Origin of the sequence: Paenibacillus sp. V4I5 (assembly GCF_030817255.1) — a bacterium.
Lineage (GTDB): Bacteria > Bacillota > Bacilli > Paenibacillales > NBRC-103111 > Paenibacillus_E.
This window is the reverse complement of record NZ_JAUSZB010000002.1, coordinates 1,787,697-1,845,367: the sequence shown is the minus strand read 5'-3', so window position 1 is coordinate 1,845,367 and position 57,671 is coordinate 1,787,697. Positions and strand designations below refer to the sequence as shown.

Genomic DNA, 57,671 nt, shown 5'->3' with positions numbered 1-57,671 from the left:
GAAATCAAGTCTTAAACGACTGTCTGATATGATTCCATTGGTTCTCTATGATGAAGCGTTTGCCAATCAATTACTGCTGGATATATCGGTAACCGTCACCGAGATGTTTCGTGACCCTGAGTTTTTTGTTGAGCTGCGCAGTCTCGTGATTCCCTTGCTGAAGACATATCCATTTGTGAAAATATGGCATGCCGGTTGTGCGACAGGGGAAGAAGTTTACTCGATGGCTGTTCTACTGGAAGAAGAAGGCTTCTATGATCGTGTTCAGATTTACGCGACTGATATGAATCAAGAGTCACTAACTATTGCGGAAGAAGGCATTTACCCGTTAGAGAGTATCCGGAAATTTACTAAAAATTATCAAACAAGCGGAGGCAAGTCCTCCTTTTCGGATTACTACCATGCTAAATATCAGATGGGTAAAATGAAGGAAAATTTGAAAAGAAACATCGTGTTCTCGCAGCATAATTTGGCAACGGATAACGCCTTTGGTGAAATGCATCTCATTATTTGCCGGAATGTGCTCATTTACTTTGATAAGCAATTGCAAAATCAAGTCTATCAGCTGTTCAACCAAAGTCTCGTTCCGCGCGGTTTCCTGTGCCTTGGCAGTAAGGAATCTATCGAATTTTCAGATATCCAGTCTCAGTATGAAGCACTCTCCTCTAAGTGGAGAATTTTTAGAAAGCAGCTGCCATTATAAGAAAGGTTATAGCGAAGGAGTGAGTCCATGCGCCCATTGGAAGCCGTTGTTATAGGGGTATCGGCAGGCGGGCTTAAGGCACTCTCACGTCTGTTATCCTATCTCCCGTCTGACTACAGCTTACCGATTATCATCGTACAGCATATTTTGGATAGCAGTGACAGCTATTTAGCTGAATATTTAAATACGAAAGTTGCTATACATGTCAAAGAAGCGATAGATAAAGAGACCATTCGACCTCATCACGTTTATCTCGCTCCACCTGGTTATCATTTGCTCATTGAAGATGATCGCTCGTTAAGCCTATCCATTGATCCAAAAGTCAATTATTCTCGGCCTTCGATTGACGTTTTGTTTGATAGTGCTGCGTTTGCCTTCCAAGAGGGGTGTATAGGTGTTGTCTTAACGGGAGCAAACCGAGATGGCAGCGCTGGACTCAGGACGATCAAGGAAAGTGGTGGCGTAACGATTGTACAGGACCCTGAAACGGCGGAGTTCCCTGTAATGCCACAAGCAGCAATTGACACTGTAAAGGTTGATTATATTTTGTCCTTAGAAGATATAGGAAAGTTTCTGAGACAATGAATAGGATCTCGAACGAATCCATCATTCTAAGAATTAGGAGGGCCTATATGGATACTCAGAAAAATAGGCATCAGGCGCCGAAAATTTTAGTCGTTGATGATCGAAAAGAAAATTTATTCGCTATGCAGAAAATTCTGCAAGTGCTCCATTGTGATGTGTCTGTTGTCCAATCAGGCAACGAAGCCTTATCATATACCTTGCGCCATGACTTTGCGCTTATTCTACTTGATGTGAATATGCCAGAAATGGATGGTTTTGAGCTTGCGGAACTGCTGCGAAGTAACGAGGAAACGAAGCATATTCCGATCATATTTGTAACAGCCAGTAATAAAGAGGATCAGAGCGTATTCAAAGGATATGAGAGCGGTGCTGTAGATTACTTGTTCAAGCCTGTCAATGCCGATATTCTGCTCAGCAAAGTGAAAATATTTCTTGAACTCAATCGAAGAAATAAAGAGTTGGAGGCCATTCAATCGGAGCTTGAGCGCAGTAACGAGAGCTTAAGGGAGTTCGCACAGGTCGTTTCGCATGATTTGAAAAATCCGTTGAATGTGATTACAGGGTTGAGCGAGCTTCTTATAGCTCGACATAGTGCGGATATGACGACAAAAGGTAAAGAATATATGAACCAAATCTCAGCGACCGCTGAGCGGATGAACCACTTGATCACCGATTTACTCTCGTATGCCCAGTTAAACGCGAAATCGGTTACTTTTGGAAATGTTGACTTGAATGAAGTCCTGATGAATGTGATCTCGGACCTAAGCAGCACAATCGAGCAAAATGAGGGCCGGATCATCAAGCAAGACAGGCTTCCAATTATTCAAGCGGATGCAACGCAAATGTATCAGCTATTTCAGAATATTATCGCAAACGGGCTGAAGTATCGTAGGAAGGTACAATCGCCGATTATTCAGATTTCCTCATTGGAAGGAAATGAACCGGATACCTTTGTCATTCAAATTCAAGATAATGGCATTGGTATGAAAAAAGAGGACATCCCGTCTATCTTTACTCCCTTCAAACGGCTGGACAATGCCAAGGCTTACGAGGGTACCGGTCTAGGGCTTGCCACAGTGCAGAAAATCATTGAGAGACACGATGGCCTCATGGAAGTGGAAAGTATGATCGGTGAAGGCACAACTTTTCGTGTTTATCTGCCAATATCTCATGGTTTGTAGAATAAGGCAACCGATTATGAGAAACCGCCGCGTCGGTTTTTTGTTTTTTGGGTGACGTTTAGCCCGAATGATGTTTCTTCTTCATATAGGTCTCGATAATATCGAGAAGGGACTTATTTTTGATCGGTTTGCTCAAATAATCATCCATGCCTGCAGCAAGGCTGCTTTCGCGATCATCTTTTAAGGCATTCGCAGTTACAGCGACGATCATGGGACATCGTTCTGGCGGGAGCGATTGTTTAATCATTGCGGTTGCATCTAACCCGTTAATGATCGGCATTTGGAGATCCATAAATATAATATCAAAATGGTCTCTTAAGGCAGTCTTCACCACTTCTTCCCCGTTAGTAACAGCTGTAATAATATGTCCCTGTTTCTCCCAGCATTTTAATTAAAACGAATTGATTAATGACATTGTCCTCGGCGATAAGTATGTGCAGGGAAGCATGCGCGATACCTTCATTCGTATTAGCCTGATAGTCATCTGAATAATGATCTTCTTTGAGACAAAGGGTGAAGATGATTGTAGTACCTGGGTCGTCGACAGGCTCTATCCAAATATCGCCACCCATTAGTCGGACCAGCTTTTTCGAAATAGCTAAGCCAAGCCCTGTACCCTCATATTTACGTGTCATGACGTGATCAACTTGATTGAAAGGCTCGAAGATATAGCTTCTTTTATCAGCTGGGATACCAATTCCACTATCTTTTACAATAAATTCCAGTTGCATGAGGTCATCTTCTTGTATGCGTCTATTCACATGTACGGAGATTCCACCGAATGGCGTAAACTTGATGGCATTGCCAACCAGATTTATAAGTACCTGCTTCAACCGTTCTGAATCACCTATCAATGAGTGGGGGACCTTGGGATCTACTGTGAAAGTCGTGGATAACTGTTTTTCATCCACTTTCGTCGATAAAATATGAAACGTTTCAGAGATCGTATCGCGTATATCGAAAGGGATTTCATGTAATTCTGTTTTACCGGATTCGATTTTGGAGAAGTCTAAAATGTCATTAATGATACGAAGCAGCGTTTCACCGCTCTTATGAATAATCTCGACGTACTCTTTTTGTTCTTCGTCTAACGATGTCGTTTGCAGTAAAAGGTCTGTCATTCCGATAACGCCATTCATCGGCGTCCGAATTTCATGGCTCATCATTGCCAGAAATTCACTCTTCGCTTTATTCGTATTCTCAGCTGTTTCCTTCTCAATCATCAATTTCTTCTGTTCGGTCATGTCCTTGGCAATGATATAGAACCCAACACTCATTTCGTTCATAATGATGGGAGCAATCGTCGTCAGTACTTCAATAATATGACCATTTATTTGACGAATATGATCAATCTTCTTCTCCATGGAAGCATCGAATAGGGAATCGGTAAGGATTTTTTTCACATTGTTATTGCCAACAAATCTGGAAAAGGGCATTCCTACGAACTCATTGTTGTAGAAGCCTAACAACTCCTGTGCCCGGGTATTGCCATTGACAATCATTCCTTCCAAATCAAGCGAAATGACGGCATCATGCGTATGCATTTTCAGAGGGGTATACCGATCAATGGACTCTTGAAGCATTTGTTCAATGGACTTGAGCTGTGAAATATCCGTCATATGAACGATACCAAACAGAGGGGGTCCGGTTTGAGTATCACAAACGAATGTGAGTTGGACGGATGTCCAGATGATGTCGCCATTCTTGTGCAAATATCGGATATCCATGGTAACAGAAGAAGCCAAACGGTCTAACAAGTTTTGAACTTGATCGGTGTAGGTCAGCCAATCATCCGGAAAGGTGATTTCACTTATGTTAAGCTTCTCGAGCTCATCTTCCGAATACCCCAGAATCGAGCAATAAGCTGGATTAATATTCAGTAGGGACCCGTTTAAGGATAAACAGGCTATCCCATGAGGAGAGAACTGAACCATCTGCTCGAAGAAACGATATTTATCGAGTTGTAAGCTGCTCATCATTAGCCCCCAATCATTTTACCCATATATAACCATCATAAGCTTTTTTTGAAACGAAAACGAATTTCAAGTAGGCAGTCAAACTAACGGAAATCTTCTGATTGGTTCTTTTTGTTGTATTGATTTCTGAAAACTTCGGGCGTCAAACCAACGGATTTGCGAAATGTCGAGATGAAATGCGAAGCGTCGAGGAAGCCGGTCGCGTCGGCGATCTGCTTCACCGTTTGATTAGGCTGGGCGATTAGCAATTCCTTGGATTTCTGCAGGCGCAGCTGCAGTAAGTATTGGTAAGGAGAGAGACCAAACGCTTTGCGGAACAATGTATTAACGTGCTGAGAGCTTATGCCAAGCAATTGAGACATCCATCCGAGTCCAACGTCGGAAGATGCGAAGCAAATCTCAAGCTCCAACAAAAGCGGCAGCAAACGCTCGTGACTTTGGGAAAAGGATGCGCTTTTATTTACGTTGCCGTGCTTTTTGAGCAGAGTAAGGAATTGATAAATTTCAAGTGAACCATTCATGCCTGTGAAGTCATGGCTGTAGCGGTACTTTTCGTAATAGTACTCATGAATACTAGCGAGAGGGGTTTCCAGCCCCCAGCTGATTGGTGTGGATAACGGTATCTCTAAGGCATATACAATGGAGGCAGCAAGCGCACCATCGAAGGTTAAATACCACGTCGACCACTTGGCTGTCGTGATGTTATATTCATGCGGGACACCAGCAGGCAGGAGCATGCCTTGATTCTCACTCAGCCTGACAGATCCGCTTTCTAGAATAATCTCTCCACTGCCTTCAATGGTTTGGAGCCAATGGAAGCAGGGATAGCCTTCTTCTCGCTTGTAGAACTGCTGCTCATTTTCGTAACCGACTGTTTCCAGGATGAGAGGAAGCTTCCGATCCGTTTCTGTAATTACGAAAAATTTCCTGTAGTCGGTAGCCATCGCTAGTAGGTCAACTCTTTCATTTTTTAATATGTGATGCGTATTATCTTATATTTTAAAAGAAATTATTGTCTTGTACAATAAGAAGATAGTTGAAGAAATTTATACAACCTATAGAAGTGAGGAATGCAAGAGATGGCAAAAAAATTCGTATACTCACCGCCTGAAAACGGATACCCGGAATGGAATAATAATCCTCAGATTTTCCAATTGAACCGCATGGAAGCTCATGCCACATTAATGCCTTACAAGTCTGAAGATGAGGCACTAGCGGGAGTTCGTGAAGCGTCCGATTCTTACCAATCATTGAATGGAACTTGGAAGTTTCATTTTGCTGAGAATGCGCAAGGCCGTCCGCAAGAGTTTTACAAAAGCGACTATGATTGCAGCAGTTGGGCGGACATCGCAGTGCCTTCCCATTGGCAGCTGCAGGGCTTTGACTTTCCACAGTATACGAATGTCGTCTATCCTTGGGTGGGCCATGAAGATTTGAAGCCCCCATTTGCTCCGGTAAAGTATAACCCAGTGGGCTCATATTCCCGCAGCTTTACGGTCCCGGCTGCATGGTCAGATCAACCTGTATACCTAAGCTTTCAAGGGGTTGAATCGGCTTTTTATGTGTGGGTAAACGGCGATATGGTGGGCTTTAGCCAGGATTCGTTTACACCTGCGGATTTTGATATTACACCCTACTTGGTAGAGGGTGAGAATAAGCTTGCCGTCGAGGTTTACCGCTGGAGTGATGCGAGCTGGCTGGAGGATCAAGATTTCTGGCGGTTAAGCGGTATTTTTCGTGATGTTTATATATATAGCACACCAATCACGCACATTGCCGATTTCAAAGTGTTGACAGATCTGGACGCTGACTTTAAACAAGCGGATTTGCATATTCAAGCGAAAATAACGAACTATGATGGTCTCAGCACAGGGACCCGTCGAATGGAAGCTGTTCTGTATGATGCTGAACAGAAGCCTCTCTGGGCTGCGCCGCTTTCCGCTCAAATTCAAGTAAGCGGTAAGGAGAAGCAAGATGTAAAATTATCCGTTAAGGTAGCTGAGCCAGCCCTATGGAGCGCTGAAAAACCAAATCTGTACACGCTGGTATTGAGCTTGAAAGACGAGAATGGCGCTTTGCTTGAAACAGAAAGCTGTAAAGTTGGCTTCCGCAAGTTTGAGATTCATGACGGCTTAATGAAAATCAATGGCGAGCGTATCGTGTTCAAAGGCGTAAACCGCCATGAATTTGATGCAGACCGTGGTCGTTCTGTGGATAAAGAGAGTATGCTTGCCGATATCCTGCTGATGAAGCAATATAACATTAATGCTGTTCGTACTTCTCACTATCCGAACAACACGTACTGGTATGAGTTGTGTGATCAGTACGGGTTGTACGTGATTGATGAAACGAATCTGGAAACGCATGGCTCATGGCGCTATGGCCAGTTGGAAGACGATGAAGGGGATACGGTTCCGGGCAGCAAGCCGGAATGGACTGAAGCGGTTCTGGACCGCGCCAATTCCATGATGCAAAGAGACAAGAACCATGCTTCTATCGTGATCTGGTCGCTTGGGAATGAGTCATGGGGCGGAGCCAACTTTGTTAAAATGCATGATTTCCTTCGTGAAGCGGATCCTTCCCGCGTCGTTCATTACGAGGGTGTAGCCAACTGCCGTGGTGCTTCAGAGGCAGCTTCGGATATGGAAAGTCAAATGTATACCAAAATTGAAGGCGTAGAAGCCTATGCAAAAAGTAACCCTAAGAAGCCATTTATTCTCTGTGAATACAGCCATGCGATGGGGAATTCGTGCGGCAATTTATTTAAGTACTGGGAGTTGTTTGACAAGTATCCGGTTCTCCAAGGCGGCTTTATTTGGGACTGGATCGATCAATCGATCCGAACAACAACACCAGAAGGTGTGACCTACCAAGCCTACGGCGGCGATTTCGGGGATACACCGAATGATGGTAACTTCTGCGGTAACGGATTAATTTTCGCTGATCGTACGCCATCCCCAAAGATCTATGAAGTGAAGAAATGCTACCAGAATGTGAAGTTCGAAGCGCTCGATCTTGTTAATGGCCAAGTGAAGGTGACGAATCAGTATTTGTTTACAGATCTGAGTGAGTTTGATTGGATATGGTCCATCGCACGTAATGGTGAGCCTGTGAGTGAGGCCAAACGTGGACAATTTACCGTAAAGCCAGGAGAAACAGCTGATATTCAGTTGGTTCTAGATCCTATGGAAACCATTTTTCCGAAAGATGAGTTTGTACTGACGATCAGTCTGCAGCTGAAAGAAGATACGAATTGGGCGCAGAAGGGACACGAAATCGCTTGGGAGCAGTTCTTGCTTCCAGTCCGTAAAGCGGCTTGGTCTCATTCTGAACAGGCTGCTCAAGAATCCGCGGCGACCTTGTCTGCTTTAGAAACTGTACAAATTGCATCAACAAAGGAAACAATTAGCCTTAAGGGAGGCAACTTCTCTCTTCAATTCAATGCTGCAACTGGTGATATTACTTCTTACATGTACGAGGGAAGCGAGCTGTTCCTGACAGGTCCTGCACCTAATTTCTGGCGTGCTTATACCGATAATGATCGCGGCAACCAGCATCATATTCGCTGCGCGCCATGGCAAGAGGCAGGCAGTGGAAGAACGCTGCAATCTTTGACAGCTCAATCGCTTGGAGATGGCCGCGCCGAGGTGCAAGTTCGCTTTGAATTGGCAACAAAGCCAACTTCCGAGGTGCAATTGGTTTACACGGTATCGCCTAGCGGAGAAGTAGAAGTTCGTATGGAGCTCGTGCCAGGAGCATATTTACCTGAAATTCCGGAGATTGGTGTACTCTTCCAATTAGACCGCTCCTTCCAGCAATTGAGCTGGTACGGTCGTGGTCCACATGAGAACTATTGGGACCGTGCGACCTCCGCCAAACTGGCTTTGCACAGTGGAACCGTTGAGGAGCAGTTCGTGCCGTACTTGCGCCCTCAGGAATGCGGCAATAAAACGGATGTGCGCTGGGCGACGGTGACAGATGCGAGCGGGCGTGGACTCCGCATTACAGGGCTGCCTACCGTTGAATTGAATGCTCTGCCATATACGCCTTCCGAGTTGGAAGCTCATGACCATACGTATAAGCTGCCAGCTAGCGATAAAGTCGTGCTGCGGGTGAATTATAAGCAGATGGGCGTTGGCGGGGATGACAGCTGGGGTGCAAGAACACATCCCGAGTTCACCCTGTATGCCAATCGGACCTATGCGTACTCATTCACGTTTAAAGGAATTTAAGTGATTCATTTATTTCAAAAAAAAGTGCCACTTCATCTACAGGTTTGTGTAGTTGGAGTGGCACTCTTTTTGTCTTAATGTGACATAGATGCTTCGTTTTCTTGGGTTGGATCCAGCTTCTCTTTGCTCATCGCGATGGCACAAACGAAGGCTAGAACAGCAGGAAGTACAGTCCAAGCAAAGGTGAGGACAATGGAAGACGATAATGCGGTTGTGATTTTCTCTAGAACAGGAGCAGGTATCTCCATCCGTTTCGCGGGATCCAGCAGCGTATGCGAGTCTCCAGTTGGTATAACAGCTCCCGGTTGACCTTGACCCGCAAATGCATCTGTTAGCTTTCGCGTAAAAGCATGACTTTGAACAATTCCGAAAACGGTGATACCCAGCGTCATCCCCAAGGAGCGGAGGAAGTTCAGTGTTGAGGAGGCTGAACCACGCTGCCGTACATCAAACAGATGAATGGCTGCATTGCTTAATACGGAGAAGGAAGCACCGATTCCAAGTCCGATAAGAACCATATAGATCGTTACGAGCCAACGGGGGGATTCAGGTGATAATGTCGTCAAGAGAGCTGTTCCGATAATTAGGATGAAGGTCGTTGGAATCATAATCGCTCGATAACTCATTTTATTCATTAAGAAACCGCCGCCTGTTGCCGTTACAACGGAGCCTAACATCATGGGCAGAAGAACTAAGCCAGAATTGGTAGCGGATCCACCTAATACACCTTGAATGTAGATTGGGATATAGACAGATGCTGTTATAAAAGCTGCACCGCTAAAAATGGCTACGGCATTGCTTGATGCATACAACCTATTTTTGAACATCGCAAAAGAGATAATAGGTTCCGCAGCACGACGCTCTACGAAGACGAAGAGGATTGTCAACACCGCAAACAGGGCGAATAAACCGAGTATAACTGCTGAATCCCAAGCGTATTCCTTACCTCCTAATTCTAGAGCAAACATGAGGGAGACGATGGCACCAACGAGTGTAAAAGCGCCCCACCAATCGATCCTCTGTTTGGAATGCTCAACGGATTCGCGATAGAAGAAAGCGACAAAAACTAGTGAGATCAAACCAAGAGGTAGGTTAATGTAAAATACCCATTTCCAGTTCACATAATCTGTGATATAAGCGCCAAGCAGTGGCCCGAATATGCTAGACATGCCGAATACAGCACCGAACAATCCACCTAGTTTACCGCGGCTTTCTATCGGAACGGCATCGAACATAATCGTGAAAGCAACCGGCAGCATGGCGCCGCCGCCGATACCTTGAATAGCGCGATAGACACTGAGCTCTATAATCGAACTTGCTGTTCCACAAAGAATAGATCCAAGCATGAACACAATAACACCAAAGATGAAAAACTTTTTGCGTCCATACATATCGGATAGTTTGCCGAATATTGGCATTCCGGCCATTTCCGCCACCATATATGCCGAAGTGACCCAGACGAATTTATCCAATCCGCCTAATTCCCCGACGATTGTGCCCATGGCTGTGGCAACAATGGTATTGTCCATGGCGGCCATTAGGATACCCAGCAATAGCCCGGCAATGACAATGCCTAACCCTTTGTTTTTGTTTTGCGCTACCATAATGATTGATTTTCCTCACTTTCTCTGAATCCGATTTAATTTTTATCTATGGTGTGAGTTGCTAAAGGAAAGTAACATGACTTAAGTTGGCTTTAAACCCTTTTAACAAAGCATAGGTAGCTTTATCCATCTTGGCTCCGTCAAAAATTGTTTTTTTGACATCAGCTTTGAAGGAACAGCTTTGAAATGTGGCATAACGGAACGATGTTCCTTTGAGATCTGAATGATGAAAAGTAGTTCCTGTAAAGATTAGATTATCCATACATACACCAGTTAAATCGCAAGAACGGAACTCTACAAGGTTTAACGTACAATTTTTGAAGCTGGCTCCTCTTAGATTGGATTTAGAAATCTTCGCTCCTGTCAAATTAGCACCGTCGAACTTTACCCGATCTAAGTTGCTGCACTTAAAGGAAGCATTGGTTAAGTCTGAATGGCTGAAATCAGAATCCTGCAGGTTGCTGTAATTGAACTTACCATCATGGATTTTGATGGCCTTCAGGTCGGATTTTTGCAAATTCTGCATAGAGAAATCAATGCCAATGATTTGTTGGAGCTTCGTGGTGTTTGCATGAATGCTTTCAATTAGTTCGGATATTTCGCCGATGGATGCGATCGTTCTTTGAAAGGCAGCTTCTTCATCGAAGCCATCCTTTTGCAGATCTAGGAGTCTTTCCTGCAAATCAGATAAAAGCTCTTCTTTTAATTCCTGGATGGGTCTCAAATCTTCATAATGTGAAAAAACTTCATTCAAATAAGCAATGAGCCTTGGGTTTGGTTTCATCCCTCATACCACCTTTCTAAATGAGCAAATCGAGAATGGTCTTCGCATGTTCCCAATTCAACTTGTTGTTCTTGAAAGCTTCTTTGCCTTTATCAGTGATGCGATAGTATTTCCTGCGGCCGCCTTGTGTTTCATCCCCCCAGTAGGAGGTAATGCATTCTTCCTGTTCTAGTCGCTTGAGGCTGGAGTACATGGTTGCTTCCTTCAGTTCATATTCCCCGCCTGAAATAACTTGCACCAGCTTTGAAATTTCATAGCCATATTTATCTCCGGAAAGTAACAATTTGAGAATAATGCTGTCGGTGTGTCCTCGAATAAGATCGGACGTTATTTTCAAATCAACGATAACCCTCACCTCCTATACTATAATATAAATTAAAATACTACGTCTGTCAAAGTAATTTATATTCCGTTATACATGTAGGTAGGAGCTCCGTTTGACCAGATGCACAGACGATGATAACTTAAGAATGAAACATCATTCGAAATCAGTTACTGTTAAAATGAGAGGTGGCATTCATTGTGGTAATCAATCCGGGACAAACGATTGTAGGCTTAGTAGGAACAGGTGTCATGGGGAAAAGTATGGCAGGCCATTTTATTCAAGCAGGCTACGAGGTACATATATATAATCGAACGAAATCCAAGGCACAGGACCTGTTGGATCAGGGTGCTCACTGGCAGGATTCACCGGGACTATTAGCGCAGCAATGTGATGTGATTATTACAATGGTAGGCTTCCCTAAGGACGTAGAAGAGATTTATTTAGGCGAAAATGGCATTCTTTCTAACACGAAGCCGGGCAGCTACGTCATTGATATGACAACGTCTAGTCCAATGCTAGCCATAGAAATTTATGAAAAAGCACTCGCGCGACAAGTGTTTTCACTAGATGCTCCGGTTTCAGGCGGAGATATTGGAGCTAAGGAAGCGAGACTATCGATTATGGTTGGGGGCTCGCGTGAAGCTTTTGATGCCATGCTGCCGCTTTTTGAGAAGATTGGCACCAATATCGTCTACCAAGGAGACGCGGGTGCAGGCCAGCATACGAAAATGTGCAACCAAATCGCAATTGCAAGTAATATGATGGGCGTTGTTGAAGCGCTGGTATATGCGAAGAAATCAGGACTCGATCCTTCAACTGTGCTCAAAAGTATTGAGTCAGGCGCGGCGGGCAGCTGGTCCTTAAGTAACCTGGCACCGCGCATCATCGCTGGGAATTTTGCTCCTGGCTTTTATGTGAAGCACTTCATCAAAGATATGAAGATCGCGCTTCAATCTGCTGAGGAAATGAAGGTGGAGCTACCTGGACTAACATTGGCGAAATCCCTTTATGAGCAGTTAGCAGCGGGTGGCGAAGAAGACAGCGGTACTCAAGCGTTGTTTAAGATTATTGATAAGTAGCTTGAAAATAATGAGCAAAAGAAGGAGGTGTATCGAGCATCCCGTGAGGGATGCTTTTTTAGAATTTATATGGTTCTGTGGTAAGGGGTAAGCGAAGCTTACCCCTTATTTTTGGGCCGGCGCGGAAACGGATGTATTCATCGCAAAAGTGCGGGGAGTGCGAGGAAGTGACTTGATAGTGAGAAAACACGCATAAAATGGGAGAATACGTCCGGAACCTCCGTAATGTCTGCTGAGGCGATGAAATTCATCATTAAAGGTCTAGAGGCTCGAATGGAGCGAGTCACGCGAGAGGTCTGAAAAGGACATCTCAGCTGCTGAGAGCAGGAAAGTTAGTTGTTTTGCGTCCTGAGAAGGCATAAAGAGGCATCTCGGAGGCTCGAATGCAGCGGAAGTGACGCGAGAGGTCTGAAAAGAACCTCTCAGCTGCTGAAAAGCGCGAAAACCACTGCAGCATCATATCATGACAGGTTCTCGAATACATATGAATAAGGGAAATGGAAGGTTGTCACATACATAATCCTGTAAGCGATGAGAGCGCTTTGATCAGAGTTTCACATTTTACTGAAGAGGTGATTGTTGGATGAGTACGGAAAAAAACAAGCTTACAACCAGCTGGGGAGCTCCAGTTGGGGACAATCAAAATTCGATAACGGCGGGTTCACGGGGGCCGACGTTGATTCAAGATGTTCACCTTCTAGAGAAATTGGCACACTTTAATCGAGAGCGCGTACCTGAGCGAGTCGTTCATGCCAAAGGGGCCGGCGCACACGGCTATTTGGAAGTGACGCAAGATTTGACGAAGTATACGAAAGCGAGTTTGTTCTCTGAGGTAGGCAAGCGTACACCGTTGTTCGTTCGATTTTCGACCGTAGCAGGTGAGAATGGTTCTTCGGACACGGTCCGGGACCCGCGCGGATTCGCGGTGAAATTTTATACCGATGAAGGCAATTATGACTTGGTCGGCAATAATACGCCTGTATTTTTCATTCGCGACGCGATCAAATTCCCTGACTTTATTCATACTCAGAAAAGACATCCCCAAACTCACTTGAAAAATCCAAATGCTGTCTGGGATTTCTGGTCATTATCTCCTGAATCTTTGCATCAAGTGACGATACTGATGTCCGATCGCGGTATTCCCGCAACGCTGAGGCATATGCATGGATTTGGCAGTCACACGTTCAAATGGGTCAATGCCGAGGGTGAAGGCGTGTGGGTGAAGTATCATTTTAAAACCGAACAAGGCGTTCAGAACTTAGCGCCAGATGTTGCAGCACAGCTTGCGGCTGACAATCCGGATTATCATACCGAGGACTTATTTAACGCGATTGATAAAGGCGATTTTCCTACTTGGAAGCTGTGTGTACAGATCATGCCGCTGGAAGATGCGAATACGTACCGTTTTGATCCTTTTGATGTCACGAAAGTTTGGTCACAGAAAGATTATCCTTTAATTGAAGTTGGGCGTATGGTGCTGGATCGCAATCCAGAAAATTATTTTGCTGAGGTGGAACAAGCCACATTCTCGCCAGGGACACTCGTACCAGGAATCGATGTTTCTCCTGATAAAATGCTGCAAGGTCGATTGTTTGCTTATGGGGATGCACATCGGTATCGGGTAGGGGCTAATCATCAGTCTTTGCCAATCAATCGTCCGCGGAGTGAAGTGAATAACTATCAACGTGATGGTCAAATGCGTTCGGATAACAATGGTGGAGGTTCTGTATATTACGAGCCGAACAGCCTTGGCGGACCAACGGAAACGCCTGCGGATAAACCAGCATCCTACGAAGTGTCGGGGTCAGCTGACAGTGTTGCCTATGATCATCATGATCATTACACGCAACCAGGTGATTTATATCGCCTTTTAAGTGAAGAGGAACGGGCTCGTCTTGTTCAAACGATTGTTGGTGCCATAAAACCGGTTGAGTCAAATGAAATTAAGCTCAGACAGATTGGTCATTTCTATAAAGCAGATCCCGAATATGGGATCCGTGTGGCAGAGGGTCTTGGGTTATCCATACCCGAATGAAGTGAATAGTGAGAGGCAGCTACCTTTTCGCCACAAAAGGATAGCTGTCTTTTTTATATCGCATATGCTGTAGGGAGCAAGGCATAATCCGAAGAGGTGATCAAGGTGGGAACTCGTCTATTATCCGAGCAGCTTGTGAGAAATCGTTTTCCGCATTTAAGATATATAAGAATTCATACACCTGAAAAGCATAAAGCGACGATCTACGCTTGGAATGGAGATTTGTATTTACCCGAGAAAGATGCTCAGAGCGTACAACATTATGCAAGCGGTTACTTATATCCCTATGTCAACTTTCAAGTAAAGGCATATAGCGAGGTTCAACCCGATAAAGTTCCACAACTGCAAGAAATACCGAAAGCTATCCTCCAAACAGCGATGCGGAGAAATTTGAATCAATATGGCATCTTAGAGGCGATTAACCGATTATTTCCTTATGGTCGTTTAACATTTAACAGATATCAAGCTGCGGATAGTATCATTCTATTTGATTTTCATGCAATTCGATTGCTCCATGATAAGGAAAAAAAGGCCATGTACGATTATTTGCAAGAATTGATTCCCCTAGGTTCCTATTGTGAAGTAACCTTTTATTAAGACTGACGGCTTGAACGTTCATCAATGCGGAACTCGCTTTCATCCCGCAAATAACTCGTTACGCCAATCTTTACGGAATGAGTCGTATACTTTTCTATCACGCCAGAGGCAATGAATACGGGGATATCATCCGCTGTATGTTGAATAACTGCTACCCTAACTTGCGATAGTGCAGCCGCGAATAATTCCATATCCGTTGAGAGTGTCTTGTTCATTGGGCTTTTCACCTCCGTGCTCCTTGTCTCTTTAAGCCATTCCTCTGATTTTAGCACAGGAACATTAACGTTAAAAGAGTCTGGACCGGTTTAAGCAGCTTTCAAGGTGAAAAGCTATCGAATCATACCGTAGTCACGAATTGTGGTATCTACTTCTACACGGATATCGGCATGGGGATAAGTGGATTCCCAATTCAAATTGTTCCATTTCTCATAGCTCATACTGTTACGGACGTAAGTGCCGATACCCAAGTTATCTCCACCGCTGCGCTGTACATGGCTAACTATCGCTTGTAATTGTTCGCGAATGGCTTTGGACAAATCCTGGTCTAAATTTTTTTGCTCTTCGGCTTTCTTAAACGTCGATTTACCTGTATATTCCAATATAATGCCACTCAAGCGAATACGGATAACGATTTTGGGGACGGTGCTTGTACGTTCTTGTTTGTTTACAATCACCTCTCTTTTGCTTGCGATTGAACTAATCATCGCACTTTCTTTCTGGCCAGATGAACGATCCATGAATTTGATATCGAATTCACCCATTTTTAGGCTTTTTTTAAGAATAGCAAACAGTACAGTTTGATCTGCACTAATTTTACCAATGTAACGATCTTTTTTGAAAAGGGCAATCCCGTCGATTTCGACATTATCACCTTTTACAATAAGCATAGGAGCGATTGGATCAGTACCATCGTCAAAATAGTCGCGTACGAAACTGTAAAGAGTGACGTCAGGAACCTCATGGATTTTGGCCTCTTGGGTTAATAATTGATCAATATGACTCCCGACTGATAGTATCTGAGCATATTTATGGGTCAACATGTTTACAGCACTGCCGTTAACTACGACAATTTTCAGCCGTTCTCCAACGGTATAATCGCGGCGATAGGAATCAAGTTCCTTCCATATCCCCTGTTTAGCCAAGTCTTTCCCGAACACGATACTTCTCAATTGCCCAGTAACAAGGTTTTTGTTTATTTTACGAGACAATTTGCTCCGCCCATCTTTAGGGGATTCAGCTATGGTTTGCAAAATGTCAGCTTGCTGTTGGTCCATAGTTCCAGCTTTCGGGATGGAGAGAGCCATAGTCACGTCCGTTTCAGAAGGTTTTCCATTCTCTTCATACACGGAGTCCAAAGCAACAGTATCATACATGCCTAATTTTTCTATGCGATTTTGTTCGACACAACCGGTGAGACACAATAGTACGACAACGATGACACAGTTACGCATAATTCCGCCCTCGATACTTGTTAATTAAAAGAATGACCAAGAGGAAGATCGGCAGCAAGAAAGCAACCCCAGCTTCAGAAAACCCAAACAGACTTAACCACTTCTCAGTCTTTTCAAGCGTTGAAGGTATGACAAACAAAGCAGTTAATGGGAAAATCACAAAAATAACGTAGGGGAGCCACCGCTTATTAGATGCAGGTAGGAGCCATTTCATCGTTTCAATAGCTGCCCAGCCATAAAAGACATTCGTAATGAGAACTCGAAACAAAGTTATATTAAACACGAGATCATCAATTCGTTTCACAAAGGGGAGTTCCACATACGAGAGTAAACTGAGTACTGGATACTTCATATGCTGAAGTTGATGAAGACTGAAAAAGCCAAAGGAAATAAATGCACCTAACGTATAAGTAAATGTGGTGATGAGATTAGCAATTTGAAAAGCACGGATTAAGTGTGTTTTTTCATTCGTATAAGGAAATAACAAAAGGCAAAGTTCAAAGCCCAGAAAGGCTATGTAAATCTCAAGCCATCCTTTGAATGAGTGAGTGGCATCCTTAAACCAAAAGGTTGTCATTCGCGATAGTTCAAAATCATCATAGATATAAACCAATAGCGAAGTATTCCAGATGATGACATAAAAAGCGAGAACCGCGGTACTGGAGATACTCATAATACCCTTAGTTAAAAGTAAGAAAACAAGGATCTCAAACAAAATATACAAATAGGCGGGGTGGAGCGAGGGGAAGGATAACGATTTTAAAATTAAAATGTATTGTTTACCAACCAAGCTTCCTAGAATTGCCCATAATCCAGCTAGAACAACGAAAAAAGGAACTAGAATGAATTTCGGTAAAACAGATTGTGAAATTTCAAAAATAGATTTCCCTCTGCTTAATCGATAAACGAGTGAAATGAGCAGTAGATTCAAAGCGGCGACGGAAGAACAAACAAGTAAAGCTACCCACCCATTTGTGCCCATATTCTCCGATAAAAGGCGAGGCAGGCTGAATACGACGACACCAGTTTGAGCGAAGTTTGCCAGTATGGTTGTCTGAAAAAATGGAAGCTTAGCGCGCATGACTGTCTCCTTCATTTGTTCGGATTATTAGTGGTAGGCTTTTTGAGTTTGGTCAAAATCTGTATGGGCGCTCGGATAATTAGCTCTAACCACCGACTTGGTTTCGAAGGTGCTATTGGGTATAAATAAGACAAGCCGAACATGTTTAGACCAGATAGTTGAACCATAATAAAGCAGAGTCCACACACTAGGCCGAAATTCCCGAGGAGTCCGGCCATAATAATAATCCCAAATCGCAGCAAGCGGATGGAAGAGCTCATGTTATAGTTTGGAATAACAAATGAGGCTATAGCCGAAATAGCAACCGAGATAATGAGAATGTTGCTTGTGATACCAGCTTGAACGGCCGCTTGGCCGATGACAATCCCGCCGACTGTGCCAATGGTGGGTCCGATTTTGGTAGGTAAGCGTGCTCCTGCTTCACGAAGCAGCTCGATGGTCATTTCCATGACCATGGCCTCGACAAGTGGGGAAAACGGTACTTTATTACGGGATTCCATTAAGTTGAGCAGTAGAGACGGTGGAATCATTTCATAGTGATAAGTAACGAGTGATACATAGAGTGCAGTAAAGCAGAGTGTAATGAATAAGGCAATGAAGCGTAGAATTCGGACAGCGGAGGCAACAGCCCATGGTAAATAATAATCGTCGGGTGAGGAGAAAAACTCGACAAAGGAGGTAGGTGCGCTAAAGGCAACTTGACTCCCATCGAGCAGACCGACAATTTTGCCGCTTGTTAGCTTATCAGCCATATGATCGGGTCGCACGCTTGTCAAAAACTGTGGGAAAATTGCAAACTTGTCAGGACTTAAGTATTGCACAAGTGTATTGGTATCATAGATCGTTTGGATATCAAGATTTTCGATCATTTGGCTTAACTGCTGCACATGTAGGGGATCTGCAAGTTCCTCCAAATAAAGGAGATTCATTGTTGTTCCAGTTCTTTTGCCAATTGTGAAGGAGATCACTTTTAGTCTAGAATCCTTGATACGTCTACGGATCAAAGATAGGTTCGTACTTAGCGATTCGGTGAATGAGTCCATGGGACCATTAATGACGCTTTCTGTCTCTGAATTTTGAATGGATCGAGATTCAGGAGCGTAAGCGTTGTACAAATAAGCTCTATTTTTATAGTAAATAGCGATATTTCCAGCCAAAATGCCAGTAACGAGTTCGCTTGCTTGCGGCTTATGTATATAGGAAGATTGGCTCAGGATGGCGACCATATCAGCGTTTTTATCATTGAAGGGCTCTAATGCATCTTTTCTTAGGGCCTCTGAGCTGACAAGGTGACCGAAAAAAATGATATCGATTTGTTGAAGCGGTAGATGCAGATGAGATAAATCCGAGCAGTCGCATAGCAATTGCAAAGTTTGCTCTAGCAGACTAGTTTCACTCTTCAAGTCTCCGTTCATGCCTACCGATCTCCTTCCTCGCTGTGAATCAGGATTGCCCAATATTTCCATCCTTTATTATGTTTCTTTTTGGAATTCGCTATTCGAGTTCATGGAAACGATCCCAATCAAGAGTCTAATTTTCCATACATCGCCTTGTGGGTTAAATCATATGTTATCATGATGATGACTAAGTGAATGATCCAAGAGATATTCAAAAAAGGAGCACGAATCTATATGATCAAACATTCCCCCTACATTCTGCTAGTTCTCGCCACATGTATATGGGGAGGCAATTTTGTTGCTGGCAAGGCGCTTGTCCTTCACATTCCGCCGATTACGATGGCTGCACTACGTTGGAGTATTGCTTTTATTTGTCTTCTTCCATTCTTTGGAAGGCAGGCTTGGCAGTTAAGAACTGAATTTCTCCGCAGCTGGAAAATGATCCTTTTTCTGTCCGCAACCGGTGTTGCTGGATTCAATACGTTAACCTATGTGGCTGTCCAATATACAGGTTCGATTAATGCTTCGTTAATGAATTCGGCCACGCCTATCATGGTTGTGCTTTTAACCTGGTTAGTTATGAAAGAGCGGTTCGCTTGGTCAGCATTACCTGGAATTCTGGTGTCCATGGCTGGTGTGAGCTGGATTATTAGTCGGGGGAGTGTGTCCGCGCTATTGAGTCTTTCTTTTAACAAAGGCGACCTGTTCATGCTAGTGGCTGTTTTGTGTTGGGCTCTATATTCGGTGGGTATGAAAAAGATGTCAGGAAGATTCCCATCCAGTCCTTTTTTACTGATTCAAATGAGTGTGGCCTTAGTTCTGCTGCTTCCGCTTTCGGCAGTGGAATGGGCGCTGAAATCACCACACGTTGACTGGAGTCCACCTCTTGTAACAGGTCTTATTTATATTGGTTTATTTGCGTCGATTGTTGCTTTCTTGAGCTGGAATCGTGCCATTGAGCTTGCTGGACCTCAGCGATGTGCTGGTTTTCTGAATTTGATTCCGATGTTCAGTGCCATTTTTGCAACTGCTTTTACCGGGGAAGCGTTAAGGATGTATCATCTTTTAGGGGCTATTTGGATCGTGGTTGGGGTGTATATCACGAATTATGCAATTAAGAAGCAGCAGATGAGAGGTGCAAGAATAGAGATAGCAAAGACCTAGCGGTACTTCCGCTAGGTCTTTTTCTTTAATTGTGACCAAATGTACATATTGACGCTTCACCGTGGAATCATCTCGAAGGAAAATATGGCTTGAAATCGAGCATCTAAGACGTATGACGAATGAATATGAACATGATTGATAAAGCATACTAAACATAGTTATATACACAGAAGGGGTGTAATAAGATGTTTGTAATCAAAGGTTCCCAGAAAGTTTTAGTTTTCGCTATAGCGACCATGGTGATATTTATGTCGGGATGTACAGCTAATCCAAATAACCTTAAACAGCAAGGTGCGCCAATCACACAGCAACAGATTCAACAACCAAGTAATGGGGAGAATCGCATTCAAATAGCGAGTGAAGGGGCAGCTAAAATTGCAGAGCTAAACAGTGTAAAGCAAGCAAATGTGCTGGTAACCAAAAGAAATGCCTATGTTGCAGCTGTGTTAGAAAACGACCAACAATTAACACGTGATATAGAAGACCAAATTGCAAATCAAGTCAGGGCAACGGATCCGAATATCCAGAATGTTTACGTCTCAACAAATCCAGATATGATGGACCGCTTCAATACATATGTACTTGATGTTCAACAAGGAAGACCTGTTGCCGGTTTTGTTGAACAGTTTAATGAGATCGTGTATAGAATTTTCCCTAACGCCAAATAATTTTCATGCCTACTCATCCCTGAGATTGGAGGATACAGAATTTTATATAGCTAATATCTTATTAGGGATGGGAAAAAATTCATGAGCAGGCAGCCGGTATTTTACCGGCTGCCTGCTGTGTTCAATTGAAGTAACGTATATAAGAAAATGCATTCCATACAAGAAGCCGGAAGACGGAGCGGTCGGCGATAGATAAATGGGGGGAAGCAAAGTGACGGCAAACCGGCATACTGACGTCATCATAGTGGGGGCCGGACTGGCAGGACTTTCAGCGGCGCTTGAATTGCGACGGAATGGCAAAACGGTCGTCGTATTAGAAGCGCAAAACCGCGTCGGCGGTAGAGTGTTCAGCGAACAGCGGGATGGCATTATAATCGATTACGGTGCTCAGTGGATTTCGCCATACCAGACGCGGGTCCATGCCCTGATAAAACGGTATGGGCTTGCGACGACGCCGACGTATCGGCAAGGAAACACATTGTTTATAATGCGTGGAAAACGATGGACTAGCCGATCCGACGTCCCGCCATTGCCGGTATCATCGAAACTCGATCTGTACCGGGTCCGGCATAAGCTGGACACGATGGCGGAAAGGATCGATCGGGAAGAGCCATGGCGCTCGGTATTAGCAGAAAGGCTCGATTCGCAAACAATGGAAACTTGGCTAGCGAAGACAATGTTTACGTCTCAAGGTCAATCGTTTTGCCGTTTGATTGCCGAGGAAGAGTTGAGCGGAACTTTAACCGAAGTGTCGATGCTCGACTTCATGTGGGAACTCGTCTCGGCCGGTGGTGTAGACCGGTTGTTCACTGGTGAGGAGGCTTGGATCGTGGAAGGGGCGCATTCGTTACCTGATCGTATTGCGGCCGAGCTAGGGGAAGCCGTACGGTTACAAAGCCCAGTGCAGCGAATTGAGTGGGGTGTTGGCGGCGTATCGGTGCATACGGGGGATGGGGGTTGTTGGAAGGGGGACAAAGTGATCGTGGCGATTCCACCTACGTTTACGATCCGGATCGACTATGATCCACCTCTCCCATTCATGCGTGACCAACTGTGTCAAAAGGTCGGGCAGGGTTCGGCCAGTAAGTTCGTCGTCGTCTATGAGTATCCGTTTTGGCGGAAAAATGGAATGAATGGAATGGCGTACTCCGACTCAGACCTGATCAGAGCGACGATGGACAGTACGATGCCGGGCCAAAGCCTGGGCGTGCTAACGGCGCTTTCGAGCGGCCGGGAAGCGCGTAACTTGGGTTTGATGGAAGAACGGGAGCGGGAAAAGGAAGTGCTGCGCTGCCTAGCTAATTTTTTCGGCGATACGGCTTTTCGACCTCTAGCGTATTACGAGAAAGATTGGTCCGCTGACCGATGGGCGAGAGGTGGCTACGGAGCTCATTTCGGTCCTGGCGTGCTGAGTCAGTTTGGTCCATCTCTGACCGAGCCAGTCGGTCCGATCCATTGGGCAGGATCGGAAACCGCTTCGGAATGGCGGCTGTACATGGAAGGTGCCCTGCAGTCGGGTGAGCGAGCCGCTAAGGAAGTTCTCGCATCAACCGAGCGCCAGACATGACTTTACAGATTTCAATAGGCATCAAATTTTTTTTGATGCCTTTTAAGATATTTGATGGCGGGCTCATTGGGTTTCTTTAAATGTGGGTATAATTATTTTTATAATCGATGGCATGATTATCTAGGTCGGAGGAACCACCGGCGTGCAAAAAAACTGCGTCCCTACAACCGTAGAAAACGCAGTTTTTTTGTTTTAACCGATTTTCTCCATATGCGCATGATTGCGGCGAAGGAGATCAACAGCTGCCGGATAATCGGCATCGCTGACTTTAGCTGAAAGCACATAATGAAGAACATCTTCATTCTCATCCCTATAATCCGAAGAATGATTCTCGACGGTTGGCATTACACCTACAATTCCGACACCATTATTCAAATTCGTTTCCCCGCCAGTTCCAACTCCATCTACGAAAGGCAGCAGTACACGTCCGGTACCATTGAAGCCATCTGGTAATCTGCCAACTTCGAGCATGTCCGGACTATACTTCAGCAGTAGAACCTTCGCATCTTCGGCTTGATTTTCAGTGTGAAAATAGGCTTGAATCATTCGGCTCATGAATATTCACTCCTTTTATTAGGTGAGGGTAAGTTGTTCCTATAGAAAACTTACCCTGAAAGTGGAAGAAGCCTACCTTTCAATCAAAATAAATTAAACTTAGATTAATAATCGGGATGATCGGGATTAAATTAGACATCCATCCTGCATTATAAGGGATAATTACAGAAAGGATTAAATCTTTTGATTGGACAAATCACTGTCTTTAGTTCAAAATAGAATTAAGTGCAGGGGAGGTCAACCAACATGCCGATGAATAACTTTCGTCATTTACTTCGTATTTTTTGGACGTTTCTTCGTATCAGTCCACTCACATTCGGTGGTGGTTATGCCATGCTGCCTGCCATTCAAAGAGAGGTTGTCGTTACGAACAAGTGGATGACCGACGATGAGATGTCGGAACTGCTTGCTATTTCAGGAGCCGCTCCGGGTGGTGTAGGCGTTAATGTATCAGCTTTAGTAGGGTATCATATGGCAGGAATAAGAGGAGCAGTATCAGCCGTCATTGGCATTACGCTTCCTACTTTTTTTATCGTGATACTGCTTAGTATCATTTATACATTCCTTCAAAGTTATCCCAAGATGCAAGCCATTATGGAAGGTATCCATGCTGCTATCGTTGGATTAATCGCTGCCGCTGCTTACAAAATGGCGAAATCCTCTATTATAGATAAAATGACGCTAATAGCCGCAGTTAGTACCGTTCTACTGCTGCTCTTCATACCGATTTCACCTATTATAATGATTATAGTCGGTCTGTTGGTCGGGATTGCCGTTGTTTTCCTGAAACAACGTTGGGGAATGAAGAATCCGATCAAGAGGAAAGAAGACTCAATGTCAGGGGACAAAAGCAATCGTGTAGCCGATTATTACTTCGCAGACGGGATTTGAGGAATGAGGTGGATCTATGCTCTTAAGTTTATTTATTACTTTCTTTAAAATTGGCATTATCTCATTCGGTGGCGGTTATGCTATGATGCCTGTTATCCAACGTGAAGTGGAAAGACATCAATGGCTCACTTCAGATGATTTTAATAACGTTATAGCCTTAGCTGGTACAGGACCCGGACCGATTGCAACGAATAGTGCCACATTAATCGGTTTTCATACAGCCGGTGTGCCTGGTGCTATTGCAGCTACGCTAGGGATGGTTTTGCCTTCACTCATACTTATCATCGCATTAGCCGCTTTTTTGTATAAATGGCACGCGAATAAATGGTTTAAATCTTCTTTCTATGGTTTGAAACCGGTAGTAACGGGCTTTATCATTTTTGCAGCGATACACTTCGGGTTGTCGGGGTTAGGTCCAGTGAAGTACCAAATATCATGGGACCAAATTGCGACGGTGCTTATTGCAGTAGGTGCCTTTCTGGCCATTATTAAATATAAGCTGCATCCTTTTATGGTCATCGTATTTGCGGGTGTAATGGGCATTGTTTTTTTTCAGTAATTTATAAAGGCGTATTCTTATAGGGCTCTCTTTTCATTCCTTCAGATGGAGTGAAAGGAGAGTTTTTCGTATTATTGTGTATTATTTGTGTCGAATAGTGATAAAAAATTATTTTATGTGCTATAAACAATATTATATTCACTTATTTCGTTATATAATGTACACTATATAATAAATAGAACACACTATATAAAAGATGCTTTATGGATGAGAGGAATGGGAGAATGAGCATAGAACTAAAGGTTGAACAGTTAAGAGCAGGTGCCACCCACTACAATTTGTCAGTGTCAGAACTAATGAAAATGAGCATCGAACGCAAAGAAGGATCATTCGCGTCCTCAGGAGCGCTTCAAGTGAACACTGGTAAATATACAGGGCGTTCTCCCAAGGACAAATACATTATAAATGAACCTTCAGTAACTGATCATATCGATTGGGGAGCTGTGAATCAGCCGATGTCGGAGCAGCAGTTCGAGCGGCTATATCAAAAAGCGCAAGACTACATGGCAAAGAAAGAATTGTTCATCTTTGATGGCTTTGCAGGAGCAGATTTGGCGTACAGGCTGCCGATTCGAGTGGTCAATGAGTATGCTTGGCACAATTTATTCGCCCGACAACTGTTTATCCGTCCAAGTAAGATGGAACTGCTGGCACATAAGCCTGAGTTCACAGTCATTGCTCTGCCTGGCTTAAAAGCCGACCCACTCACCGACGGTACCAGGTCAGAAACGTTCATCTGCCTCTCCTTTGAGAAAAAGATCGTACTCATTGGTGGTACGGAGTACGCGGGTGAAATGAAGAAATCCATTTTCAGCGTTTTGAATTATATCTTGCCTGGTCAAGATGTCCTACCTATGCATTGCTCGGCCAATGTTAGTGAGGAAGGAAATGTAGCCTTGTTCTTCGGGTTATCTGGCACGGGGAAAACGACACTTTCGGCTGATCCGAATCGCCGTCTCATTGGCGATGATGAACACGGCTGGTCGGACACGGGCGTGTTTAATTTCGAGGGAGGCTGCTACGCAAAATGCGCTGGCCTTACCGAAGAGAAGGAGCCGCAGATTTGGCAGGCAATCCGATTCGGCACTGTTTTGGAGAATGTAGTGCTTGATCCTACGAGTGGCATTGCCGAATACGGCAATACGCAGATTACGGAGAATACACGTGCAGCCTATCCTTTGGAATATATCCCAGGAGTGAAGATTCCGGGAACCGCCGGTCACCCTGATGTCATCATGTTCTTGACGGCAGATGCCTCCGGAGTTCTGCCTCCTATATCCAAGCTGACGAAAGAACAAGCGATGTACCACTTCTTGTCTGGCTACACGTCCAAGCTTGCAGGTACGGAACGTGGAGTTACGGAACCGGAAGCCACATTTTCTACTTGTTTCGGGGCGCCTTTCCTGCCGCTTCGTCCTTACGTTTATGCAGAGATGCTGGGGCGTAAGATCGAAGAACATAAGGCCAACGTTTACCTCATTAATACAGGTTGGGTTGGCGGTTCTTATGGTGTAGGCGAGCGTATGAATTTAGTGTATACAAGAGCGATGGTTACAGCTGCTCTAAACGGCAGCTTGGAGAAGACGACGTTCACGGAAGTTCCCTTCTTCGGTCTATTAAGTCCTGATTCGGTACCAGGGGTTCCGAGCGAGCTCTTGCTGCCAAGAAACACTTGGCAAGATCAAAGTCAATATGACGTCAAGGCGAAGGAATTAGCGCAGCGTTTTATTCATAACTTCAATAAATTCAAGGGTGTCGATGATCGTATCATCGCTGCTGGACCTAAAATTTGAAACGATGTTTATATGAGTTAGAATAGGTAAGACATGAATGATGAAAGGAGGGAAACACCATAGAGCTTACATCCCGACAGATGGAAATTATCGATCTCGTCAAAAAGAATGCACCTATTACAGGGGAACGAATTGCTGAATTGCTTGGAATTAGCCGTCCAACCATTCGTTCTGACCTTGCTGTTTTGGTTATGCTTCGCTATATTGATGCCAAACCCAAGGTTGGATATTTCCTAGGAACGGCTGCTCTTGAAGTAGATTCACCTTTCAAACATATAGAAGCAGTAAGAGTAAAGGATGTTATGGGAATTCCTGTTGTTCTAAGGGAAACCGTCACCGTAAGCGATGCTGTAGTCACTCTTTTTCTTGAAAATGTAGGAAGCTTGATTATCGTGAATATGCAGGGGGCTTTGGCTGGTATCGTTACACGGAAAGACTTGCTGAAGGTTACGCTTGGGCAGGCTACGGCAAACACAATGCCGGTTTCACTAGTCATGACTAGGCATCCGAATATTGTGACGGTAAACCCGGATGACAGTGTATTAGAAGCAGCGCGGAAAATGATTCATCATCAAGTAGATGGGCTGCCTGTGGTTAAGGGTGCGGCTGATCAAGAGCCAGATGAAGTGGTTGGCCGAATTACGAAAACAACAATGACCAAATTGCTGCTCGATGTAGCGCTGGGGACTTAATCAGGGGGAGTGTAAGTGGGAGAGAAGATCCATATGATTTTCGTTTGTTCGGATTCAGTGGGGGAAACGGCGAATACTGTCGTACAAGCAACGATCCGTCAATTTAATGCAAGCCAAGTGCAAGTCAGGCGTTTCGGATCGATCCGAACGGAAGATGAAGTACGCGCTTTAGTAGAAGAGGCAGCGAAAGTGGATGGTTTCATTGCTTATACGCTAGTACTACCTGAGCTTAGAGAGATGATGCGGCAGGAAGCCATACGTTTAAGTGTAAATGCCATTGATATCATGGGACCCATGATGCAGGCTTTCATAGATACCTTTAAGGGTTCCCCGAAGCGGAAAGTCGGTCTGCTTTATCAGCTAGATGAACAATATTACCAACGGGTAGAAGCGGTCGAGTTCACAGTAAACAGTGACGATGGCAAAGACCCAAGCGCTATGAAGCAAGCGCATATTGTTTTAATTGGACCTTCCCGAACTTCCAAAACGCCACTCAGTATTTATTTGGCGCACAAAGGCTATAAGGTGGCGAATTACCCGCTTGTTCCTGAGGTAAAGCCGCCTGCAATTATATATGAGCTAGACCCGAGTAAATTAATTGGTTTGACGATGAGTCCCGAGCAACTGGTACGTATTCGTACGGAACGTCTGAAAGCGGTTGGACTTCCTTTTGGCGCTAAATATGCGACAGGGGAGCGAGTCGAAGAAGAGCTGGCATTCGCAATGAAATTATATCGTGAGCTTGGTTGTACGATCATCGATGTAAGTGAGAAAGCCATTGAAGAAACGGCTGGTCTGATTCTAGCAGACAGATAGCCAGGAAGCCAACATTTCCTAATAGAAAGGGTGAATGATGTATGCAAAGAGATTTGTCTCTGGAAATTGTACGAGTAACAGAATCTGCAGCTTTAGCGTCCGCACGTTGGACGGGAAAAGGGAATAAACACAGCGCTGACGAGGCAGCAACTTCTGCTATGCGTTCTATTTTTAGCTCCATGCCATTCCGAGGAACGGTTGTCATTGGTGAAGGGGAGATGGATGAAGCCCCGATGCTGTTCATCGGTGAGTCTTTAGGAAATGGGTTGGGTCCCGAATATGATGTAGCTGTTGATCCGCTCGAAGGTACCGATATTGTAGCTAGCGGCAGGAGTAATGCCCTGTCCGTAGTAGCTATAGCTGAGAAAGGGAACCTGCTGCATGCACCGGATATGTATATGGAGAAGCTGGCAGTAGGACCGCGTTTGGTTGGCAAATTGAACTTGGATGACCCCCTCGAATTAACGATTAGAAAGGCCGCTGTATTGTTACAAAAAGAGATAACAGAACTGACTGTCTCCATCTTAGATCGCAAAAGACATGCAGATAAAATCCTTGTTTTACGGACGCTAGGTGTTAAAATTCATTTACTGAATGATGGTGATGTTGCGGGTGCAATGGCAGCAGCTTTCCCAGAGACGGGCATCGATCTACATGTGGGTTCCGGAGGCGCGCCGGAAGGGGTGCTCGCAGCGGCTGCCCTCCGTTGTATGGGAGGCGAATTTCAAGGACGGCTGCTTCCAGATAATGAAGAAGAGATACAGCGGTGCAAGGAAATGGGGATTGTTGATCCATCCAAAGTGCTAGGGATGCGCGAGTTAGTAGGCGAATCTGACATTTATTTCGCTGCAACTGGTGTAACCTCGGGAGACTTCCTGAGTGGCGTGAAATTTCTATTTGGCGGCCGTGCAGAAACACATTCGGTCGTTATGAGGGCGCAAACTCAGACGGTTCGTTTCATCCAATGCGTGCATCAGATGCATGAGTACCATCTCGGGAGTGCCTGAGCAGACATATAGAGGACTACAATCAACGCATGCAAAGAAATCTCTCTTTCTATAAGGAGAGATTTCTTTGTGTTTAACAATGGATCAACTTTTAGGATGTTACCATAAGCAGAATGGCTTTAAATAGAGCTAAAATAGATTTATAATAATCGTAAGCGTTTTCACAAAAGCAACTTATGCTCACCACGAAAAGTGTTGCCAAGGCAAAACTCAAGGAGGAACTAGGTATGAGAATAGGCAATAGTCTAACACAAGTGCAGAACCAAAAGCTAACGATGACTCTTGAACTGCAACAGTCCATTCATATATTGCAATTATCAAGCTATGAATTGTCGCAGTACCTCCAAGAGCAAGCCTTGGAAAACCCCCTACTGGATATCGAGTCTTTCACAAGTTCTTATTTGAAATCGGGTAAATCTTCACAAACGGCGGGGTCAATGACAGATCCACTATGGAAGGCGAAGGCAAGGGAGGAAACATTGGAACAGTGGCTTCTCAGCCAACTGCGGATAGCAGGGGTTTCCGATACCTTATATCAGACAGCAGCCTATTTGGCAGGAAATTTAGATGATAGAGGCTATTTACCCCTCTCCATTACGGAAGCAAGCTCGTTTTTGAATAAGCCTAGCGAGGCTGTTGAAGAAGCGCTAACTTGCTTACAGTCGCTGGATCCGCCGGGTGTAGGAGCGAGAGACTTGCAGGAATGCTTATTGCTTCAGATTTCCAGGGATCCGGCCGCACCGTATGGCACTTTTGAAGTGGTCAGCCAATATATGCAGCAGCTTGCTCAGATGAAGCTGGATAAGATTGCGCTGCAATTAGGTGTAACACGTATACAAGTGAAGGAGATCGTCACGTATATTCGTAGTTTGAACCCACGACCTGGTGTGGCCTTCAGCTGGATCGAAGAATCTTATATGACTCCGGATGCTACGATTTATAAAGAACAAGGGAACATCGTAATCCAAATGAACGCGGGCGCCGTTCCCAAGACGTCAGTCAATAAGGACTATTATAGTCATATCCAGCATGCGGGTTGTAAAGAAGCGGTTTCCTTTCTTAAAGAAAAATGGAAAAAAGCCGATTGGATTGTGCGTAGTTTGGAAAAGCGGAAGATGACCCTGTACCGGGTCATTCGGGCTATTTTTGAAGAACAGCTGACTTTTTTAGAGATCGGTGAACGTGGCATGAAGCCCCTAACCTTAAAAATGATATCCGAGAAGCTTGATCTCCATGAATCTACGATAAGTAGAACGGTACAAAACAAATACATTCGTACCCCCTATGGAGTGCTTGAGCTTAAATATTTCTTTTCCTCGGGACTGCAATCGGATGTAGGGGAACTAACGTCTATCAAAACGATCAAGTTAAGAATCAAAGAACTCATTTCACAGGAACATAAGAAACAGCCTTATTCCGATCAAAAGGTTGTAGAAATCTTATCGGAAGAGGGCATTCACATTTCACGCAGAACGGTGACCAAATATCGTGAAGAGCTGCATATTTTATCTTCTGCACTGCGTAAGAATATTTTGTAAGCATAAACCCGCCAGAGGCAATTTCTCTCGGCGGGCTTGTCACTCATGGGCCAAGTTCTCTGCCGCATATACTTTAGTTGACAATGATGCGAAAAGAGGGATAACGATGAGTTTGACCCCAATTGATTTCCATACCGTCGTCCGAAGCTATATACCTCAGGAAGCCGAGGTTGTCATATTGCAGAGGGAGGGGAGCCCCGCGGCTATTATTTATGCGGATGTAGATGGTGATGGTCACCCTGAAATCACAGCCTTGTATAGATATTTAGACAATCAGTATCTGTTTTCCTTGAAAAACTATTCCGGTAATTGGTTTCCAATTGCCTCTGCTGCAACAGGTAGAATCCAAGCAATTACGGATTTCGCGGCGGCCCCAGTGTCACGAAGAGAAGGTTGGGACCTGCTTATTGGCTGGCAAAATGAGCGTGAATCCTCCTCCGAGCTCGATATCGTGCAGTGGACACCAACCGGTTTCCAACGTCTGATTCCTCCGGGAACTTTCTACAACCATCTGGAAATTGAAGATATGCCCGGTCGAGACGGAAGAGACGGCCTTTGCGAAATAGCACTGTGGGTGCATGAGCAGGATCAGGCCTACCATGTGGAAACCTATCGATGGGATCCTTACCGACTTGTCCCCATACAAGATGTATATTCGTATTATTTTCAGAAGGTCACTCGTTACTATGAGGATTTAACCCGTGATCATCCGGATGAGCAAAGCTACAGAAGTTATCTGGAGGATGCGCAAAGGAAAGCAGGAGGAAGCTTGTCATCGTAGAAACATTAAAAACCAGGCGGTTAACACCGTCTGGTTTTTTCGTGTCGTAATTTCTTAACTTGATTGTCCTAAAGTTAGACTAAAAATATCGTTATTCCTATGCTACATTTAAGACAGATGTCTTAATATCACATAGCGATGAGGTAATCTCAATGAACAAAACGTTGAAGATCGGCATTATTGGCGGCGGCGGTATTGCTGGCGCTCATGTAAGAGCATATCGTGAGCTAGCTGACGTAGAGATTGTAGCGGTAGCGGATGCGGTACCAGGCAAAGCGGCACAATTCATTGATTTTTGGAAAATTCCTTCGGCACAAGCCTTTGATGATTATCGGCAGCTGCTGGAATTAGACCTTGATGGGGTAAGCATTTGCACACCCAATGTGGCTCACCATCGGACAACAGTAGATTCTTTACTGGCGGGGAAGAACGTTATGCTGGAGAAGCCGATGTCCGTCACGCTGGAAGAAGCCGTCGAGATGGCGCAAACGGCCAAGAAAACGGGTTTCATGCTCAATGTTGGTTTCCAGCCGAGATATGATCCTAATATGAAAATTATTCAGGACGTGGTTCAGTCCGGTCAACTTGGTAAGGTCTATTATGTAGAAACAGGCGGAGGACGCCGCAGAGGCATGCCTGGCGGTACATTTATTAGCAAGGAAATCGCCGGAGCAGGAGCAATGGCTGATATCGGTTGTTACTCACTCGATATGGCTCTGAATGCGATGGGTTATCCGAAACCGCTTACCGTATCCGCTTACAGCAGTAACTACTTTGGAACGAATCCGTTATATCATAAAGAAGCTAGTCGATTCGATGTGGAAGATTTCGGTGTTGCGATGATCCGTTTTGAAGACGATCTCGTGCTGAATTTCAAAATTTCATGGGCGATGCATATGGATACACTAGGACCAACCTTATTCCTAGGTACGGATGGTGGTCTCAAAGTAACGCCAGCCGGTAAAGGGCCATGGAGCGGAGTGTTTGATGGAAATGTGGGTTCTATTGCCTATTTCCACGACGTTCGCGGACATCATACGGAAAGCCAAATTCCGCTGATTGATCATAAGTTAAATTTGTTTAATGAAAAAGTCCGCGATTTCGTAGAAGCTGTCCGGGAATGCAAACCAGCCCCGATTCCTGGCGAACAAATCGTTCGCAATCAAGCAATCATTGATGGCATCATTCGGTCATCGCTCATTAAATGCGAAGTCGCTATCGAACTTCCTAATTAACTCAAAACTAAACACTACTCTGGAGGTATTCACATGTCACGTATGTTTCGTATTGGTATTATTGGTTGTGGAGGCATTGCAAACGGCAAGCATTTGCCAAGTTTGAAGAAGCTTTCGAATGTTGAACTGGTCGCATTCTGTGACATCGTGCAAGAGCGGGCTGAAACGGCCGCTGAGAAATACGGCTCCAAAACCGCTAAAGTATATGAGGATTACAAAGAGCTTTTGCTGGATGCTACTATTGATATCGTTCATGTGTTAACACCGAATGATTCACACGCCGAAATTGCCATTGCTGCGCTTGAAGCTGGCAAGCATGTGATGTGTGAGAAGCCAATGGCTAAGACAGCAGCGGATGCTAAGCGAATGGTTGAAACAGCGAAGCGTACCGGCAAGAAGCTAACTATCGGATACAACAACCGTTTCCGTGCTGATAGTCAGCATTTGAAGCGCGTATGTGAGGATGGGGAGCTTGGCGAGATTTATTTCGCGAAAGCGCATGCCATTCGTCGTCGTGCAGTTCCAACATGGGGTGTATTCCTGGATGAAGAGAAAGCAAGGTGGAGGACCGCTTATTGATATCGGAACGCATGCTTTGGATCTAACGCTTTGGATGATGAATAACTACAAGCCGAAAGTGGTGCTTGGAACGTCTTACCACGAATTGTCCCAAAAAGAAAATGCCGCTAATGCTTGGGGGCCTTGGGATCCGAGTAAATTCACCGTGGAAGATTCTGCTTTCGGTATGATCGTCATGGAAAACGGCGCTACGATTATGCTGGAATCCAGCTGGGCACTGAATACGCTTGAAGTCGACGAAGCCAAATGCTCATTAAGCGGTACCGAAGGCGGAGCTGATATGAAAGGCGGGCTTCGCATCAACGGCGAGAAACATAGCCGCTTATTTACAACAGAGGTAGATCTGAAAGCAGGCGGTGTTGCTTTCTATGACGGCGCTAAGGAAAGCGATGCAGATCTGGAAATGCGTACATGGATTAAAGCCATTGAAAATGATACAGATCCTGTAGTGACGCCTGAGCAAGCTTTTGTTGTTTCACAAATTCTTGAGGCGATTTATGAGTCTGCACGTACAGGCAAAGCTGTTTATTTGAATGAATAGTATGTCAAACCTATCCGTTTTAACCGGGGGAGCCTAGGCTCCTCTTTTTTAAATCCATTGAAATTTGAAAAAATAAGTGGAATAGGAGTATGCTTGAATTATTGAAATACCAACTAAGAATTGAAGGAAAGGAAGCGAGGGTGCGATGTATTTGGGATTGCAGGGTAAGGTAGCCTTGATTACTGGGGGAAGTAAAGGAATTGGATTGGCAACAGCCATTTCCTTATCGCGAGAAGGAGCCAAAGTAGCGATACTCGCGCGCAATGAGGAGCAGCTTCGAGAAGCCGCTGTCCATATTGCCAATTTGACGGAGGGTGAGGTGCTTACGATTCAAGCGGATGTGACCTCGGAGGCAGACTGTCAACGCGCCGTGGAACAAACCGTTCAGCGATTTGGAAGTTTACATATTCTGGTGAACAATGCAGGTACATCTGCAGCACAGCCATTTGAACAGGTAGGCACGGAGTTATGGCGGCAAGATCTCGAGTTGAAATTATTTGGAGCCATTCATTGCTCCCGTTATGCAATCCCTTACATGCGTCAAGCCGGAGGCGGCTCTATCGTGAATATAACGACTTCCGCAGCCAAAACACCACCTGCTTCTTCGTTACCGACTTCGGTTAGCCGTGCCGCAGGTCTTGCATTAACGAATGCGATGAGTAAAGACTTGGCATCCGCCCAGATTCGTGTGAACACCGTCTGCATTGGGAAAATTCGCAGCAGCCAGATTGAGAGAGGTTGGAAGCGAGAGGCGCCAGAACAGACCTGGGAGGAGTATGCATCGGATCCAAAGCATGATATTCCACTCGGGCGGATTGGGAATGCGGAGGAAGCAGCTAATGTGATCACCTTCTTATCCTCGGATGCAGCTTCCTATGTTACAGGCACTTCCGTCAATATTGATGGCGGTAAGGGTGCATCACTTTAAGAGATCTCGGCGATTAAGCCCTTTATTTCATGATGAAACTCATGGATAAAGGGCTTTTATTGTGGTATTCTCGTGAAATAAATATGTTAAGCCATAAACAGATATAGTGATTATCATCTGAGTTAAGGATTATTGACTGCTGAGAAACCCTTAATTCTACTGCAAACAGCAAATAAATGTAAAAATGATTATTGCTGAACGTAGGAAACTACAGATATATTTTTGATGTAAGACAGACAGATGATGGTTCCTTGGCAATGCCGAGAGAAAATCCAATTGAGGGAGTTGGTCGTATTATTCATTGGGAATGTGTTCATCTTTTTATAAGATAGGCAATGAACCAGATTATGATAATTTAAAGGAGGAATGTAATTAATGAAAAAACTAAAACCTAGACATACCCTCGCTGCGGTTGTTACTTCATCTCTGGTTGCAGGTATGATGCTCATGCCATCCGTCTTCGCAGCCAATTTATTCAGTGACAACTTCGATGACGGGAACGCGAGTGGCTGGACAACACAAAATGGGACATGGTCCGTTGTACAGGACGGCGGCTCATATGTGTATAAGCAAACTGGTTCAATTGAAGGACGCGCATCAGCCGGTAATATGTCTTGGACGGATTATGCGGTTGAGGCAAATGTGAAAGTAGATAATTGGAACGGCACAAATCGTGTCTATGTAGCCGGTCGTTATCAAGACGGCAACAATTTCTATGCGGCGTCTTTGTACAACAGCAACGGAGGCAAGCTTGAGATTCGGAAAAAAGTAAGCGGTTCCACTACGACTTTGGCGACTTTGGATTATCCTCTGGCGACCGGGACATGGTACACGGTTAAGCTTGAAATAGTCGGTTCAACGATTCGCATGTACGTGAATGGTGTTTTGCAGATTACGAAAGTTGATTCAGATCTAGCTACGGGACCTGTTATAACTTCGGGAGCTGTTGGCTTGCTAGCTTATAAAAGTTCGGCTAGCTTCGATCAAGTTGTCGTCACCGATAGCGCTGGTTCAACGACTACTCCATTACCGACAACGCCACCATCGCCGTCACCTAGTCCGTCTCCAACTACTAACGAAGTCTATGTGGCCCCGAATGGGACGGATAGCAATGCAGGTACGCTGGCTAGTCCAACAACGCTGACATCTGCTCTATCAAAAGTTGCTCCTGGGGGGGTTATTTACTTGCGCGGTGGAACGTATAGCTTCGGTAGTCAAATAACGATAGATCGTACAAATAACGGTACAGCAGGTGCTGTTAAACAAATCGTGCCTTATGCTGCGGAGAAGCCTGTTCTTGATTTCAGTTCACAGAGCTACAATACCGCAGATGTATCACTCAATGCTAGAGGGCTCCAAATAAACGGCAGCTATTGGACAGTTAAAGGGCTGGAAATCAAAGGGGCTGCGGATAATGGCGTTTATGTATCAGGGAATAATAATCGTTTGGAAAACCTGGATGTACACCATAACAGGGATACAGGGGTGCAGCTTGGCAGGTACGCCTCCACAGCCGCCAACAGTGAGTGGCCTGTTAACAACTTAGTATTAAATACATACTCCCATGACAACTTTGATCCGGATAACGGTGAAGATGCTGACGGTTTCGCGGCCAAGCTGACGGTTGGTTCTGGAAACGTATTTGATGGTTGTATAGCGGCTTATAACACAGACGATGGATGGGATTTGTACGCAAAAACAGAGACGGGTCCAATCGGAGCCGTTACGATTAAGAACAGTGTAGCGCATCATAACGGTCAGACTTCTTCGGGAAGCACAACGAGTAACAGTGACGGAAATGGATACAAATTAGGCGGGGAAAAAATCGCCGTAAACCATATCGTAACGAACTCCGTTGCTTACTTGAACAAAAAACACGGCTTTACGTATAACAGCAATCCAGGCTCCATTACAATGACAAACAACACGTCTTACAGCAACGGGGGAGGTAATTTCACTTTTGACCTCGGAACTCACATATTCAGTAATAACTTGTCCTACAAAGGAGTATCGAGCGACAAAACAAGCGGTACCGATGTACAAAGTTCGAATGTATAGTGGAAAAATAGTCAAAGCACTAATGCCAAAGGTCTGTTGGCTAGCGATGCTGATTTTGTTAGCTTAACGCCAGCATTAACGCGTAATGCGGATGGTTCTCCGAATTTGGGCAGCTTTTTGAAGCTTGCTGCTGGCAGTGATTTGATTGGAGCAGGAACGCCAACAGGAACGAATATTGGCCGGAACGAACCTTAAGACAGACAAAGGGAGTTGACTTTTGAGAATGAATGCTACTTTAAAGATGAAAAGGTTCGATAAATCTATTGTATGGGTCCTCTGTGCAACGATTCTTTTATCCTTGGTCATTGCATTTCCAGCCAATGCGGCAAACCTACTAAGCAGTAATTTTGACGATGGTACTGCTTCTGGATGGACACCTACAAGCGGTACGTGGTCCGTCGTTCAAGACGCAGGTAACAACGTATACAGCCAATCGAGCACAAGTGAGGGAAGGACTTCTGCGGGTAGTCAATCGTGGACGGACTACAGCGTTGAAGCCAAGGTAAAGGTTGAAAATTTCAATGGAGCTAACAGAGTTTATGTAGCCGGCCGTTATCAAGACGGAAATAATTTCTATGCAGCATCTTTGTACAATAGCAATGGGGGTAAGCTTGAGATTCGTAAAAAAGTAGGCGGCTCTTCAACGACGTTGAAGACCTTGGATTATCCGCTTGTGACTGGGACATGGTACACCGTCAAGCTGGACATCTCCGGTAGAATGATTAGTATGTATGTGAATGGTACCCTGCAGCTATCTTATGAGGATATCAATGAAACCAGTTTAACTTCCGGAGCGGTAGGACTTGTTGCTTTCAAAACCGTAACGAAGTTCGATGAAGTCCTTGTAACAGACAGTGTGGGTGGAGCAACGCCAAGTCCAACTCCGACTCCACCGTCTCCAACGCCAACAACCACACCAAGCCCAACGCCAACAGCGACACCGAGCCCAACACCGGCTCCAACACCAGTGCCGGACACCTTGAGCACGTATAATTTGGCTGGGTTTGCTGCGGGCAATACGGGCGGCGGTAACATTCCGGAAACAGATCCTCGTTACAAAAAGGTTTTCAATGCCACAGATCTTGCGGTTGCTTTGAAAAAGGGTTCAGGTATTAAAGTCGTAGAAATTATGAATGATTTGAATTTAGGTTGGAATGAAATTCCAACAGCTGCTCAAGTATCTCCTTACAGTGTACACAATCCAGCTTTAACGCACCCAGTACTGAAAACGACGGGGATAAGTAAAATTTATATCGACAGCTTTAACGGTTTGACGATCTTCTCAGCCAATGGCTCCAAAATTAAGCATGCGTCCTTCGTGGTGAAATACAGCTCCAATATCATTATTCGCAACCTGGAATTCGATGAACTTTGGGAGTGGGATGAATCGACCAAAGGAAACTACGACAAAAACGACTGGGATTATCTCACGATCGAGGGAGCAAGCTCCAAAGTTTGGGTAGATCATTGTACCTTCCATAAAGCCTACGATGGTGTACTCGATGTGAAAAAGGGAAGTAACGGTGTAACGGTCTCTTGGTCATCATTCTTAGCAGACGACCAAAGCTCTAATAGCTGGGTTACCCAACAAATAAACGCGATGGAAGCCAATATGTCAGCCTATCCGATGTACGCTTATCTGAGAAGCAGCACCATTGGTTTAAGTAAAGCTGATGTCATCGCTATAGCTGCAGGGCAAAAGAAAGGACATCTGGTAGGATCTACAGAATTTGCTACCGACAATGTCAATCTAGAGGTAACCCTGCACCATAATTACTACAAAGATATGCAAGACCGCATGCCACGTTTACGTGGAGGAAATGCACATGTGTATAACGTTGTGATGGATAATGCGTCAGCATGGGCTGCGAAAAAGAAAATAACATCGGCGATGGAAACCGCATTAGCAGGGAAGGGATACCATTTTGGGGTGACGAGCAATGGTGCGATATCTACTGAGAACGGTGCAGTACTTGTTGAAAATTCGCAAATCATTGATGTCGCTTACCCTTTACGCAACAATCAAACAGATCCTACGAACGCAACCTATACGGGCAAAATTCGCGCGGTAAATACGCAATATACACTCGATGGTTCTTCGTATACAGGTGACAGTGAAACGGCTGGTAGTCCGTTGGCGCCGGTACCGGCACCAGTCAAAGCGTTCTCATGGAACGGTTTCAATACGTTGCCATACAGCTACACGCCAGATCCTGTATCTACCTTAAAGTCAAGGCTTACCGCTGCAGATGGTACGGGAGCCGCGAAGCTGAACTGGTCCAAAGTAAATTGGTTGTCTACGAGCTACTAATTCCTTATTAACAGTAAAAAGGCTGCATCTCTCGAAGGAAAATTCTTCTGAGGAGCAGCCTTTTTCCAATCAACCTCGATAAACGCTAGCGTCCTGCTGGACGTGATAGGTGTTTATCCGGATGTATTTTTTTCGTAGGGATACGAGTCATGTTACGCTCTTCGCTTCTTTCGTAGATACCAGACCAACATGGAGATAGTGTCTCGGATCGAAGCGGTTTGGTGATAATTGAGTGTCGTTGTCATAAGCAAGAAACCTCCCTAACCCTGAAAGAATGTCATGCATAAACAGTATTACGTAAGAAAAGTGTAATAGGTTTTATTTTTTTTTGTAAATGATCACAGAAAAAGATCCACAGCGAGTGCTGTGGATCTGAATTTTATTTTTATAGAATACGTCGTATTACCATGCAAATGTCATTGTAATAATAACCAATAAAATAAAGAGAACCAATACTGCTGCTGCACTAGACCCGCCGTAGCCTGCTGCTGCTCCTGCTGGATATCCCATATTCAATCACTCCTTTCATCGTAATTCGATGGCTCCCTAATAGCCAATAAAACAATAAGGACAAGCGGAGAGATTGGGGTGAAGAATGGGTTGAATGGCATCCATGTTACTTCCTCGAATGTTTCATACTCTTTAAGGTGTGTTACGAATTACCATACAAATGCGCTTGTAATAATCACCAATAGGATGAAGAGAACCAAGACAACACCTGTACTTGTACCCAAGCCACCGCCATAACAACCTCCTGCAGCATAACCCATTCCAATTCGCTCCCTTCTGCATTAAGATAGACTATTGTATTTCAATGGCATTTGAAGTGCATGGACGAATGTCAGTTATAGAAGCCCGTTTTGAGCTTGAAAAATCAATGATCACTGTTTTTTGAACAAACACCACTATTTTCTGCATTAATCTTTCCTTTCAAAAGTTGGATAATAAACATGTAAGCGTTACCCACATTCGATCGATCATTTAGGGGAGGAATAGAGATGAAAAAAGTTTTCACCTTAGCTCTGTCGCTTTCTATGATGTTCACGGCAGTAGCTTGCTCCACAGGCGCTAAAACGTCAACACCAGCAGCTAGCAGCGAACCATCCAAAACGGCGACGACAGCACCGAGCACTGCACCAAGTAAAGATCCTGTTAAGCTTCGCGTTGCTTGGTGGGGAGGGCAAGCGCGTCACGATTACACGTTGAAAGTCATTGAGCTTTATGAGAAGCAGAATCCGAATGTAAAAATTGAAGCGGAATACGCACCATTTGACGACTATTGGAAAAAGCTTGCGCCTCAGGCTTCGGCAAACCAGTTACCTGATGTTATCCAGATGGATATCTCTTACCTTTCACAGTATGGTGGAAAAAATCAGTTAGCTGATCTCACGCCATATACGAAAAATGGCCTTCTCGATGTGTCTTCGATCAGCCCTAATGCGCTATCCGGTGGTGAAGTCGGAGGTAAACTTGTAGCTATGAACTTAGGGGTTAATGCGCTAAATACGACGTTAGACGTGAATACGTTCAAAAGCCTAGGAATCACAGTTCCAGGAAAAGATTGGACTTGGGAAGATTTTGATGCAATAGCAGCCAAAGCCAAAGCAGCCGGCAAACAAATAGGCGGTTTCGGTGTCCGTCATGAAGTGTTTTTCCCGTATTATCTCAGAACGATCGATCAAAAAATGTACAATGCGGATGGAACGGCTCTTGGTTTCTCAGATGATAAGCCACTTGTTGACTACTTCAAGCGTTATCAAAAATGGTACGATGCCGGCTATATCCTTTCACTTGACAAAGAGTCACAGAAGAAAGGCGTAGCAGAAGAAGATGAAATTTTACTAGGCAATGCGGTATTAGGTAATGGTTGGTCTAACCAATTTTTGGCAGTAGCTAATTTGGTCAAAGATCGTCCGCTTGAATTATTTCCGCTTCCTGGCCGTAACGGTAATAAAGGTCTATTCTTGAAGCCTAGTATGTATTTCTCAGTAACAAATAACTCGAAGCAGAAAGAAGAAGCAGCGAAATTCATCAGCTTCTTCGTGAATGATATCGAAGCGAACAAATTAATTAAAGGTGACCGCGGAGTTCCAGTTTCCTCCAAAGTGAAGGATGCACTGAAGCCACTCTTATCACCGAATGAAGTCAAAATTTTTGATTATGTGGCATGGGCTGAACAAAACAGCAGTCAAATGGATCCTCCAAATCCAGTAGGTTCCATCGAAATTGAGAAGTTGTTAAAAGCGACGAGCGAGCAGATCTTGTATAAGAAAACAACAGTTGAAGAAGCGGCAGCCAAATTCCGCAAGGATGCGAATGCCATTTTGGCAAAAAACAAAAAGTAAGACGGTAACTGAAAGATCGAACTACCTTCGAAAGAGAGGGAGTTCGGTCTTTTTTTTTTTTGGAGAAAGTGTTAAATCATTTATTTTATCTCTTGACAGGTTAAACGTTTCAAATTAAGCTAATAGAGGATGTTAAACGTTTAACAAAACGGAGTTGAAACAAGTATGAGCAAGCCCAAACAAGTCACAATTGTAGAAGTGGCAGCAGCAGCAGGAGTATCCATTGCCACAGTCTCCAATGTGCTGAATCGAGGTGGTATTCGTTCGTCTAAAGAGACGATCCGCAAGGTCGAATTGGCTGCTGAACAATTAGGTTATCGACGAAATACGATGGCAGCGGGATTAAGCCGCAGCAAAACGTATGAGATCGGTCTCATCTTACCAGGGTTAACGAATTACTATGGAGAACTTGCTGAACATTTGCAGATTGAAGCACATAATGCGGGATACCACTTATCTGTATTTTCCTCCGGGGGGTTCGATCCGGATATTGAGCGGAGAAATCTCGAAGTTTTGCTGCAGCGTAGAGTAGACGGACTGATATGTCATGGTTTAGCAATGGGCTTCGAATCTACACGGTCGATCGTAAACAGTGGTACGCCATTAGTTCTTATCAATGGTTGGGACTGGCCGGAGGATATTGCGTTAGGCGCAGTGAATTTGGGCTTTGCCGAGGCTTGCAAACAATCCACTAAATTGTTGGTGGAACGTGGTTGTGGAGCGCTTTGTTACGTAGGCAGTAAAGGTTCGAAAGTCATCGACGAACAGCGTCGCATGGGTTTCAATGCCGGGACTCAGGAATATGCAAGCGATGTCATTCATGAGATCGTGGACACTGTTAAGGATTTGGATATTGAAGCTTTTCTCAAAAGTTTACTGCAGCGCCATGTGGCACCCGTAGGCATCATTGCTTTTGATGACCATGTAGCCTTACGAATCTTATCGGCAGCAAATAAGCTGCGAATTGACATTCCAACCCAGCTCCAGATTATTGGAATTAATAACGATTATATAGCTAAACACAGTTATCCGGGTATATCAAGCTGGGACATTCCTTATAGCTATCAAGCCCAAACAGCCATTAACAAGCTGCTGCATAAATTTGGCAACAAAGCTGAGTATGGTGAGGAACGAGAGATCGAGGTCCCGCTTACTTTTATAGAACGAGAATCAACCAAATCATAGAAAACGGAGTGAATCGATTATGTGGAAACAAGCCATTGAAGATGCTTTGCAAAAAACGAGATTGAATATTGAACGTTTTGGGGATTTATTTCCTCACGTTAGCGAGAATGATGTGTATCACCTGAATCCGAATACAGACTGGACAGACGGCTTTTGGTCGGGTATTTTGTGGCTAGGCTACCAATATAGCGGTGACAAGGCGTTTCAACAAGCCGCTCAGAAATCGGTTGCAAACTTTAAGCAAAGACTGCAAAACAATGTAGCCCTAGACCATCACGATATTGGCTTCTTATATTCTTTATCTTCGAAAGCGCAATGGATCATTGAGAAAGATGAAGCTGCGAAACAACTTACGCTGCAAGCAGCCGATGTGCTAATGAAGCGCTGGAGACCGAAGGGTCAATATATTCAAGCTTGGGGTCCAGAAGGGGATAAAGAAAATGGGGGCCGTATCATCATTGATTGCTTGATGAATTTGCCCTTGCTGTACTGGGCTTACGAGCAAACAGGCGATGCCAAATACAAGGATGTTGCCGTGATTCATGCGGATTTGAGCCGCCGCTATTTGGTACGTGGCGATGATTCATCTTATCATACGTTCTACTTTGATCAAGAGAATGGTGAACCTCTTCATGGCGGAACTGCACAGGGTTATAGCGATGGTTCGACGTGGACACGGGGCCAAGCTTGGGGGATTTATGGCTTCGCCCTTTCTTATCACTACACCAAGAACCCGCTTTATCTAGAAACAGCCAAACGCTTGGCACGTTATTTCTTTGACCGCTTGCCTCAGGATGATGTTGTTTACTGGGATTTCAATGCGCCTGTGAACGCAGAAACGAAGCGGGATAGCTCAGCTTCAGCCATTGCTTCAGCGGGGGCTTTGGAAATATTGGAGCATTTACCGGCAGATGATGCAGATCGCGGCTATTTGGAAAATGCGATTCAGCGCTCCATGGCTGGCTTAGTGAAATCTTACGCAAGCAAGCCGGATGCCCAAGGCTTTATCGAGCGCGGTTCTTATAGCGTTCGCGGCGGAGCAGCACCTGATGATTTCGTGATTTGGGGCGATTACTACTATTTAGAGGCCTTAGTTAGACTGGAAAAAGGAATCAAAGGCTACTGGTATGAATAATCGCGTCGCAGCCGGCAATGACCGAGCATATTGGTTGGCTACGATGCTTCGTATCGCTGATCCTGTGATAAAGGCATTGGCATCCAGAAAGCTGCGTGCAACAATGCCAGTGGAGAATAAAAAAGAAGAGCAGCTCCAGTACTCGCATCTAGAAGCATTTGCACGGACACTGGTAGGCATGGCACCGTGGTTAGAAAGATCAGCTCAGGATGTAGAGGAAGAGAAGCTTCGTGTTCGCTACGGCGAGCTTGTCCGAGCTGCTATAGATGCGGCGACTGATCCGGAGTCTCCTGATTTTTTGAACTTTTCCCATGGCATGCAGCCAATTGTTGATACGGCATTTCTGGCTAATGCGATCCTAAGAGCCCCTAACACGCTTTGGCATCGTTTGGACAGCCGCGTTCAGGGCAATCTGGTGAAAGCTATGAAGGCAACAAGAACGCGCAAACCGGGTTTCAACAACTGGCTCTTATTTGCAGCTATGACCGAAACAGCTTTAGGTGTAATGGGCGAGGATTGGGATACCATGCGTGTGGACTTTGCCCTTAAACAGCACGAGCAGTGGTACCTTGGTGATGGGATGTACGGCGATGGTCCACACTTTCATGCCGATTATTACAACAGCTTCGTGATTCAACCCATGTTGGTCGATATCATTGAGCAGGTTCAAGGGCATTACGAAGACTGGGCAGGAATGCGCCAAAATATTTTGATTAGAGCACAGCGTTATGCTGCCGTGCAAGAACGATCGATTTCACCCGAAGGGACCTTTCCTGTCATTGGTCGGTCGCTTGCCTATCGTTTCGGCGCCTTTCAATCACTAGCGCATATTGCCCTGCGACGTGAATTACCGGAAGGTGTTGCGCCAGCTCAAGTAAGATGTGCGCTAAGCGCGGTCATCCGCAGGTTGATAGAGGCCCCAGGCACTTTCGATGAGGCTGGCTGGCTAAAGATTGGACTATGCGGACACCAGCCCGAGCTTGGCGAAACGTATATTTCCACAGGCAGCCTATACTTATGTTCAGCTGTTTTCCTTCCTTTAGGATTGACTGCAGATGACGAATTTTGGCAGGGGGCAGATGCTCCTTGGACGTCTCAAAAAGTGTGGTCAGGGCAAACCGTTGCCATTGATAAAGCGTTATCATAGATTACTTAATAAAAGCGTACTGTTTCCTAATGAAACAGGCGCTTTTTTCGTGTAAACTTAGAGGGAAAACTTGATGGAAGAAAAGACAATTAGCTGTAATTTTTTTTATCCACAAATAGCTTCATTGGGCGTTTGTGGATAACTTTAAGATATGAGTGGAAAGAAAGTGGAGTGACTCTGTTGAATCAAGATTATCAGTTAACGTTACAGGAAGTCCTGGGACGCCCCACTTTTGAGCCAGCCTATATTGCGGCAGGTAAACAGGGATTACAGCGTCTAGTCCGCTGGGTACATATCATTGAGGTGATACAGTTTGAGCAACTGCTGCAAGGTGGAGAAATGATCCTTACGACAGGGGCTGCCTTCAAGAGTGATACGAAATTGTTCATGACGTATCTGGAGCAGTTGATCAATAAAAACGTGTCATGTCTCTGTATCGAAATGGGACACTACTTGAGTTCAGTTCCACAAGAATGGATACATGCGGCGGAATCCTATAATTTTCCGCTCATAATTTTTCCGCAAGCTGTGCGGTTCATTGACATTACGCAGGATATTCATGCGCATATTATCAATCAACACCATAAAGCACTTCAAGATTTGGAGAAAATATCGCGTGAATTCCATCGAATGACGCTATCCTCACAAGGTGTTTCTCATGTACTGGGGCTGCTGCAAAGCAGTACCAAAGCCCAAGTTATTTATGTGCCTCTGAATGGACAGCCGAAGTTTATCCCTCATTTAGGAAGCCGGGAGTCTGGACAGTGGCTGCAGTTTCTAGAAAGTCGACTGGTCGAAACCCCGAACAACGGAAATATTGCGGCTCCTTCCGTGATGGAAGATGAGGGTCAAACCGTTATCGTACAACCCGTTGGGGCTATGGGCAAAACATGGGCGCATATCCTCCTGGTGTTCAGCCGAAAGCCGCAGGAATATGAATACTTAATTCTGGACTCAGCCTCATTATCTATCGCACAGGATTTGCTGCGCAAACGTTATATGGAGGAGCGTAAATTGTATTCGCAGACACTTTGGGTAGATGATCTGCTGCATCTGCGGATTCGTGACGAAGAGCAAATAAAAGTATTGATTGGAACAGAATTCAAGCGACTTAACGAGCTTCCCTATCACGTCATCTTGATCGAATTTGAGCATGAACAAGCGGAGGGGTATAGCACGGAAGAGGAAGGTGTGGAGTCTTCGGGTATTCATCTTTCCCTTGCTGTAAGATCTGTTTTTGAGCAGCATTCCTTTCATCCATTAATTACGTTGAAAAATAATAGACTCGTCGTTGTAGCCTTCGATAAAGCAACGAAAAAACGATCGTCAAAAGAGCGTCTGCAGCAGGTTTTCCAGTCCATTCAGTACTTGAAGGCTAAGGATGAGATCAGGTTAACTATCGGTGTTGGACAAAGCAATCGAAGCTTTATGCGAGCTCACCTAAGCTACCAGGAGGCGCTACAAGCGATTTCGCTCTCTCCAACTCTGCAAGGGAAGGTTCAGTTTTTTGATGAGCTTGGTGTCTTTCAATTGTTATTTCACATTCCAGATAAACAGATTTTACAATCCTTCGTAAGCACTTATTTGGGACCGATCATCGATCATGATCAGTTGAAAGGCAGCGAGCTCCTGCGCACACTCAAGGTGTACCTCGACACGGATGGCTCTAAGCAAATCGCTGCGCAGCAGCTTTTTATCGTCCGACAATCGCTTTATTACCGCTTGGAAAAAATAGAAGAGCTGCTTGGAGCCGACTACATGCTGCCGGAAAAGCGCTTGGCGCTGCAGGTGGGGATACGGGCTTATCAACTGTTGAATCCGGAAATGAAAATGTGAAAAGAATTTGTTAACATTTTTTACAGTTTGTCTAATGGAACGTCCATGGATCGGTCTTATACTTGGAGACGAGATGAGATTGATCCTTTTTTATGGGATCTACAAGAGAGGCTGATGCAAAATGATTATTGGGGTACCTAAGGAAATAAAAAATAATGAGTTTCGTGTTGGTATGACGCCTAGTTCCGTCCTTTCTTACAAAAAAGCAGGGCATGACATTATAGTCGAAACCTTAGCTGGTCAAAGCATTGGATTCACGGATGAAGATTACATAGGGGCAGGTGCAACCATCGTTGCCTCAGCCGCTGAAGTATGGTCGGCAGATATGGTCGTTAAAGTGAAAGAACCACTTCCTGAAGAGATCAGCTATTTTCACGAGGGTTTGATTTTATACACGTATTTACACCTTGCACCTGAGGCCGAATTGACGCATGCCTTAGCTCACAAAAAAGTGACAGCAATCGCCTATGAGACCATTCAATTGGACAATGGCAGCCTTCCGCTGCTGACGCCAATGAGTGAAGTGGCTGGACGCATGTCCGTTCAGATCGGTGCTCACTTTCTGGAGAAAGCGCATGGCGGCAAAGGCATTCTGCTAGGCGGTGTACCGGGAGTTGAACCAGGTAAGGTAGCTGTCATCGGTGGCGGGATTGTTGGTGCGAATGCGGCGAAAATGGCTATCGGGCTTGGTGCCGATGTCAGCATCGTTGATTTGAATCCGGATCGCCTACGTCAATTGGACGATCAGTTCCAAGGACGCGTGAAAACGATTATGTCCAATCCTTACAACATCGCCGAGGTTGTTCGTCGCGCTGATTTGGTCATTGGGGCTGTCCTTATTCCAGGAGCTCGAGCACCGCGTCTCGTGACGGAAGACATGGTCAAAATGATGAGCCCTGGCAGCGTTATCGTTGACGTAGCGATTGATCAAGGTGGGTCCATCGAGACGATAGATCGTATTACCACGCATGATCAACCGACTTATGTGAAGCATGGGGTCATTCATTACGCGGTGGCGAACATGCCAGGAGCGGTTGCACGTACGTCCACGCTGGCTCTGACAAATGTGACGACACCTTACGGTCTGCAAATTGCAAGCAAAGGCTATGCGCGTGCAGCTTTGGACAACAAAGCTATTGCAAAAGGCATCAACGTGGCCGCAGGTCATGTTACTTACCAAGCCGTTGCAGAGGCACATGGCTACACGTATACGGATATTTACTCGCTTTTAAAGTAAACGTAAACGATTTTGAACAAAGGAGCTTCCGCAAATTGGCGGGAGTTTTTTTTATATGCGTAAGTAGGTGTAATTTCGGAGGAAATTGGTTAATTTATCTTAAAAAGGTACATCTAGGAGGACATAAATGATGATCGAATCATCTTTTGAAACATTTCCACAATTTCCGGAATCGTATTGGTTAGCCTCGACTGAACGCCCTTCATTTTCTAAGCTTCGTTCAGATTTGAAGGTTGACGTGACCATCGTAGGAGCAGGTATTACAGGCATTTCAACGGCCTATCTGCTTGCCAATCAAGGGCTTAAAGTGGTTATCGTAGATGCTGGTCAAATCATGAACGGAACGACAGGGCATACAACAGCGAAAATAACCGCTCAGCATGATCTCATTTATCAAGAATATCTCGCGCATTTTGGTCGAGAGAAGACGAAGCTTTACTATGACGCTAACCTTGAGGCTCTACAATTTATTAAACAAACGATTAAAACCAATCACATTCAATGCCAATTATCAGATGAAGATGCCTACATTTATACCACTTCAGACGACTATGTAGAGAAAATTTCCTCCGAATATAAGGTCTACCAGGAATTGGGAATTACTAGCAGATACGAGGATCAAGCACCGCTTCCGTTTTCGACCAAGGCAGCTATTGTAATGGAGAATCAAGCGCAGTTTAATCCTGTTCCGTTTTTAACCTATTTAGTGGAGCAATTCATTCGTAAGGGCGGTCAAATTTATGAGCAAACTACGATCAGTGGGGTTGAAAAGGGAAAGCCTGCGGTTGTAAAAACGAATGATGGTCATCGAATTACTACAGATTACGTCGTATCCTCCTCCCATTTTCCGTTTAATGATCGAAATGGTTTCTATTTTGCCAAGCTGCACGCAGAACGTTCCTATGCTGTAGTAGGAAAAATAAGCAAAGACATCCCCAATGGGATGTTTTTAAGTGCTGAAAGCCCAAAACGTTCTCTTAGGTCTGTGCAAATAAACGGAGAGTCGATGCTTTTGATCGGCGGACAAGGTCATAAAACGGGGCAGGCCTTTTGTACATTCCAAAATTATGATGCGTTAAAAACGTTTGGTGAAGAGGCTTTCGGATTAAAGGAAATTGCCTATCGATGGTCAGCGCAGGATTTATATACGCTCGATAATATGCCCTACATTGGTCAGGAGCTTAAGGATGAACCTAATATTTTCGTTGCAACCGGTTTTCGTAAATGGGGGATGACTTCGAGTATCGTGGCAGCCCTGTTAAATTCGAAGCTGATTTTGGGAGAACCAAGTCCCTATCAGGAGCTTTTCTCCCCGTCAAGATTCAAAGCAGATCCGAGCATAAAGACATTTATCATGCAAAATGCCAATGTGGCTAAGCATCTAATCGCCGGTAAATTTGAAATGGTTCATAAAGAAGTGGAAGATTTACAAAAAGATGAAGGGGCAGTTGTCAAGGTTAACGGAAAAAGAGCAGGTGCCTATCGAGATTCTGAGGGAGCCCTGCACTTGGTGGATACAACCTGCACCCATATGGGCTGTGAGGTGGACTGGAACGAAGCCGAAAGAACGTGGGACTGCCCCTGCCACGGATCCCGCTATTCCTACGAGGGTGAAGTGATAGAAGGTCCGGCCAAAAAGTCGCTGGGGAAGGTTCAATAATCAAAAGTAGAAAGGCTGTCCCAGCCGGTCTGAGAGGACCGCAGGGACAGCCTTTAATATGACATTGATGGTTATGTATTAGGAGATTCTGGCTAATAGGCATCGGATGTAGACTGCTTATAGAGGAGAATTATCATGTTTAATAGAATCAAATGGATCAATATAGCTGCTATTATTGGCGGTTCTGCCATTATTGCTTTTGGTATCAATTATTTCAATCTTGCAAATGGGCTGGCAGAAGGGGGGATAACCGGCCTTGCTCTTTTGCTCAAATATGTGCTCGGATGGAACCCGGCATGGACGAACCTACTCATTAATATTCCGCTTATTCTTATCGGTTGGAAAATGCTCGGACGCATTAGTTTCATTTATACAGTTGTTGGGATGTTATCGGTTTCGCTATTTTTGTGGTTGTTTGAGAGTTTTTCCATGCCAATGCCTGATCCTCTGTTAGCTTCGTTATACGCGGGAGGGATTGTTGGACTAGGTTTTGGTATTGTTTTCCGTTTCGAAGGGATGACAGAGGGGACCGATATCATTGCACGTCTGATGCAGAAGCACTATGGGATAGGGATCGCGAAGACCATTCTAGCGCTAGATTTCGTCATACTGCTGTTATCGTTGATATATCTGGATCTCACGCGAGCGATGTATACGTTAGTTGCGATTATCGTTGGTGCAAGAGTCATTGATTTTGTGCTGGAGGGTGCTTCCGGCGCGCGAGCGGCTTTTATTATAACACTCAAACCGGATCTGATAGCCAATACGATTATGACGGAATTAAATAGAGGGATTACTTTTCTTGAAGGAAGAGGCGGCTATACAGGCAAACAAAGAGAAGTGATTTATTGTATCGTAAGCCGCAAAGAAATCATCAAGCTGAAAACACTCGTACATCGCGTTGATCCATCCGCTTTCGTTACTTTCAGTGATGTGAGGGAAGTGGTCGGGAATGGATTCGCTAAACAAGATTAACAAAAAAACAGCCCGTCCCTGAAAAGGGCGGACTGTTCTATCTCTGCTGTTTTCTTAGAACGCAGGCACGATTGCACCTTTGTATTTATCTTCAATGAACTTTTTCGTGTCAGCGGAGTTTAGTTCCTTAGCAAGCTTTTGCATCGCTTCGGAATCCTTGTTGTCCGGACGGGAAACGACGATATTCACGTAAGGTGAATTTTTGTCCTCAATGAACAAAGCATCCTTCGTCGGATTTAGATTCGCTTGAAGTGCGTAGTTCGTATTGATCAGAGCCAAATCAAACTCACCGATCGTACGTGGCAGCATAGCAGGGTCTAATTCTTTGATTTGAAGTTTCTTTTTGTTTTCTAAGATATCTTGAACCGTACCTTTGATGCCAACGCCGTCTTTCAGTTTAATCAAGCCGTTTTTCTCCATTAGTGCAAGCGCACGGCCGGCATTAGAAGGATCGTTAGGAATAGCGACTGAAGCGCCATCTTTCAACTCTGCAGCGGCTTTCACCTTTTGGGAGTAAGCGCCGAAAGGTTCGATGTGAACGCCAACTACTTTAATGAGATTTTGCTTTTTATCTAGGTTATATTGATCCAGGTAAGGCTGATGTTGGAAAAAGTTAGCGTCCAATTGTTTTTCAAACACTTGTACGTTCGGTTGAACATAATCATTAAACTCAATAACTTCAAGCTTAACGCCTTGTGTTTTCAATTTGTCTTTCAAACTATTCAAAATTTCGGCATGAGGGACTGAAGATGCACCGATTTTAAGTGTAACTTCTTTTGCGGAAGCTGGAGTAGCAGAGGCAGCAGGTGCCGAGCTTGCAGGTGTTTCAGCGGGTTTCTGTCCGCATGCTGCAAGTGCAAGCACAACGAATAGAGTCATTAAAGATAGTGTAAGTTTCTTCATGATGAGATTACCTCCAAAATAATATGTTTTATTTGCGGTTAAATTTGGCGACCAAACGGTCTCCTAGCATTTGCAGGAACTGAACGAATAGAACGAGAATGATGACGGTCACAATCATGATATCGGTACGGAACCGCATGTAGCCGTAGCGAAGGGATAGATCACCAAGCCCGCCGCCGCCAACGACACCTGACATAGCAGAGTAGGAGAGCAGGGCAACAGCCGTCACAGTGACGGCTGAAATCAGACCTGGGCGAGCTTCCGGCATCAGGACGCGCCAGACGATTTGCCACGGCGTGGCGCCCATTGACTGCGCCGCTTCAATGACGCCGCTGTCGATCTCGCGCAGCGCGGTTTCAACCAGCCGCGCGAGAAACGGCGCGGCTGCGATAACGAGAGGCGGGATCGCGCCTTGGACGCCGATGGTTGTATGCACGATTGCCTTCGTTATCGGAAAAACCGAGATCATCAAAATCACGAAAGGCACAGAGCGCAGGATGTTCACGATCAGCGAGAGCATTCCGTAAAGCGGCAGATTTTGCAGCAGCTGCCCCTTGGAAGTAAGAAATAAAATGATGCCCAGTGCCATACCGATGATGACAGTGAAAAAGAGCGACCATCCCAGCATGACGAGTGTATCGCCAGTTGCTTTCGTAATTTCGGACCAGTTAATGTCCCAGGTCATATTCATTGGTTGAGCACCTCCACGTCGATTCCTTCTTGCTGAAGTTTGGCAATCACAGAATCGATTTCTTCTTGGTGTCCGCCTGTTAATAGGGCAACCAATTGACCGTAAGGTACACTTTTCATGGAAGAAATAGTACCCTGAAGGATAGCAAAGGACACATTCGTCGACTTGACGGTTTCGAACAAGATCGGTTCATATGTTTTGGCACCGATGTAGGTAATTCGGATCACCGTTCCGTGCTTTTCTCCCTGTTTCATCATCGGATCCTGATCTGAACCTTGTGAGAAATCAGAAACTTGTCCAACGAACTCCTTCGTAACCGCATGCTGGGGCTTCAGGAATACATCAATCACTTTCCCGGTTTCGACGATCAAGCCTTTCTCCATAACAGCAACACGGTCACAGATCGCACGAATGACCTGCATCTCATGTGTGATGAGAAGGATCGTAATGCCAAGCTTTCGATTAATATCGAGCAGCAGCGCAAGAATGGCATTCGTTGTCTGAGGATCGAGCGCTGAGGTCGCCTCGTCGCAGAGTAGGATATCCGGATGATTGGCCAAGGCTCTTGCAATACCGACGCGCTGCTTCTGTCCGCCTGACAGCTGGCTTGGATACTTATGCGCGTGTTCCTGCAAACCGACTAAATCGAGCAGCTCCTTAATACGCGTCTGGATCGCCCCTTGCCCCATCCCAGCTAACTTCAGAGGAAAGGCGATATTTTCGGCAACGGTAGAAGAAGAGAGGAGATTGAAATGTTGGAAAATCATCCCGATTTTACGGCGTTTCGCTTGCAGCTGCCTAGAATCCAGCTTTGTCATTTCTTCTCCATCAATGTGGATGCTGCCAGAGGATGGTCGCTCCAGTAGATTTACACAACGCAGTAAGGTACTCTTCCCTGCACCGGAGTGTCCGATGATGCCGAATATTTCCCCGCGATCGATATGTAAATGGATCTGCTGGATGGCCGGTACACGTCCCGGTATATCCTCATATACTTTTTGTAAATTATCGATATGAATCAGGATGAATACCTCCTATTCCATGCAAATATTGGTGATTGTATATTTTGACCAACGGTAAATCATTTTATAAGAAATTACAAGCGGATGCAATGTCTAAAATGTGGAAAATGAAAGGTCACTTTGCATTGACGCTCCATTTATTTGCATATAAACTGAGGTTAACCGTTTCAATTTTGAAAGAGAGCGCTTAAATAACGTGAAAACAGCATTTTTTTAAGTTTTTCTATGGAGGTAACAAAATTGACAAATTTGCAACAACGCCAAAATGAGATCATGACCCAAATTGCCGCAGCGGCAATCAATCAGCCTCTTTTAGACAGCGGATTATTATTTCATCACGATATCCGAGATAATTTCTACTATGCTTCTTATTTATTTGCAGCTTCTCATGAAGAAGCTATCCCATTTGACGGGGATCGCGAACAGGCGAAGATCAAGGCTGAGGGCATCCTGCTTCATGTACTTGAACTCCAGGACCAGAATGCAGAGAGTAAAACCTACGGTCATTGGCCCTTACATCTAAGACCTACTCCACAAGAAGCACCGAAAAATACACTTCCTGTTGAACTAATGGGGAGTCTGATGGTTTATTTCTATCAGCGCTATTCAGAAATTATGAGTGTATCCCTGCGAGGCTCATTTACTTTAGCGCTGCAGCATATTTATAGAAGTAACTTTTATCGAATGCCATCTGAACATTACAACCATCATGAAGCGAAATATACAGCGGCTAAGCTTATTTTCGGACAGCTTTATGAGGATACGGCATTGCTTGAGGATGGCTGCCAAAGCTTGCGCAGTACGCTGAGCCGGGTTACTTCGATAGGTATGTCGGAGTATGGAGGGTTACCTTGGTTCTGGCACTGGATGCAGGCTTTTACGTGCGCTTGGGAGCTTATGAAGGACGCAGAAATTAAAGCCGAATTAGCTCGTTTATTGGACTACCTCTGGGAGGTTCGTTCGACGTATTATCTGGGAGGGGCATGGGTGGGCCCGCATTCGCGGATATGGCCGCATGATATGCCGAAGGACACCAATGTGCTGCACGATTATGTCCAGTTTGGCGATTTCAGATTGCCTGATCACATGCCTCGAACCGAGTATGCAGGTTTTATAGCGTATGAAGCTTCGTCAGAAGTCCAACGTAAGGCCTTACATCGTGCGGCTCCGGTGGAAGTTACTCGCAGAGTTCCCAAACAAGCAGCTCTAGCCGTTAGCGATAACGATGTGCTGCACAGTTATGTATATATCACAGAAAGCTTTGCGCTAGGCGGTATGTGGGAGCGTGTACAGGAGTTTGATAATGAACAACATCGCTGGGATGTAGCCCTTCCGTTAGATGCGGTCCAGGGTGTGAATCATTTGTATTTTTTTTACCCAGGTCTAGGCTATGCAGAAGGAGATTTACGTCATCAAAGCGAATATTCAGAAGTGCTTTTTCATCAAAATGCCTTGATCGCTTCCTATCAAATTCCAGATGGTCAGCCTGAATTCATTATGGGATGTCTGCCTGTAGGAGATTGGATAGAGGAACCGAACGGACTGTTTGGATTAAGTGGTGATGTTTACATGGCTGTTTATGTGCAGCAGTCCTTTCAAAGGGAAGCACGTGAAGATCGATCCGTTGTCACAAGCAAAGGAAGAACGAATTCGGTAGTTATCGAGTGCATCGACCAGAAAACAGCTGAAACCCTTCAGATAAGGGGTATACAGCAATTTGCGAATGTGATGAAGCAGAAACAACCGGTTTATACACTGTCGAGCGAGGACGATTTGCAAATCACCTATTCGACTTTAAAGGATGAAACGATGGTTTTATGCGGTGGCTTACATATTGATAGGAAGATCATCAGACTTGTGAATGGCGAAGCTGTTGATTTCACTACCTATACGGTCGCTTGAAATTTATAGAAAAGAGGATATGACATGCCATTATTTGATTTTCCAATAGACAAGCTAGTTACGTATGAAGGACGTAATCCCCGCCCTGAAGATTTCGATTCTTATTGGGAGCGGGCAATCGCTGAAATGAAGGCAGTCGATCCTCAAATCGAACTTCGTCCGAGTGAATTTCAAGTGCCTTACGCCGAATGTTTTGATCTCTATTTTACAGGTGTCAAAGGGGCTCGTATTTACGCCAAATATGTTCGCCCTAAACACGTGGAAGGACCTCACCCAGCCATTGTGCAATTCCACGGCTATTCCGGTAGTTCAGGTGATTGGTCAGATAAATTACCGTATGCCGCTCTAGGCTACTCGTTCTTTTCCATGGATTGCCGTGGTCAAGGCGGTTTATCGGAAGATGCGGGTGGTGTGAAGGGAACGACGCTTCGCGGACATATCGTTCGCGGCTTAGATGATCACCCTGATCAACTATTGTACCGGGATATTTTCCTTGATACCGCTCAACTCGCAGGCATTGCGATGAGCATGCCTGAGGTTGATCCCGATCGTGTTGGCGCATTGGGTGGCTCTCAAGGAGGCGGCTTGACGATCGCTTGTGCTGCATTGGAGCCTCGCATTAAGCGGTTAGCGCCAGTTTATCCATTCCTTAGCGACTATAAGCGCGTATGGGAAATGGATATGGCGAAGGATGCCTATCAGGAACTGAAGGACTTCTTCCGCCGTCACGATCCACAGCACAAACGCGAAGATGAGATATTCACAAAGCTAGGCTATATTGACATTCAGAATCTGGCAGATCGTATCCAAGGTGAGGTTCTGATGGCCGTAGGTCTAAGCGACACTGTATGCCCGCCGTCCACGCAGTTTGCTGCTTACAACAAAATCAAGTCGAAAAAGCAGTTTGAGTTATATCCGGATTTTGGTCATGAAGGTTTACCTGGCTTCACCGATAAAACCTTGCAATTTATGTTGGGCCTTTAAAATGAAATGCCTCTCACATCTTCGTGATGGAGGGGCATTTTTGTTTATCTATGCTGCTGTCGGTACTGGCTGGGCGTGCTACCTGTCATCTTTTTAAAAAGCTGGTTAAAAAACTTCATATCCTGATAGCCGACACCAGCAGCGACATCGTTGATTTTGTGAGCGTTTGTTCTTAACTGCTGACAACAGGCTTCAATTCGCGCGTGCTGTACATACTCCATGAAGGACATTCCCGTATGCTTTTTAAGCTGGCGATGAAGCTGACGCTCGCTGATGGACAATCTTGCGGCAGCTTCCGTAAGCGAGATGGGGCTGCTGCAATGCCCGCGAATATGGGCGAGAAGACTATCTAAGTCCTGAAGGCTCGCTTTGGACGCTTCCGGTGTGAAATCCATTTTGGAGCGATACATGTAAACAAGAAGCTGTGCCACACATGTTTGTAAAATCGTCATAAAGCCGCTGCGATGGGCGTTATATTCGAAATGTAATCGTTCAAAAAGAGGCTGGAATTCCCCATTGCGTTCTTTAAAAGAAAGCCAAGTAGATTGTTCGGTTGCCTGAGTGAATAGGATGTTAAATTCCTCTTTACTTCCATTCAATTGCGAGTGAAATAATTGGTTCAACCATTCCTGGGTGAAAATGCAATTGTAAACCACGAGGTTTTTTTTCTGCGCAATCGATGATGGGCGGAACACATGGGAGACGCCAACAGGAATGAAGAAGAGATCTCCTTTGGAAACGGGTAATGAGGTATTGTCGATGTAATGTGCACCACTGCCCTCGGCTACATAGCTAATTTCAATGAAATCATGCGTATGCTGCAGCATTTCAAACGATTCGTGAACTCGGTTGACGTAAAGCGGAAGTTCCGGAAGGAAAAATTGATCGCCGGGCGTTTCGATAATGCTTCGTTTAATAGTCATTTCGTTTACTCCTTTTATGTCAATTAAGACCCTAATGAATGTCGGAATTAACCCTAAAAATGAGTACGCTCTCATCATAAAATAAAGGCATCGAAGTAACAATCATTATTTTTGGTGGAGGCAGCTGAAATGAGACAAGTAGAAACCGACTGGCAAGCTCAATGGGTTTGGGGGAATGGTGAAGTTAGTCCGCGAAACGAGTGGCGGTGTTTCAGAAGAACATTCAATGTAGGCGCTACAGGTTGGGGAGCCGCAAAGATTTCCATAACGGCTGATTCGCGATACGCTTTATATGTGAATGGAACCAAAGTGGGACGAGGACCTGTTCGTTCATGGCCATTCGAGCAGTCCTATGATACTTACGAAATTGGACACTTGCTGCACAAAGGACAACCTAATGTGATAGGGGTCATGGTGCTCCATTTCGGTGTGTCCAATTTTTACTATTTGCGCGGACGCGGCGGTTTGTTAGTGCAAGTGGAGAGTGAGCATGAGGGTCATTCTGTCGTAGAGTTGGTGTCGGATGAAAGCTGGAAAACCTCGCTGCATCTTGGGTATGATAGCCGCTCTGGGCGGATGTCGTGTCAGCAAGGCTTTGCTGAGCGGATGGATGCGAGCGCTTGGCCAGCGGATTGGTATTTGCCAGATTACGATGATTCTGCATGGGGTCAAGCCTCTATCGTTGGAGCTGTTGGTACAGAGCCTTGGAGCAAGCTTGTGCCAAGAGATATTCCATTCCTTACAGAGGAACTTGTGTGGCCAGTTCGTATCGAATCCCTCCACCAGGTAAAGCCCGTTGCATGGACGGCCTCGATTGATGTCCGTAATCAAATGGTGCCAGAGAGTGTGAATCATGCGAATCCAGTGGGTTTTGCTGGTTTTATGGCAACGGTAGTGAGAACCGAGAAGGCAGTAAAAGCGGTGTTAGGAATCGTTCAACCGAGCACGGTGAAGGGATGTAGTGTGAATGGAGAGTGGCTGGATGCTGAGCGTTATACGGGTGTATTGCCGGA

Annotated in this window: 49 protein-coding genes and 3 pseudogenes (2 of these 52 cut by a window edge); 35 read left to right on the top strand and 17 right to left on the bottom strand. The window is 45.0% G+C overall.

The window, feature by feature from the left end; translation table 11 throughout:
• The 3 genes in view from QFZ78_RS10565 to QFZ78_RS10555 are tightly spaced (at most 47 nt apart) and all read left to right on the top strand, a layout consistent with a single transcriptional unit that may run on beyond the window.
• Positions 1–703, top strand: the 3' portion of a protein-coding gene (locus QFZ78_RS10565; RefSeq protein ID WP_307547239.1) for a CheR family methyltransferase. Its footprint begins 128 nt before the window's first position; the window shows 703 of its 831 coding nt (coding positions 129–831); the start codon falls outside the window, past its left edge; it ends in the stop codon at positions 701–703.
• 27 nt (positions 704–730) lie between these two features.
• Positions 731–1,288 (top strand): chemotaxis protein CheB, encoded by a 558-nt coding sequence (locus tag QFZ78_RS10560; RefSeq protein ID WP_307547237.1) that lies wholly within the window; start codon positions 731–733, stop codon positions 1,286–1,288.
• A gap of 47 nt (positions 1,289–1,335) precedes the next feature.
• Positions 1,336–2,469, top strand: a complete 1,134-nt coding sequence (locus tag QFZ78_RS10555; RefSeq protein ID WP_307547236.1) for a response regulator — start codon at positions 1,336–1,338, stop codon at positions 2,467–2,469.
• 58 nt (positions 2,470–2,527) lie between these two features.
• Here QFZ78_RS10555 and QFZ78_RS10550 read toward each other — a convergent pair whose 3' ends face one another.
• From QFZ78_RS10550 to QFZ78_RS10540, 3 genes are all read right to left on the bottom strand, one after another.
• A complete protein-coding gene (locus tag QFZ78_RS10550; RefSeq protein ID WP_307547235.1) occupies positions 2,528–2,800 on the bottom strand; it encodes a response regulator in 273 nt (90 codons plus the stop codon).
• Between the two features lie 13 nt (positions 2,801–2,813).
• Entirely contained in the window at positions 2,814–4,445 is a 1,632-nt protein-coding gene (locus QFZ78_RS10545; RefSeq protein WP_307547234.1) for a PAS domain S-box protein, read from the bottom strand.
• An 83-nt stretch (positions 4,446–4,528) separates the two neighbouring features.
• Positions 4,529–5,389, bottom strand: a complete 861-nt coding sequence (locus QFZ78_RS10540; protein ID WP_307547232.1) for an AraC family transcriptional regulator — start codon at positions 5,387–5,389, stop codon at positions 4,529–4,531.
• A 135-nt stretch (positions 5,390–5,524) separates the two neighbouring features.
• On the opposite strand from QFZ78_RS10540, the gene lacZ reads away from it, so the two are divergent.
• Positions 5,525–8,677 (top strand): beta-galactosidase, LacZ type, encoded by a 3,153-nt coding sequence (gene lacZ, locus QFZ78_RS10535; RefSeq protein WP_307547230.1) that lies wholly within the window; start codon positions 5,525–5,527, stop codon positions 8,675–8,677.
• A gap of 74 nt (positions 8,678–8,751) precedes the next feature.
• Here lacZ and QFZ78_RS10530 read toward each other — a convergent pair whose 3' ends face one another.
• The 3 genes from QFZ78_RS10530 to QFZ78_RS10520 form a co-directional block, all read right to left on the bottom strand.
• Positions 8,752–10,281, bottom strand: a complete 1,530-nt coding sequence (locus tag QFZ78_RS10530; protein ID WP_307547228.1) for an MDR family MFS transporter — start codon at positions 10,279–10,281, stop codon at positions 8,752–8,754.
• A gap of 61 nt (positions 10,282–10,342) precedes the next feature.
• A complete protein-coding gene (locus tag QFZ78_RS10525; protein ID WP_307547225.1) occupies positions 10,343–11,065 on the bottom strand; it encodes a pentapeptide repeat-containing protein in 723 nt (240 codons plus the stop codon).
• Positions 11,066–11,081: 16 nt separating this feature from the next.
• Positions 11,082–11,411, bottom strand: a complete 330-nt coding sequence (locus QFZ78_RS10520) for a PadR family transcriptional regulator (RefSeq protein ID WP_307555622.1) — start codon at positions 11,409–11,411, stop codon at positions 11,082–11,084.
• Between the two features lie 176 nt (positions 11,412–11,587).
• Here QFZ78_RS10520 and QFZ78_RS10515 point away from each other — a divergent pair, with 176 nt between their 5' ends.
• The 3 genes from QFZ78_RS10515 to QFZ78_RS10505 all read left to right on the top strand — a co-directional run bounded on the left by QFZ78_RS10515 (position 11,588) and on the right by QFZ78_RS10505 (position 15,101).
• On the top strand, positions 11,588–12,469 hold the full coding sequence (locus QFZ78_RS10515; RefSeq protein ID WP_307547223.1) for an NAD(P)-dependent oxidoreductase: 882 nt from the start codon (positions 11,588–11,590) through the stop codon (positions 12,467–12,469).
• A 583-nt stretch (positions 12,470–13,052) separates the two neighbouring features.
• Positions 13,053–14,504, top strand: a complete 1,452-nt coding sequence (gene katA / locus QFZ78_RS10510) for a catalase KatA (RefSeq protein WP_307547221.1) — start codon at positions 13,053–13,055, stop codon at positions 14,502–14,504.
• A gap of 105 nt (positions 14,505–14,609) precedes the next feature.
• Positions 14,610–15,101, top strand: coding sequence for a hypothetical protein (locus tag QFZ78_RS10505; protein WP_307547219.1), 492 nt, complete (start codon positions 14,610–14,612; stop codon positions 15,099–15,101).
• Here QFZ78_RS10505 and QFZ78_RS10500 read toward each other — a convergent pair.
• The 4 genes from QFZ78_RS10500 to QFZ78_RS10485 all read right to left on the bottom strand — a co-directional run bounded on the left by QFZ78_RS10500 (position 15,098) and on the right by QFZ78_RS10485 (position 19,048).
• Positions 15,098–15,316 (bottom strand): hypothetical protein, encoded by a 219-nt coding sequence (locus QFZ78_RS10500; protein ID WP_307547218.1) that lies wholly within the window; start codon positions 15,314–15,316, stop codon positions 15,098–15,100. The genes QFZ78_RS10505 and QFZ78_RS10500 overlap by 4 nt on opposite strands.
• A 114-nt stretch (positions 15,317–15,430) precedes the next feature.
• A complete protein-coding gene (locus tag QFZ78_RS10495; protein WP_307547216.1) occupies positions 15,431–16,552 on the bottom strand; it encodes a Ger(x)C family spore germination protein in 1,122 nt (373 codons plus the stop codon).
• Positions 16,545–17,633, bottom strand: coding sequence for a GerAB/ArcD/ProY family transporter (locus tag QFZ78_RS10490; protein ID WP_307547214.1), 1,089 nt, complete (start codon positions 17,631–17,633; stop codon positions 16,545–16,547). Before QFZ78_RS10490 ends, QFZ78_RS10495 begins: the two co-directional genes overlap by 8 nt.
• A gap of 11 nt (positions 17,634–17,644) precedes the next feature.
• Positions 17,645–19,048: a spore germination protein gene (locus tag QFZ78_RS10485; RefSeq protein ID WP_307547212.1), complete on the bottom strand. Its 1,404-nt coding sequence runs from the start codon at positions 19,046–19,048 to the stop codon at positions 17,645–17,647.
• A 216-nt stretch (positions 19,049–19,264) separates the two neighbouring features.
• On the opposite strand from QFZ78_RS10485, the gene QFZ78_RS10480 reads away from it, so the two are divergent.
• The 3 genes from QFZ78_RS10480 to QFZ78_RS10470 all read left to right on the top strand — a co-directional run bounded on the left by QFZ78_RS10480 (position 19,265) and on the right by QFZ78_RS10470 (position 22,429).
• Positions 19,265–20,194, top strand: coding sequence for a DMT family transporter (locus QFZ78_RS10480; RefSeq protein ID WP_307547210.1), 930 nt, complete (start codon positions 19,265–19,267; stop codon positions 20,192–20,194).
• Between the two features lie 185 nt (positions 20,195–20,379).
• On the top strand, positions 20,380–20,862 hold the full coding sequence (locus QFZ78_RS10475; protein WP_307547208.1) for a YhcN/YlaJ family sporulation lipoprotein: 483 nt from the start codon (positions 20,380–20,382) through the stop codon (positions 20,860–20,862).
• A 211-nt stretch (positions 20,863–21,073) separates the two neighbouring features.
• Positions 21,074–22,429 (top strand): flavin monoamine oxidase family protein, encoded by a 1,356-nt coding sequence (locus tag QFZ78_RS10470; protein ID WP_307547207.1) that lies wholly within the window; start codon positions 21,074–21,076, stop codon positions 22,427–22,429.
• Between the two features lie 192 nt (positions 22,430–22,621).
• Here the strand turns inward: QFZ78_RS10470 and QFZ78_RS10465 are convergent, their stop codons facing one another.
• The gene (locus tag QFZ78_RS10465) at positions 22,622–22,984 is read right to left on the bottom strand and encodes a hypothetical protein (RefSeq protein ID WP_307547206.1); all 363 of its coding nucleotides are present in this window, start codon (positions 22,982–22,984) and stop codon (positions 22,622–22,624) included.
• A gap of 246 nt (positions 22,985–23,230) precedes the next feature.
• Between QFZ78_RS10465 and QFZ78_RS10460 the strand changes: the two genes are divergently transcribed.
• From QFZ78_RS10460 to QFZ78_RS10395, 14 genes and pseudogenes are all read left to right on the top strand, one after another.
• On the top strand, positions 23,231–23,875 hold the full coding sequence (locus tag QFZ78_RS10460) for a chromate transporter (protein ID WP_307547205.1): 645 nt from the start codon (positions 23,231–23,233) through the stop codon (positions 23,873–23,875).
• 16 nt (positions 23,876–23,891) lie between these two features.
• Positions 23,892–24,434 (top strand): chromate transporter, encoded by a 543-nt coding sequence (locus tag QFZ78_RS10455; protein ID WP_307547204.1) that lies wholly within the window; start codon positions 23,892–23,894, stop codon positions 24,432–24,434.
• Positions 24,435–24,658: 224 nt separating this feature from the next.
• Entirely contained in the window at positions 24,659–26,227 is a 1,569-nt protein-coding gene (gene pckA / locus QFZ78_RS10450) for a phosphoenolpyruvate carboxykinase (ATP) (protein WP_307547203.1), read from the top strand.
• Between the two features lie 80 nt (positions 26,228–26,307).
• Positions 26,308–26,919, top strand: a complete 612-nt coding sequence (locus QFZ78_RS10445) for a helix-turn-helix transcriptional regulator (RefSeq protein WP_307547202.1) — start codon at positions 26,308–26,310, stop codon at positions 26,917–26,919.
• Positions 26,920–26,952: 33 nt separating this feature from the next.
• The gene (locus tag QFZ78_RS10440; RefSeq protein ID WP_307555620.1) at positions 26,953–27,735 is read left to right on the top strand and encodes a pyruvate, water dikinase regulatory protein; all 783 of its coding nucleotides are present in this window, start codon (positions 26,953–26,955) and stop codon (positions 27,733–27,735) included.
• A 41-nt stretch (positions 27,736–27,776) separates the two neighbouring features.
• Positions 27,777–28,742: a class II fructose-bisphosphatase gene (glpX, locus tag QFZ78_RS10435; protein ID WP_307547201.1), complete on the top strand. Its 966-nt coding sequence runs from the start codon at positions 27,777–27,779 to the stop codon at positions 28,740–28,742.
• Positions 28,743–28,969: 227 nt separating this feature from the next.
• Positions 28,970–30,280, top strand: coding sequence for an RNA polymerase factor sigma-54 (gene rpoN / locus QFZ78_RS10430; RefSeq protein ID WP_307547200.1), 1,311 nt, complete (start codon positions 28,970–28,972; stop codon positions 30,278–30,280).
• A gap of 106 nt (positions 30,281–30,386) precedes the next feature.
• A complete protein-coding gene (locus QFZ78_RS10425; protein ID WP_307547199.1) occupies positions 30,387–31,061 on the top strand; it encodes a hypothetical protein in 675 nt (224 codons plus the stop codon).
• Between the two features lie 152 nt (positions 31,062–31,213).
• Positions 31,214–32,296: a Gfo/Idh/MocA family protein gene (locus tag QFZ78_RS10420; protein ID WP_307547198.1), complete on the top strand. Its 1,083-nt coding sequence runs from the start codon at positions 31,214–31,216 to the stop codon at positions 32,294–32,296.
• A 33-nt stretch (positions 32,297–32,329) separates the two neighbouring features.
• Positions 32,330–33,416: pseudogene (locus QFZ78_RS10415) on the top strand (Gfo/Idh/MocA family protein).
• A gap of 145 nt (positions 33,417–33,561) precedes the next feature.
• Positions 33,562–34,344 (top strand): SDR family NAD(P)-dependent oxidoreductase, encoded by a 783-nt coding sequence (locus QFZ78_RS10410; protein WP_307547197.1) that lies wholly within the window; start codon positions 33,562–33,564, stop codon positions 34,342–34,344.
• Positions 34,345–34,719: 375 nt separating this feature from the next.
• Positions 34,720–35,328, top strand: a pseudogene (locus QFZ78_RS10405) (3-keto-alpha-glucoside-1,2-lyase-like domain-containing protein); the annotation flags it as partial.
• A gap of 93 nt (positions 35,329–35,421) precedes the next feature.
• Positions 35,422–36,597: pseudogene (locus QFZ78_RS10400) on the top strand (right-handed parallel beta-helix repeat-containing protein); the annotation flags it as partial.
• A gap of 28 nt (positions 36,598–36,625) precedes the next feature.
• Positions 36,626–38,713 (top strand): pectate lyase family protein, encoded by a 2,088-nt coding sequence (locus QFZ78_RS10395; protein WP_307547196.1) that lies wholly within the window; start codon positions 36,626–36,628, stop codon positions 38,711–38,713.
• Between the two features lie 402 nt (positions 38,714–39,115).
• Here QFZ78_RS10395 and yjcZ read toward each other — a convergent pair whose 3' ends face one another.
• Together yjcZ and QFZ78_RS10385 are read right to left on the bottom strand one after the other, a co-directional pair.
• Entirely contained in the window at positions 39,116–39,223 is a 108-nt protein-coding gene (yjcZ, locus tag QFZ78_RS10390; protein WP_307547195.1) for a sporulation protein YjcZ, read from the bottom strand.
• A gap of 149 nt (positions 39,224–39,372) precedes the next feature.
• Positions 39,373–39,483 carry a sporulation protein YjcZ gene (locus QFZ78_RS10385; protein ID WP_157036562.1) on the bottom strand — a complete coding sequence of 37 codons (111 nt, stop codon included), beginning with the start codon at positions 39,481–39,483 and terminating at the stop codon, positions 39,373–39,375.
• Between the two features lie 228 nt (positions 39,484–39,711).
• On the opposite strand from QFZ78_RS10385, the gene QFZ78_RS10380 reads away from it, so the two are divergent.
• From QFZ78_RS10380 to QFZ78_RS10345, 8 genes are all read left to right on the top strand, one after another.
• On the top strand, positions 39,712–41,058 hold the full coding sequence (locus QFZ78_RS10380; protein ID WP_307547194.1) for an ABC transporter substrate-binding protein: 1,347 nt from the start codon (positions 39,712–39,714) through the stop codon (positions 41,056–41,058).
• A gap of 165 nt (positions 41,059–41,223) precedes the next feature.
• Positions 41,224–42,243 (top strand): LacI family DNA-binding transcriptional regulator, encoded by a 1,020-nt coding sequence (locus QFZ78_RS10375; protein WP_307547193.1) that lies wholly within the window; start codon positions 41,224–41,226, stop codon positions 42,241–42,243.
• A 19-nt stretch (positions 42,244–42,262) separates the two neighbouring features.
• Entirely contained in the window at positions 42,263–43,378 is a 1,116-nt protein-coding gene (locus tag QFZ78_RS10370) for a glycoside hydrolase family 88 protein (protein ID WP_307547192.1), read from the top strand.
• Positions 43,371–44,525, top strand: a complete 1,155-nt coding sequence (locus QFZ78_RS10365; RefSeq protein WP_307547191.1) for a DUF2264 domain-containing protein — start codon at positions 43,371–43,373, stop codon at positions 44,523–44,525. Before QFZ78_RS10370 ends, QFZ78_RS10365 begins: the two co-directional genes overlap by 8 nt.
• A gap of 180 nt (positions 44,526–44,705) precedes the next feature.
• Positions 44,706–46,361: a PucR family transcriptional regulator gene (locus QFZ78_RS10360; RefSeq protein ID WP_307547190.1), complete on the top strand. Its 1,656-nt coding sequence runs from the start codon at positions 44,706–44,708 to the stop codon at positions 46,359–46,361.
• 121 nt (positions 46,362–46,482) lie between these two features.
• Positions 46,483–47,598 carry an alanine dehydrogenase gene (gene ald / locus QFZ78_RS10355; RefSeq protein WP_307547188.1) on the top strand — a complete coding sequence of 372 codons (1,116 nt, stop codon included), beginning with the start codon at positions 46,483–46,485 and terminating at the stop codon, positions 47,596–47,598.
• 127 nt (positions 47,599–47,725) lie between these two features.
• Complete coding sequence (locus tag QFZ78_RS10350; protein WP_373460040.1) at positions 47,726–49,258, top strand: FAD-dependent oxidoreductase; 1,533 nt, start codon at positions 47,726–47,728, stop codon at positions 49,256–49,258.
• 135 nt (positions 49,259–49,393) lie between these two features.
• The gene (locus QFZ78_RS10345) at positions 49,394–50,233 is read left to right on the top strand and encodes a YitT family protein (protein WP_307547185.1); all 840 of its coding nucleotides are present in this window, start codon (positions 49,394–49,396) and stop codon (positions 50,231–50,233) included.
• A gap of 54 nt (positions 50,234–50,287) precedes the next feature.
• On the opposite strand, the gene QFZ78_RS10340 is transcribed toward QFZ78_RS10345, so the two are convergent.
• From QFZ78_RS10340 to QFZ78_RS10330, 3 genes are read right to left on the bottom strand one after another with little or no spacing between them, the layout of a single operon-like run.
• The gene (locus tag QFZ78_RS10340) at positions 50,288–51,136 is read right to left on the bottom strand and encodes a MetQ/NlpA family ABC transporter substrate-binding protein (RefSeq protein ID WP_307547183.1); all 849 of its coding nucleotides are present in this window, start codon (positions 51,134–51,136) and stop codon (positions 50,288–50,290) included.
• Between the two features lie 28 nt (positions 51,137–51,164).
• Positions 51,165–51,827, bottom strand: a complete 663-nt coding sequence (locus QFZ78_RS10335) for a methionine ABC transporter permease (protein WP_373461016.1) — start codon at positions 51,825–51,827, stop codon at positions 51,165–51,167.
• Positions 51,824–52,849 (bottom strand): methionine ABC transporter ATP-binding protein, encoded by a 1,026-nt coding sequence (locus QFZ78_RS10330; RefSeq protein ID WP_307555614.1) that lies wholly within the window; start codon positions 52,847–52,849, stop codon positions 51,824–51,826. Before QFZ78_RS10330 ends, QFZ78_RS10335 begins: the two co-directional genes overlap by 4 nt.
• A 240-nt stretch (positions 52,850–53,089) precedes the next feature.
• Between QFZ78_RS10330 and QFZ78_RS10325 the strand changes: the two genes are divergently transcribed.
• Positions 53,090–54,751 carry a hypothetical protein gene (locus tag QFZ78_RS10325; RefSeq protein ID WP_307547181.1) on the top strand — a complete coding sequence of 554 codons (1,662 nt, stop codon included), beginning with the start codon at positions 53,090–53,092 and terminating at the stop codon, positions 54,749–54,751.
• Between the two features lie 24 nt (positions 54,752–54,775).
• A complete protein-coding gene (locus QFZ78_RS10320) occupies positions 54,776–55,735 on the top strand; it encodes an acetylxylan esterase (protein ID WP_307547179.1) in 960 nt (319 codons plus the stop codon).
• 44 nt (positions 55,736–55,779) lie between these two features.
• Here QFZ78_RS10320 and QFZ78_RS10315 read toward each other — a convergent pair whose 3' ends face one another.
• Positions 55,780–56,658, bottom strand: a complete 879-nt coding sequence (locus QFZ78_RS10315; protein WP_307547177.1) for a helix-turn-helix domain-containing protein — start codon at positions 56,656–56,658, stop codon at positions 55,780–55,782.
• Between the two features lie 129 nt (positions 56,659–56,787).
• Between QFZ78_RS10315 and QFZ78_RS10310 the strand changes: the two genes are divergently transcribed.
• A protein-coding gene (locus QFZ78_RS10310) for a family 78 glycoside hydrolase catalytic domain (protein ID WP_307547175.1) crosses the window boundary here: on the top strand, positions 56,788–57,671 show its start. Its footprint extends 2,089 nt past the window's final position; 884 of the gene's 2,973 nt are visible here — the first part of the coding sequence; it begins with the start codon at positions 56,788–56,790; the stop codon falls past the right edge of the window.

Excerpts from the sequence above, each read along its gene's own strand:
- QFZ78_RS10560 (WP_307547237.1), top strand. The coding sequence starts at position 731 with ATGCGCCCATTGGAAGCCGTTGTTATAGGGGTATCGGCAGGCGGGCTT.
- QFZ78_RS10555 (WP_307547236.1), top strand. The coding sequence starts at position 1,336 with ATGGATACTCAGAAAAATAGGCATCAGGCGCCGAAAATTTTAGTCGTT.
- QFZ78_RS10545 (WP_307547234.1), bottom strand. The coding sequence starts at position 4,445 with ATGAGCAGCTTACAACTCGATAAATATCGTTTCTTCGAGCAGATGGTT.
- QFZ78_RS10540 (WP_307547232.1), bottom strand. The coding sequence starts at position 5,389 with ATGGCTACCGACTACAGGAAATTTTTCGTAATTACAGAAACGGATCGG.
- lacZ (WP_307547230.1), top strand. The coding sequence starts at position 5,525 with ATGGCAAAAAAATTCGTATACTCACCGCCTGAAAACGGATACCCGGAA.
- QFZ78_RS10530 (WP_307547228.1), bottom strand. The coding sequence starts at position 10,281 with ATGGTAGCGCAAAACAAAAACAAAGGGTTAGGCATTGTCATTGCCGGG.
- QFZ78_RS10525 (WP_307547225.1), bottom strand. The coding sequence starts at position 11,065 with ATGAAACCAAACCCAAGGCTCATTGCTTATTTGAATGAAGTTTTTTCA.
- katA (WP_307547221.1), top strand. The coding sequence starts at position 13,053 with ATGAGTACGGAAAAAAACAAGCTTACAACCAGCTGGGGAGCTCCAGTT.
- QFZ78_RS10500 (WP_307547218.1), bottom strand. The coding sequence starts at position 15,316 with ATGAACAAGACACTCTCAACGGATATGGAATTATTCGCGGCTGCACTA.
- QFZ78_RS10495 (WP_307547216.1), bottom strand. The coding sequence starts at position 16,552 with ATGCGTAACTGTGTCATCGTTGTCGTACTATTGTGTCTCACCGGTTGT.
- QFZ78_RS10490 (WP_307547214.1), bottom strand. The coding sequence starts at position 17,633 with ATGCGCGCTAAGCTTCCATTTTTTCAGACAACCATACTGGCAAACTTC.
- QFZ78_RS10485 (WP_307547212.1), bottom strand. The coding sequence starts at position 19,048 with ATGAACGGAGACTTGAAGAGTGAAACTAGTCTGCTAGAGCAAACTTTG.
- QFZ78_RS10480 (WP_307547210.1), top strand. The coding sequence starts at position 19,265 with ATGATCAAACATTCCCCCTACATTCTGCTAGTTCTCGCCACATGTATA.
- QFZ78_RS10475 (WP_307547208.1), top strand. The coding sequence starts at position 20,380 with ATGTTTGTAATCAAAGGTTCCCAGAAAGTTTTAGTTTTCGCTATAGCG.
- QFZ78_RS10465 (WP_307547206.1), bottom strand. The coding sequence starts at position 22,984 with ATGAGCCGAATGATTCAAGCCTATTTTCACACTGAAAATCAAGCCGAA.
- QFZ78_RS10460 (WP_307547205.1), top strand. The coding sequence starts at position 23,231 with ATGCCGATGAATAACTTTCGTCATTTACTTCGTATTTTTTGGACGTTT.
- QFZ78_RS10455 (WP_307547204.1), top strand. The coding sequence starts at position 23,892 with ATGCTCTTAAGTTTATTTATTACTTTCTTTAAAATTGGCATTATCTCA.
- pckA (WP_307547203.1), top strand. The coding sequence starts at position 24,659 with ATGAGCATAGAACTAAAGGTTGAACAGTTAAGAGCAGGTGCCACCCAC.
- QFZ78_RS10445 (WP_307547202.1), top strand. The coding sequence starts at position 26,308 with ATGGAAATTATCGATCTCGTCAAAAAGAATGCACCTATTACAGGGGAA.
- QFZ78_RS10440 (WP_307555620.1), top strand. The coding sequence starts at position 26,953 with ATGATTTTCGTTTGTTCGGATTCAGTGGGGGAAACGGCGAATACTGTC.
- glpX (WP_307547201.1), top strand. The coding sequence starts at position 27,777 with ATGCAAAGAGATTTGTCTCTGGAAATTGTACGAGTAACAGAATCTGCA.
- rpoN (WP_307547200.1), top strand. The coding sequence starts at position 28,970 with ATGAGAATAGGCAATAGTCTAACACAAGTGCAGAACCAAAAGCTAACG.
- QFZ78_RS10425 (WP_307547199.1), top strand. The coding sequence starts at position 30,387 with ATGAGTTTGACCCCAATTGATTTCCATACCGTCGTCCGAAGCTATATA.
- QFZ78_RS10420 (WP_307547198.1), top strand. The coding sequence starts at position 31,214 with ATGAACAAAACGTTGAAGATCGGCATTATTGGCGGCGGCGGTATTGCT.
- QFZ78_RS10410 (WP_307547197.1), top strand. The coding sequence starts at position 33,562 with ATGTATTTGGGATTGCAGGGTAAGGTAGCCTTGATTACTGGGGGAAGT.
- QFZ78_RS10395 (WP_307547196.1), top strand. The coding sequence starts at position 36,626 with ATGAATGCTACTTTAAAGATGAAAAGGTTCGATAAATCTATTGTATGG.
- yjcZ (WP_307547195.1), bottom strand. The coding sequence starts at position 39,223 with ATGGGATATCCAGCAGGAGCAGCAGCAGGCTACGGCGGGTCTAGTGCA.
- QFZ78_RS10385 (WP_157036562.1), bottom strand. The coding sequence starts at position 39,483 with ATGGGTTATGCTGCAGGAGGTTGTTATGGCGGTGGCTTGGGTACAAGT.
- QFZ78_RS10380 (WP_307547194.1), top strand. The coding sequence starts at position 39,712 with ATGAAAAAAGTTTTCACCTTAGCTCTGTCGCTTTCTATGATGTTCACG.
- QFZ78_RS10375 (WP_307547193.1), top strand. The coding sequence starts at position 41,224 with ATGAGCAAGCCCAAACAAGTCACAATTGTAGAAGTGGCAGCAGCAGCA.
- QFZ78_RS10370 (WP_307547192.1), top strand. The coding sequence starts at position 42,263 with ATGTGGAAACAAGCCATTGAAGATGCTTTGCAAAAAACGAGATTGAAT.
- QFZ78_RS10365 (WP_307547191.1), top strand. The coding sequence starts at position 43,371 with ATGAATAATCGCGTCGCAGCCGGCAATGACCGAGCATATTGGTTGGCT.
- ald (WP_307547188.1), top strand. The coding sequence starts at position 46,483 with ATGATTATTGGGGTACCTAAGGAAATAAAAAATAATGAGTTTCGTGTT.
- QFZ78_RS10350 (WP_373460040.1), top strand. The coding sequence starts at position 47,726 with ATGATGATCGAATCATCTTTTGAAACATTTCCACAATTTCCGGAATCG.
- QFZ78_RS10345 (WP_307547185.1), top strand. The coding sequence starts at position 49,394 with ATGTTTAATAGAATCAAATGGATCAATATAGCTGCTATTATTGGCGGT.
- QFZ78_RS10340 (WP_307547183.1), bottom strand. The coding sequence starts at position 51,136 with ATGAAGAAACTTACACTATCTTTAATGACTCTATTCGTTGTGCTTGCA.
- QFZ78_RS10335 (WP_373461016.1), bottom strand. The coding sequence starts at position 51,827 with ATGAATATGACCTGGGACATTAACTGGTCCGAAATTACGAAAGCAACT.
- QFZ78_RS10320 (WP_307547179.1), top strand. The coding sequence starts at position 54,776 with ATGCCATTATTTGATTTTCCAATAGACAAGCTAGTTACGTATGAAGGA.
- QFZ78_RS10315 (WP_307547177.1), bottom strand. The coding sequence starts at position 56,658 with ATGACTATTAAACGAAGCATTATCGAAACGCCCGGCGATCAATTTTTC.